This is a genomic window from Phycicoccus avicenniae (assembly GCF_050496545.1).
GTDB classification, from domain to species: domain Bacteria; phylum Actinomycetota; class Actinomycetes; order Actinomycetales; family Dermatophilaceae; genus Phycicoccus; species Phycicoccus avicenniae_A.
Genome location: NZ_JBNVZV010000010.1, coordinates 1 through 57671, shown reverse-complemented (window position 1 = coordinate 57671; position 57671 = coordinate 1). Strand labels below are relative to the sequence as shown.

Sequence of the window (57671 nt, the reverse complement as noted above, 5' to 3'; positions counted from 1 at the left end):
CTAGCGGCGACATCGTCCTGAAGGATCTGCGGTACGAATCGGCCGCGGGTGTCGTCGTACATCGACGAGTTGGTCACCTGCACGCGAAGCAGGCGCCCCGCCACGGCGGAGTCGTTACGAAGGACCCAGGTGTCGGAAATCGGCTGCCCACACCAATCGCTTGCGCGCTTGAGCCGGGTGAGGACGACGCCGCGCGGTAACAGCAGCCACAGCACGATGCCCACCACCGTGGACGCGGCGACCCCAACCAGGAAGTCCTCGATCATGCGCTGCACCATAAGTGCGCAGGGGTGAGCGAGGTGAGACACCACACCGCCGCGTTCAGACCTCGACCTAACGGTGTGACGTAGAGAACGGCGTCGCTCCGCCGCCTGCGAGGAAAACCCCGCTAGGGCACCGCATCGTTGCGGCGCACCATCTGCCGGACGATTCGATCACTAGGGGCCGCGCCCCCGTCCCGCTCACGTCCGGTGGTCAGCGCGGTCGGCTACCGGGTGATCCTTGCGATAGATCAACTCGATATCGTGCGTCTCGTCGTAGGTCTCGAACAGGGTTGTGAGACCTGCAAGCACTCGGCGCTCTTCGGACAGGGTTGAAGAGGCAGGTAGTCGCATTGCTTCAACAACGTACGACCGATACAGGTCGAAGGCGACTTCAATATCGAGCCCGTGGGCCACGGCCGACTCGACAGCTGCGTGGTAAGACAACCAAGCGAGCGCCCAGATCGCCCCGACAACTAGCCACCACCTTGGATTCTGAAGCGCGGCCTGCAGGTCGCGAAGAACAATTGCGGACGCAAGCAGACCGGTGAAGCTCCACGTGACGGCAAGGCGAGACGACACATCCAACTGTGTCACCTCGTCCTCGATGGAGGACCGGTGGTGCGCTGGGAGCAGCGGGTAGAGACGAGGCCAGACAACAACGCTTTGAAGACCGTATCGGCGGCCGGACCTATCCTCTGCCGCCCTTAGGGCGTTCCCCAGAGCCGTGGGCAACAGCCGATCCTCCGAGGGGAAGCGCTCTTCAAGGCGGTCCATGGCCGCTTCTGCGCGGGCCTCAAGCGCTCTCTGCTGTGCAGCTCCCCGACTTGGATCCTCGGTCACCGAAAGTCGTCCCTCCAAGCGAGTGAACCGTCGCGTCTGGCGCCAAAGGCCCAGTCGATACGCCCACCCGTGCGAGGAGACGGGCCAGTAGCCCTCCAGCAGCTGCACCATGCGGAACTGAAGCGGCTGGAGCGTCACCGCTAGGGCGATGGCCGTGACAGTTACGAGCCCGACCTCCTTCACATTGAGGGCGGCAAACGCTGATGTGACGGAGGTCCATGTGAGGTCCTTGGAGGGCGCGCCAACGAGGAGCATCGTCGCAAGGACCCACACAGCAAGAAGGGTCGGCAGAAGGCCCACAGCCTGTAGCCGAGCACCAAATTGCTTGATGGCATCACTAATGGTGAAAGGTTAGCGAGAGGTGAGCCGATTACTCTGCAGGCTCGCGATCAGGGAGTTCACTCGCGCGTAGGCCACACGGGCACTTCGCTCGTTGCCTCGCCCGTTCGGGGATCTTGTAGACCCTTTCGCATGTACAGGTGATCTCGAGCATGCCGCGATCCGCAGCGCCCCTAAGGCGCCGCGCTCCTGGACCTCCAACAGGACTCACGGCTACGCCTCCTATCGAGAGGGTATGCGGATATCACCGGCCGTGGCTATCGGTCGGCGCACCCTTCCAGCTTTCGTCGTGCGGACTGGGCCTATGGTCGCGTCGATCGAGCGCCGTAGAGGAGTGGCGGTTCGCTCACGCTGAAAACGAGCCTGTGAGACGCGCAGCGGAGCGTCGCATCGCAGCAGGTGCCGCAGCGCACGATCGGCGATGTGCGCAACGCCTGGACGTTTCGGCTGACCGCCGCCACCATGGAATGCCGAGCGAAGGAGCATTGCGGTGGCCTACACGAAGTCTGACGTCAGTTACGTCCGCCTCGACAGTGCGCAGATCTGGGCAGCGAAGGACGGCACTATCCACATCACGAGCGACGACAAGGACGTCAAGGACTTCTTCCACACCTACATCAACAACAATCCGGCGTCCAAGCGCTACCACCCGGCGGCGTACAGGCAGCTCGCTCGCATACTGACGATGTTTGGCAAGGACGTCCCGGGGTGGGATCCCGCTAATGCGGTGGCCACCCAGGATGCCGACAGGGAATAGTCGACCGCGCACGTTCCAACCCATCCTATTGGGGGCGAGCGCCCGTTCGCCGGCCATCCGCCCCACACCCAAGCGGTGCACACTGCTCGATTGGTGCGTCACTTCGCCGCAAGTGACCTGCCTACGAGTAGGCGAGCCTGCAAGTGGCAGAGTCGGCCGATGATCGCTCGGGAGTTCATCGAGCTCTACCCGGCGGTGTTCCACATGGCGTCGCGCACTGCGTAGCCGTCGATCCAACGGTTCGCCCCTCTCTCCACTGAGCGATTGCTGCACCCGTATGGCGTCGGCCGAGCATCGGGCGGCACTGCTCACCGTGCGTCGTCGGCAGTCGCTAGTCCTCAGGGGCCGCGGCCTGCCGCCTGCAGAGATCCGAGATGGACAAGGACACGACCGACTGGCTGGATCCGACGCGACCGATGGCTACGCCGCATCCGCGATAGCGGCTGGTGCCCATAAGTGAATGTGAGGCTGCTCGTTCCATGCTCCCGGGCCAAGAGCGGCGAACGCCTTGTTGGCGCGCCGGCGCGCTCGGCCAGGCCAACTGCCAAAGAGCCCATTTCTCTGTGGCAGGACCGGGCGGGTCGGATGTGCGGGTGTAGGTCACCTCGTTTGACGGCCTGTGTCGCACTCCTTGACCAGGCGCATGTTCTGCACATCGGCGAACTTCACCTCGGTGACCTTGCTCTCCCCGTCGACGGTCAGTCGGACCTGCTGGTCGTCGGCGCTCTTCAATTCCCCGCACAACCGTTCGGTACTGGAGGTGACCTCGACGGCTGAGGTTGCGGAACCTGTTGGGCTAAGAAGCCACAAGCCGACGCCCGCAATGAGAGCGAACAAGCCGGGGACTGCGAACCGTGCAGCCCAGCGAAGGTCCCGGCGGGCGCGTTCGGCGTCCGCGGCTGCCAACGCGTTCTGCGAACCCCACTTGTCGGCGAACTCTTCGAATGTCAAAGCCTTCGGTTGTCCAGCAACCGCCCTGAGGGCGAACAGCAGCCCAACTGTGGTGGCGACCAACCCGCCGATAAGGGTGCCGGTGAGCCACGGGCGCCATGCCTCGTCGACGTCGGAAACCTTCTCGGGTCCGGACACCACGAGCCCTGCGGTGATGAGCGTGACTAGTGCGGCCAGGCCGTCGCGCCACTTGGTGGCGGACTCGCGAACACGCGGGAGCGACTGAACCGTCAGTTGTTGCCACTGCGTTTGCACGCTCGAACTTGCCTGCGTGGGTGGTCCAGAGGGGCGGTTGAACTGCGCGCTCATGGCGTGCCTTCCTTCACCTCGACGCGGAACACGACACCGCACCCGCTGACGCCGATGGGAGCGCCCGGATGGGTGACGTCGCACCCGCAGGTCACGTCCAACGAGATGTACGTGTCCTTTTCTCGGCTGAGAGTATTCAGCTTGCCGGCGGTGCCAACCACGGCGTCCAGCGTCATCGTCCAGTGCAGGGCGTGTGGGCATCGTGGGCACTGGCCTCTGACCCACCCTTCGCGGATGTTGTCCATGCGGCGAATGCCCACTTCCAAAGCGCCTGCCTTGAGGAGGTCATACGCCTTCGACGTCCACTCGTAGTCGTAGCGGTCTGTCGTCGCGTAGTCAACCGGGGTCTCTACCATGCTCCGAGGGTCGCCAAGGGAGCCCAGTCAGACAAGGGGGCAGCAGTGAGTTCTTCTCGCCGCCGTTGCAGGGTCCACAACAACGCCGCCGCCCAAGGCTGCGTCCGCGCCCGGTACAGGGTGTCGTTGACGACCGCGCGAGCCAAGCGGCTATCGCCCAGCTCGCTTATGGTCGTCAGCACCTGACGGCTGCCTCTGGCCAGTGCAAGCGTTCCGAGCGTCAACGGTTCACCAGTGTTCGGCTCCATCGTGTGAGCACCCCAGCACGCGAGCAGAGCGACGCTGCGTGGCACCGTCGCCGTGAACATGTCCGCTGGAGTGAGCAGGACGTCGTCCCCGAGCTCGAGGTAGTGACCCACCCCGCGGGTGAGGCGTCCGTGCGCCACGACCACCAACGTGTCGAGGTCCCCGCTCAGCGCTGCCTCCCGAGCGGACGCACCGGCGGTCGCTCGGTTAGTGGCGGGTGCGAGCCCAGCGAGGTCGTGTACGTGTACGTCTCCACCTATGTGGGCGAACACCTTCCCGTCATCGGGTACGGCTGCTGGCAAGGGGCCGTGATGCGCCGCCAGGGTCAAGGACGGCACAATCATCAGGGGGTGTGCCATCCCGAGCGGGGTGCCGTTGACGGGTAGGGCCGCCCAAGGAATGGACCACAGCCGCTCTAGCGGGACGAGCTGTATGCCGGTGCCAGTCGGCAGCTGCGCCAACGGTGCGGCCAACAGCGGTGCCAGTGCGTGCAGGTCGGCAGCGGTGGCGTCGGTTGGCCACGGTGACGTCCATTGGTCGAGTGCCGCTTTCGTTGCCTCGGGCAGTTCCACGAGCGTTACGGTCGCTGGGTGTCCTGGAGCCTTGAACAGACAGGCAATCTGCCCAGGCCGTGCGGGTACTTCGCACATGAGGACGAGAGCGACCTCCGTGTTGACCGCGGCCAGCAGCTGCCGGGCCTCGTCTGTGCTGACGGTTCGGTATGCCGCTGCCAAAGGTCCGGCCATGTTGTCCGCGTACTGGTCCGGAAGGGCCCCAGACAGGGCGGTCCGTCCCAGGGCTCGCACCGCCCGCTTTGGCGCATCGCGGTTCAACGGGTCCTTCAGCCGAGCTTGGTCGGTGCGTGCAATGAGCTGTGCCAGCAGGGCGGGGTCGTCCTGCGGTCGGAAGGTCAGCCCTGCGGTGATGCCCGCAAGTCGCCGTCCCCACAGGCGCTCGAACACAGTGGCAAACGCCTCCGGGACGTTCGCTTGGCAGATGTAGGTCAATGCGCGGCGGTAGATGTCGTCAAACCGGGCTCGGTACTCCCGCTGCCATTCGGGTCGGTCCTGACGGGCTCTGACCACCTCGGTTTGTTCTGTGGCGTGCAGGTGGAGCTGTACAGCCTGGTCGGTTTCATCGAGGTCGGCCGCGCAGTCGGCGAGGTGGCTCAGGCAGTACGACACCATCCATTCATCGTCGGTGCGGTCCTCGAAGTAATCGAGTGCGGCCACGAACGCATGGGCCGCGTCGTCCGGTTGACCGTTGTGGCGCAGCGCGGTCCCTTGAGAAATATGCAGGTGTGCGGTGGAACGAGGCAGGGCAGTGCCAGCCATCGCGAGCCCTCTCTCGCACGCCCGCAACGCCTCCTCGTAGTCGCCGTTGGCGGTGTGCGCGAACGCCAACAGGTCGTGGACGTCCACCGCCTCTTGCACCGCCCCGACCCTCAAGGCTGCGTCGGCGACCTGTCTGGCAACCGCGATGATGGCGTCCGCGTCCTCTCGTCGACGGTGGACGTCGGCAAGGCGGATGCCGGCCCCCGCCATGCCCACATCGTTGCCGTGTTTCTCGAAGTAGCTGAACGCCTCCCACAGGACCGACGCGGCGCGGTCGTGCTCGCCGACGAGTTCCAGCGCCTCTCCTTGGGCAATCTGCGCGTTGGCCGTGTAAATGGCGTCGCCAAGAGCCCGGGCGTCGCTCTCGCAATCTTGCGCCAAAGCCAACATCTGCCGGGCGGAGCCGCCGCGTCGGGTCAGGTAAACCAGCGGTAGACGCGCTCGCAGCGCGCCGAACCGGAAATTGAGGTCCGAGGCCGCGCTCAACGCTTCCTCGTACAGCTTTCGTGCTCGGTCGGTCTGGTCATGTTCCCGAGCGACGTCGCCCAACCCGATGAGAGCCTGCACTTCTACCAAAGGGTGCGACGCGTGCCTGCGCATCGTTGTGAACCGGTCCTCGGCAACGTCTAAATCGTGCGTGACCAATGCGCGGTCGGCTTCATCCTCGAGGTCGACTTCTCGTTTCCACATGCCAACGTCGACACGGTGGTCCGGCGCGACCGCGGGGCGAGCGGCCAGCTGTCGCAGGTAGTGCCACCGGGATCGCAGCGCAATCGTGACTGGCTCTTCGGGACACTCGACTAGCCAAGGGCCTGTATCACGGTCCGGAACCGCGACCCAGTCGCGGTACAGCCGCTGGCTGCTGTCGGTCACGCTTGCAGGCTCGGCGTCCACCATGAGGCAGTGCCTACCATCGCCGGCTAGTTCGCGCCATGGCCTGAGCGGCCGTTGGCATCCCGGGCACTGGCCGCTAGGACGGCCGAACGTAAGCGAGCAATCTTCTCCTGTTGGGCGTTCAGCTTCGCCGTTGAAGGGATTGCGCCCGGACCGGTCAGGCTGAGCCAGTACTCGGCAACACGGTCAGCGCGTTCGTCTTAGGGATGTGGTCGAGCGGTGCCGCCGTGCAGGACCAGGAGTCCGGCCCAGAGGGCGGTGCATAACGAAATGTGCTCGCCTCTTGAAATTCGGTCCGCGCGCTAATTCCACATGCCCCAAAGGCGCTGTCCAACTGAGTCCACAGGGACCTGAGTGCCGAACTAGATGTCTACCCTTGTGGCGGTGCCAGGCTCAACGACGTTCGCGAGATGTAGATGCCGGTCGGGCGTGACAGATTACGTGAGCCAGCGCCTGTGCGTCATTGCGCCCCGAGCCCCACCGCCACTCGGCGCTTGCCGACCGTACTCGACAAGCTCGCCTTGACGGACCGGCCTTCGGGGCGCCCTAGGCGTCAGCACGCTGCTACGGTGCGCCAACTAGACACACGGACCTTGCAGGGGGATGACGTGGCACGGTTTCTTCTCATCCACGACTGCCGAGCGTCTGCAGTGCTTGGTGCAGCGGTTTTCTATCGCCTCGTGAATCGCAGCGGGCACGAATGCGAGGTGTGGTTCGATCCGGTGACAACTGGTAGGACTGCGAAGTTCTGGACGGTTGGAGTAGAGGCGCTCTTGGCACGCGAGTCTGCGGAGGACCTTCACCTCGTCCTGTTTGGTCTTACCTTTAACGATCGCAACACGGCGAGTTGCCTGTCAGCATTGAGGAGCCTGGAGGACCTGTATGCATCGGTGACGGTGTGGACTCACCGCTACCCGGATGGCTACGGGCAAGGCGGATTAACCATCCGCATCCCTCCGGACGACCTTATCTACAACGACCCTAGCCACCCCTTGCTTTCTCGGCTGGGCCGTCACTTGGACGGGCATGACAAGGTGCTGCTGACGTCGGCCCTTCTGGCGGCGAAGGCGATCCCTGCGTCCTCATTCCCTGAAGAGGATGAACTCGCCCTTCGAGTGGCCAAGAGTTTGGATCATGATGTGGACCAAACATGGGAGGCTCTCACCTCGGGCCGTGCCGACTCGCTACCAACCATCGATCGTGCTGAAAACGATGCCGTGCTGGCGTCCCTTATCAACGTCGATAAAGCCTATCAAAAGTCGACAAACACCGTCGAGGCAACCATCGGTAAAGATGGCTCAAACCAGGTAGCTCACGCCCTGACAGCTTACGCGCGCTTGAACGCTGTACCTCCCGGCGCTGTCCTCATTTGCTGGGTTCGTAACGCAGATTCCGGCGTGCACGACCGTGTAATTCTCAAGCGGCACGACGAAGACCATGCCTTCCCGTCACTTCGCTGGCTTGTCGAGAACCGCTTTGGACAGCAGGTGCCGCGCCCCCTCCGAGGTCGTCATTTCGGTCCCCAAGATGTCCTGTACTTTTCGGTGCCGGAGGATGAGTCCCGTGCTTCCCTTGCATATGACCTAGAGAAGGTGGCTATTGAGTTGGCCAGGTCGGAGAGCGGTGGACGGCATCTCACAGCGGCGCTCACTCGCGATGTCGCGTCGGTGGGCAATGAGATCCTTCAGTCCATCGACTTAACCGGGACATACACGACGCCGGACCAGCCGCTAATTCGCATCGATGAAGCGTCGATCTACGTGCTCCTGCATCGCAGCAGCCGGACCAACAGTCGCAGGGCCACTCTCACGGTGCCGATCGAGGCAAAGGGCGCGGATGCTGTTGCCTTTCTCTTCCGAGAGAACGGTTACAACCTCCTCAAGATTGAACGAGCGCTCGAGGGGGCGCTTACAGGGCTGCGGATGCGAGGGCTGACGTGGCTACAGCCCCAAGGTGCGACGGCAATCGACACGCATCTCCCTAAGCGGGTTCGTCTTGACGTGAGGCCGACCCCAGGAGCAGAGGGTTCTGGGCGATTTGCGGAACGGGTCCGCAGGGGGCTTGATCGTGATCGGATGTCGACTATCGACAAGTCCCAAGGCGACGTCGCGGACGACTCTGTCATCGGTCGGGTTCTTGTTAAAGCAGAACTGAACAAGCTCGTCTGTTACAACGAGACGGAAACGATTGGCCCCTCCGTCGCCCATGCTCTAGCGCTTCTGAGCACAGCCACCGTGGCGGGTGAATGGGTTCGCCGTGGAGCGAGGCAGGGCGACCGGGGGAGTCGTATGAGGGTTCTCGACCTCTTCTCGGGAAGCGGGATCGCGAATCGCCTCTTAACGCAAGAGGGGCACACGGTAACCTCGGTGGATAAGTTCGTCCCCGCCAGCGCCGTGGGACTTGACTCGGGACGGGATGGATTGTGGCTTAAGGCGGACGCGCGGGACGTTCTCAACGAGACAAATCCCATTCTTGACCAGCGGTTTGACCTGATTGGCTTGGACCCGCCACATGCCGAACTGATGGACGTCCTGTTTTCCGGAACTACTCGCAGCCTAGTTTCCGCTTGTGCGAAGCGTTCCGACCTGCTTGTTCTCTACCAGGGGCACTCGACGCAATCAGGACGGCTCGCGCTCCTTCGCGCTGGCCTGCAGAACGCGGGCTTTCCGAATGTTGCCGTCCTTCAGGTCGAGGAAGAACTTATTGTGCTCGCCGCAACGCGGCGTTTGATCGGTGATTTCATCCGGTTTGTAGAGACCGTTATGGAGGAGCTTCGAGTCATCATCAACCGGTGGGGATTCGACCGGATGGTTGTAAGGTCAATTGGCCTTGGCGAGGATTCAGACCAGCCGGCCATCTGAGTAACCCAGTGTCCGGGCGCATCTTGCCAAGACCCGCCCGGTCGGCCAGTCCGACAAAGAGACGCTCGCGCGTCAATTCGCCGCCTGTTGACTGTCGACTTCGCTACTTCTGGATGGGAGATGCCGTCCGCGTTCCGGTTGGATGGGCTTATGACGACGCGGCTCGAGCAGGTGTATCCCGACGTTGCCGCCGCACTTGTTGCGATGCCGCGTCAGCGGCGGTCAGAGCTCGTTTATCAGCTGGCGCTCGATGCGCTGGCAGCGTCCGGGCTTGAGATCCCGCCCGAAGGAACCGACCTGGCAGGGTGGTCCGACGCCCAGGACTCGCAGGGGTGGTCTGCAGACGAGCAGGGTGAATGGTCCCAACCAGAGGACGACTTTGCGCGTGCTCGTGCCGCGTCAGCGCTACGCCTGGCTGCCGACAGCACGCGATCAGACGCGGCCCAGGAGTCGGTGTACGAGAGCATCGCAGCACTCGGGCCTGACTCTGTACGGAAGAAGTTCGTCCTAGCGCGATAGCGAGTCGATGTCTGGATCAAAACTGCGTCTCTCCGCCGCCAGACGGGCTACTGGTCGTCGTCATGGCAGCAGGTCGAGGTACTTCCTCCGGGCCGGCATTGCGTGGATGACCATCTCATCCCCGCTGTCGAAGATGAGCACGACGGTCTCGAGCATTCGAGCGCCGGTGTCGAAGCCGAGACGGAGTTCGCGGGCGGGAGTCTCATCCTCAGTCAGCGGCTCGATCCAGATCGCCCACTCGGCAGCCTGGACGGCATCCTCGAGGGCGACCCCATGCTTGAGTGCGCTGGGGTGGACCTTCACGCCGCGAAGTGCGCCAAGGCTGCTCTGATCGCCTCAGAGCGGCTCATGCGATTCTTCGACGCGGCTGCATCGAGCGCATCCAGCTCCTCAGCAGTGAGCCGGACCGCGACGACCTGCATCGGCTCCGCTCCACGGCCGGGTCGGCCGCGGCCGCGCCGCTTGAGGGCCTCGACGTCGTAGCCCGCCTCGGCCTCGTCCGCCCACTTCTGAATCTGCTCGTCACTCGCCACGATCAAAGCGTATAACGAAAATGGGGCGATCGGGACCACGGCGTGAGCCCGTGGAGGTAGCCCACATCGCCGCTTTCGGGGGAGGGTCTGTCGTGCGATCGCGGCGCGCGTGGCGTTCGGTCAGAGAACGCTCGATCCGCTGCAGCGCGCACCGCGGCGTGGGTAGCGTCTGAGCCCGTGGGGCGATCGATCTTCAAGCGACTCGAGCAGCGATGGGACAGCAGGGAAGGGCACGTGGGCGTAGCCGAGGGTGGCTACGACCCGGTCGTCGGCGAGGCGACGGTGGAGGTCGCCGCGTCACGACAGCGCGTCTGGGACTTCGTGACCGCTCCCGAGTCGATGTTCTTCGTGTCGGACGGCGTGACCAAGACGTTCCGCGTCCCGGGCACTCCGGTCGGGCGCCCCGGGGAGCAGATCTGCGTGGTGCACGACCTGGGCGGCATCGTGTCGGTGCAGATGGTCGAGGTCTCGAGCACGAACGCACCGACCATGTTCGCCGCACGGTGGTTGACGAGTGAGGGTGGCCTCGTCGAGCGGACGGTCCTCACCGCGCTGGACGGCGACCGCACGGCCCTGAACCTGCAGCTCGAGATGATCGTGCCTCACGGGGAGGGGCAGCGGATCGCTCCGTCGCTCCAGCAGCAGACCGAGAGCTCGGTTCGTCGCATCAGAGCGGCCATCGAGTCCGGGGCTCACTTCCGTCGCCCTGACGACCCGGCAGGGCTCGTCACGGACGAGGGTTGAGTGACGCATCGCGACGGAGGATCGTCCGTGCTCCCACCCGGATGATCCTCCTCGCTGCTCAGACCGTGGGCTCGGGGCACTCCGGCGAGCGGTCGGCGGCGGCGGCACGGCGGGAGGTGCGCGCAGCCGTCAGCGAGTCGTAGGACAGCAGCACCAGGGCCACCCAGACGATGCCGAACCCGATCCACAGCCGCCCGGACACGTGCTCGCCGAGCAGTGTCACGCCGACGACGAGCTGCAGCACCGGGGTGATGAACTGGATGAGCCCCACCGTGACCAGGGGGATCCGGCGGGCCGCAGCAGCGAAGAGCAGCAACGGGACCGCCGTCACGACCCCCGACAGCACGAGCAGCGTCGTGTGCCATCCGCCGTGCCCGGCGAAGGTGATCTCGTCCCTCGCCGCGAGCACGAAGAGCACGACGACCGCCACCGGCGCCAGCACGGTGGTCTCGGCGGCCAGCGAGTGCATCGCCTCGAGCGAGGCGCCGACCTTCTTCTTCACGAGCCCGTACAGGCCGAACGAGAACGCCAGTGCGAGAGGGATCCACGGCACGACACCGCCGGCCACGGCGAGCCACACCGACGCCACGGCGCCCACGCCCACGGCGGCCCACTGCAGCGGCCGCAGCCGCTCGCGCAGCACGAACACCCCGAGAGCCACCGTGACGATGGGGTTCAGGAAGTACCCCAGCGCCGCCTCGTAGGTGCGCCCGGTGAGCACCGCCAGCACGTAGATGACCCAGTTCGCGGCGATCAGCAGCCCGGCCACCGTGATGCCGGCGACGAGGCGCGGCCGCGTGACGAACCCGCGGATCCACGCGAGGTCGCGCCGGACGAGCAGCACGAGCACGCAGATGGCCAGCGTCCAGAGGATGCGGTGCGCGAGGATCTCGAATGCGCCCGACGGCTTGAGCGAGGCGAAGTACAGCGGGAAGAGACCCCACACGCCGTAGGCGAGGAACCCGTAGCCGGTGCCCCGGCGGACCTCCGCCGCGGCCTCGTCGGACGCGGTCGGACCGGAACCGTCAGGAGCCCCCGACGTCACCCCACGGTCCAGGTGTCACGCCCGCGCAGCAGCTCGGCGAGGTCGTCGTCGCCGGCGGGCCCGCCGGCCGCCTCCACCGCACCGGATACCTGCGCACGCACGAGGTCGTCGTAGGTCGGCCGCGAGACCTGGCGGAAGATGCCCATCGGCACGTGCGTCATCTCTGGGGAGTCCAGCCGCGAGAGCTGGAAGGCCTGCGACGGGTCGTCCAGAGCGGGGTCGTGGACGACGACCGCACCCTTCTCGCCGGTCTCGGCCTGCGCCTCGGACACGAACTTCATGACGCCCGAGCCCTGGCGCACGAGCACCTTGCGGTCGTCCTCGGCGCCGACCGTGATCGCCTCACCGTCACGCAGACGAACGATGCGCGCCTCCTGCTGTGAGCGGTCCTTGAGCACCTCGAACGCGCCGTCGTTGAAGATCGGGCAGTTCTGGTAGATCTCGACCAGCGCCGTACCCCGGTGCTGCGCAGCCGCTTTCAGGATGGTGGTCAGCTCGGCGCGGTCGGACTCCATCGCGCGCGCGACGAACGTGGCCTCGGCACCGAGCGCCAGCGACACCGGGTTGAACGGCGCGTCGACCGACCCCAGCGGGCTCGACTTCGTGACCTGCCCGACCCGCGACGTCGGCGAGTACTGGCCCTTGGTCAGGCCGTAGATCTGGTTGTTGAACAACAGGATCGTCATGTTCACGTTGCGGCGCAGCGCGTGGATCAGGTGGTTGCCGCCGATCGACAGCGCATCCCCGTCACCGGTGACGACCCACACCGACAGGTCCGGCCGCGACGTCGCGAGACCGGTCGCGATGGCCGGTGCCCGCCCGTGGATCGAGTGCATCCCGTACGTGTCGAGGTAGTACGGGAAGCGCGACGAGCAGCCGATGCCCGAGACGAACGTGATGTTCTCGCGCTTCAGCCCGAGCTCGGGGAGGAAGGACTGGACCGCCGCGAGGATGACGTAGTCACCGCAGCCGGGGCACCAGCGCACCTCCTGGTCCGAGGTGAAGTCGCGCTTGGTCTGCTTCGGCGCGCCGTCGGGGAGCGCTGGCACGTGCTGGAGCCCGCTGACGGGCATCCCCAGGTCGGTGGTGGTCACCGGACCTCCTCGAGGGTGGACGAGATGACGTCGGCGAGCTCGACCGTCGTGAACGGGAGCCCGCGGACCGAGCTGTGCGTGCGGACGTCGACGAGGTACGTGCCGCGCAGGAGCAGCGCGAGCTGACCCGTGTTCATCTCCGGGACGACGACGCGGTCGTACCGGCGCAGGACGTCGCCGAGGTTCGCGGGGAACGGGCTGATGTGCCGCAGGTGCGCCCGCGCCACGGCCGCACCGGTGTTGCGCACCACGCGCGTCGCCGCCGCGATCGGGCCGTATGTCGAGCCCCAGCCGAGGACGAGCACGCGCGCGTCGCCGGTCGGGTCGTCGACCTCGAGGTCGGGCACCGACACCCCGGCGACCTTGGCCGCGCGCAGGCGGACCATCCGGTCGTGGTTGTCGGGGTCGTAGCTGATGTCGCCGGTGACGTCGGCCTTCTCGATGCCGCCGATGCGGTGCTCGAGCCCCGCAGTGCCGGGCACGGCCCACGGGCGGGCGAGGGTCTCGGGGTCGCGCAGGTAGGGCCGGAACACCGGCTCACCCTTGTCGTCGACGGCGTTCGGCTCCGACGCCAGCTCGACGGGCCCGCCCGGCAGGTCCTCCACGGACGGCACCGACCACGGCTCGGAGCCGTTCGCGAGGTAGCCGTCGGAGAGCAGGACGACCGGCGTGCGGTACTCCGTGGCGATGCGCACGGCCTCCATCGCGGCGTCGAAGCAGTCGGCGGGCGTCTGCGCGGCGATGACCGGCACCGGCGACTCGCCGTTGCGGCCGTACATCACCTGGAGCAGGTCGGCCTGCTCGGTCTTGGTCGGCAGGCCGGTCGACGGCCCACCACGCTGGATGTCGACGACGACCAGCGGCAGTTCCAGGGAGACAGCCAGCCCGATGGTCTCGGACTTCAGCGCGATACCCGGCCCGGACGTCGTCGTGACCCCGATGGCCCCGCCGTACGAGGCGCCGAGCGCGATGCCGATGCCGGCGATCTCGTCCTCGGCCTGGATGGTGGTCACGCCGTGCCGCTTCATCGACGAGAGCGCGTGGAGGATGTCCGAGGCCGGCGTGATGGGGTACGAGCCGAGCACGAGCGGTCGCCCGGCCCGGTGCGACGCCGCCACGAGTCCCAGCGCCAGCGCCGTGTTCCCCGTGACGTTGCGGTACGTGCCGGGCGCCATCGGGGCGGGCTGGACGACGTAGGTGGAGGCGAAGTCCTCGGTGGTCTCGCCGTAGTTCCAGCCGGCGGTCAGCGCCGCGAGGTTGGCGGCCAGGATCTCGGGGCGGCCGCCGAACTTCTTGCGCAGGAACTCCTGGGTGCCCGTGGTCGGCCGGGTGTACATCCACGAGAGCAGGCCGAGGGCGAACATGTTCTTCGCCCGCTCCTTCTCCTTGCGGGTGAGCCCGGAGAACTCGGCGAGCGCCTCGACGGTGATGGACGTCAGGGCGACGGGGTGGACGTGCCAGGACTCCAGCGAGCCGTCCTCGAGCGGGCTGTCGGCGTACCCGACCTTGCCGAGGTTGCGCTTGGTGAACTCGTCGGTGTTGACGATGAGCGTCGCGCCGCGGGGGAGGTCCGCGAGGTTGGCCTTCAGGGCGGCGGGGTTCATCGCGACGAGGACGTCGGGGGCGTCGCCCGGGGTGAGGACGTCGTGGTCGGCGAAGTGCAGCTGGAAGCTCGAGACGCCCGGGAGGGTGCCCTGGGGTGCGCGGATCTCCGCCGGGAAGTTCGGCAGCGTCGACAGGTCGTTGCCGAGCGCCGCGGTCTCGGAGGTGAACCGGTCACCCGTCAGCTGCATCCCGTCGCCGGAGTCCCCGGCGAACCGGATGACGACGCGGTCGAGGGTCTGGACGGTCTTGCTGGTCACGGTGGTCCCTGGGGTGTCGGGAGTGCTCTCGTGGGGCCCAACACGCTCGTGGGCGCACCGTGTTCCATCGTACGTCGCAGGTCAGGGTGGCCTTGGTCGCATCCACCCAGCGGTCGGCCACCGCGGCGGGCCGGCCCCGCGACGGCGGAGGCCGCGGGCCGCCTAGGCTGGCGCCCCATGGAGGGGTACGGGGACGGACGACGCCCGCGACGGGGGAGAGCAGCGGCCGTGGGGGTGCTCACGGCGCTGACGGTGCTCACGGGGTGCAGCACGATGCCCGGGGCCGCACCGGACCCGCGCGAGCAGCTGGCGCAGCGCCCCACCTTCGAGGCCGCCGAGCGCGGCTACCTCGACCTCCTCGCCGAGCTCAAGCGGATCCTCGACGAGCGGGTGCCCGGGCTCGAGTGGCAGTCCGAGGGCCCGGCCGAGCGCAGCAGGGGCGGATGCGGGGAGCCGTTCGACCGGGTCGACGGCGCGGAGAACGCCAACTACTCCGTGGGGCGCGGCGCCATGGGTGCAGTGCCGGACGCTCAGTGGCAGCCGACCGTCGACGCCCTCCGCGTGCCCCTGGGGGAGCAGGGCTTCACCCAGGTGACCGTCCTGCAGGACGAGCCGGGCGCGCACGAGGTCAGCATCGGCGACCCGCACACCGGCGCCCGCGTGGTCTTCGGCACGAAGGTCGGCACGATCCTCACGCTGTACGGCGCCTGCTTCCTGCGCGAGGACCGCGGCTAGGCTGACGCGTCATGGAGGGCTACCTCGCCGCCGCCGCGGTGATCCTCGCGGGCGTGCTGCTGGTCGCCGCCGCGATGGTCGTCCGGCGCCTCGTGGCGCCGCGGGCCGCCGGAGCGGTCGGGCGGACCACCTACGAGTCGGGCGTCGACCCCGTCGGCGCCGGCTGGGCCCAGTCGCGGGTGCGCTACCTCTCCTTCGCCTTCCTCTACGTGGTCTTCGCCGTCGACTCCGTCTACCTCTTCCCCTGGGCGCTGGTCCTGCGCGACGCCGACCTCGGGGTCGCCTCGCTCGTCGAGGTCGTCGTCTTCGTCGGGGTCGTCCTCCTCGGGCTCCTGCACGCCGGCCGCCGCGGCCTCCTCCGCTGGGACCTGAAATGAGCGCCCGATGAGCGTCGACCTGCCGATGCCCCGCGTCGGGCCGCTCGGCGAGCACGCGCCCAAGCCCATCCGGGTCGTCCTCAACTGGGGGCGCCGGTACAGCCTCTGGGTCTTCAACTTCGGGCTCGCCTGCTGCGCCATCGAGTTCATCGCCACGTCGATGGGCCGGCACGACTTCATCCGGCTCGGCGTCATCCCGTTCGCGCCCGGCCCTCGGCAGGCCGACCTGATGGTCGTCTCCGGAACCGTCACGGACAAGATGGCGCCCGCCATCCGCCGCCTCTACGACCAGATGCCCGAGCCGAAGTACGTCATCAGCTTCGGGGCGTGCTCGAACTCCGGTGGGCCGTACTGGGACTCGTACTCCGTCACCAAGGGTGTCGACCAGGTCATCCCCGTCGACGTCTACGTGCCCGGATGCCCGCCGCGGCCCGAGGCACTGCTCCAGGGCATCATCCGGCTCCAGGAGAAGATCGCCGCCGAGCGGGTCAGCGGAGGCGCCATCGCCGAGCGCCGGGCGGGGCGCTTCGCCGGCCACCGTGCCGCCACCGCCGCCGACGTCACCCGCGGGCTGGTCGGTAAGCCGTGACCACCCCCGCACTGGCGCTGCTCGCGCTCGTCGCCTTCGTCACCGAGATGGCGCTCTTCGGCGGGGTCGGCGCGCTCGCGCACCACGCCACCGGTGGGGGAGCGGCCGGGTGGGCGGCCGCCGTCGCCGCCACCCTCCTGGTCCTCGTGCTCTGGGGGGTGTTCATGGCGCCGAAGGGCCGGCTCCGGCTGGCCCCCGGCCCGCGCACCGTGGCGGCGATCGTCCTCGTCTACGGCGTGGCGTTCGGGCTGCTGGCCACCGACCGGGTCGGCTGGGCCTGGTTCGTCGGCATCGCCGGGCTGGCCGTCGTCGCCGCCCAGACGGTGCTGCAGCCGGGGGAGCACGCAGGGGCCGACCGCACCCCTTGACCCGGCGCTGACCACCGCGTCACCGGATGCTCCGGCAACCGTCACCCGGCGTTCGTCCGGGCGTCGCCCCGTGGGGCCCCCGGCGCTCCTAGCGTCCTGCCCATGACGATCGCCCCGGAGAACCGTCCCCTGCTCGCGCTCGCGACCCACGCCCGTGGGAAGCGCAGCGCCGTGACCTGCCGCCTCAAGTGCGGTGACGCGTGCGCCCACGAGGCGCCCAACACCAGCGGCAACGAGTACTTCCGCGACGTCGCCGGACGGGCGTTCAGCCGCCGGGGTGCGCTAGGCGCCGCCGGCGCCCTCGCCCTGGCCGTCGGCACCGCCGACGCCGCCGCGGCCTCGAGCGGCGGCCGCCACCCCGGCCGGGGGCTGCGGTTCACGCCCATCGCGCCGGTGGCCAAGGACGTCGACGCGCTCACCGTGCCGAAGGGCTGGCGCTGGACCCCGGTCATCCGCTGGGGCGACCCCCTCTTCCGCGGCAGCCGGGAGTTCGACCCCGAGAACCAGACCGAGCGCTCGCAGCTCGGCCAGTTCGGCTACAACTGCGACTACCTCGACATCATCGGGATCGACGGCGGGCGGGGCCGGCGGGCGCTGGGCGTGGTCAACCACGAGTACACCAACGAGGCGATCATGTTCCCGCCGACCGAGGACCCCGAGCAGGTCGCCGAGAACAAGCGGACCGCGATGGCCGCCCACGGCCTGACGGTGGTCGAGCTGCGACGCTCGGGCGAGGGCCGTCCGTGGGAGTACGTGCGCGGCAGCCACTACAACCGGCGGATCCACGTGCAGACGCGGTTCGCGGTCACCGGTCCCGCGGCCGGGCACCGCCTGCTGCGCACGAAGGACGACCCGGTCGGCCGCACCGTGCTCGGGACGCAGAACAACTGCTCGGGCGGCACCACGCCGTGGGGCACCGTGCTCTCGGGCGAGGAGAACGTCAACCAGTACTTCGTCGCGAACGACACCCCCGAGAACAAGCGGTACGGCTTCCCCACGACGGTCAGCGACTCCGGTCGCAACTGGTGGACCGTCGACCCGCGCTTCGACGCCCGCCGGCCGGGGTACGAGAACGAGGTCAACCGCTTCGGCTGGGTGGTCGAGGTCGACCCGATGGAGCCCGACTCCACGCCCGTCAAGCACACCGCCCTGGGCCGCCTCAAGCACGAGGGCGCCAACATCCGGGTGGCCCGCGACGGCCGGGTCGTCGCCTACATGGGGGACGACGAGCGCTTCGAGTACCTCTACAAGTTCGTGTCCGAGAAGCGGATGGCCCGCGGGAAGGGCCGAGCCGCCCGCGCACACAACAAGACGCTGCTGACCAGCGGCGACCTCTACGTCGCCCGGTTCGTCGGCGACAGCCCCGCCGCCGAGATCGACGGCACCGGCGCCCTGCCCTCCGACGAGCGGTTCGACGGCCGCGGCGAGTGGGTGCCGCTGGTCAGGGACGGGCGCTCGCGGGTGCCCGGGATGGACGTCGCCGAGGTGCTCGTGCACACCCGGCTCGCCGCCGACAAGGTCGGCGCCACGAAGATGGACCGCCCCGAGGACGTCCAGCCCAACCCGGTGACGGGCAGGGTCTACGCGGCACTGACGAACAACACCAACCGCGGGGTCGGCACGAACGCGCCGGCCGACGAGGCCAACCCCCGCGTCACGAACCGCGAGGGCCACGTCCTCGAGCTGACCGAGGCCGGGAACGACGCCACCGCCACGCGGTTCTCCTGGAACCTCCTGCTGGTCTGCGGCGACCCCGCGAGCGCCGGCACGTACTTCGGCGGCTACGAGGGGCCGGTCTCGCCCATCTCCTGCCCGGACAACGTCGCCTTCGACTCCACCGGCGCCCTGTGGATCTCCACCGACGGCCAGCCGGGGACCATCGGGTACTGCGACGCGCTGCACCGCGTCACCCTCGAGGGGCGCGACCGCGGCAAGGTCGAGCAGTTCCTCGCGGTGCCCCGCGAGGCCGAGACCTGCGGGCCGGTGGTCCACGACCGGGACGGCGACGGCTCGGTGTTCGTCAGCGTCCAGCACCCGGGGGAGGACGGGTCGTGGGCCGACCAGCACTCGTACTTCCCCGACTACGTGGCCCCCGGCTCGCTCGCCGGCGGGCGCTGGGGCGGGCCCCGGCCGAGCGTGGTGCAGGTGCACCGCGCCTGACCAGCGATCCCCGGTGCCGGGGTGGCCGCTCCGTGCGGCCGCCCCGGCACACGCGCCCCGCGCGCCCCACGAGACACGCCGGGCGGATTGCCCGAACCCGGCCACGGAAGCGGTGCCCATCGCCCACAATGGCCACGGGGCACGGCCGTGAACGTGCCCCGGACGGTCGGATGCCGAAGCCATGAAGCAGGAGCGTGGGACGGCGCGACGCGGCCATCGGTCACGTCGCGGCCTTCGGCGACCCCGCACGGGGACGGTCGTGGCCACGGTCCTGGCCGTCGCGCTCGGGGGGTTCGGCTGGGCCGCCACGCGCAGCCCGGGCTACACGACCGACCACCTCGAGGCCAACGACGGCACGCTCTGGGTCACCAACGACCGCGCCGGCCTGTTCGGGCGGCTCAACGCCCCCGCCGCGCACCTGGACGCCGCGGTGGCCCCCGGCGAGGAGTCCACCCAGACCTACCAGCTCGACGTCGTCCAGTCGGGGTCCTCGGTCCTCACCCGCGACCGCATCACCGGCAAGGTCGTGCCCGTCGACGTGCGCGCGGGGGCGCTGGTCGGCGACCGTTTCGCCACCGTCCCGGCCACCGCGCCGCTCGCGGTCGGCGCCGGCACCTCCGTCGTCGTCGACCCCGACTCCGGCGACGTGCGCGCCGCCTCGTCCCAGACGCCCGCCGTCGCGGCCGTCGACGGGCTGGGGGGCCCCGGCGACCCGACCGCCACGGTCCCCATCGCCCCTGAGGTCACCGGGGACGCGATGACCGCTGACGTCGCGGTGGACGGCGACGGCGTGGCGTACGCGGCGGGCTCGGGCGGACGGCTCGTGACCCTCCGGCCCACCGGCGACGGCCGCTTCGCCGAGGAGTCCCGCTCGCTCGGCGGCCCGCTCCAGGACGCACACCTCGTGCTGACCCCGGACGGCCCGGTGGTCCTCGACACCGTCGCCGGGGTGGTGGCCCGCCCGGACGCACCCCGCGTGACCGTTACCGGGCAGAGCCTGGCCGGCGGCGTCCCCGCGGAGCGCACCACCGACGGGGACGTGCTCGTCGCCACCCCCCGCGCGCTGCTCGCGGTGGACCTCTCGTCCGGCGCGGTCCGCACGCTCGTCGAGGGCGGCACCGGCCCCGCCGCCGCCCCGGTCGTCCTCGACGGCTGCACCTACGCCGTGTGGTCCGGCAGCCCCGGGCGGGTCGTGAAGTCCTGCAGCGGCGGCCGGTTCGCGGACGTGCCCCTGACGACCCCCACCAACCTGCTCTCGCCCCACCTGCGGGTCAACCACCGCTCGGTCGCGCTCAACGACTCGACGAGCGGGGGCGTGTGGTCCCTCGATGACGGTGCCCGCCTCGACGACTGGGCCGCGGTCGCCCCGCCGTCCTCGCAGTCGCCGCCGAAGGACCCCGACCAGTCCACGACCGTCGACCGCAGCAGCAAGCCGCCGCGCGCCGTCGACGACACGGTGGGGGCGCGCCCGGGCCGGACGAGCACGCTCCACGTCCTCGACAACGACGTCAACCCCTCCGGCAGCGTCCTGTCGGTCACCCGGGTGTCCGGGCTGCCGACGGGCGCCGGCAGCCTGGCCATCTCGCCGGACGGCCAGACCGTCCAGCTCACCCTGGCCCCCACCGCCTCGGCCACCGCCTTCGAGTACGTCATCGACGACGGCCGGGGCAACAGCTCCTCGGCGCGGGTGACCGTCCAGGTCCGGGCGCCCTCCGAGAACGGTGCGCCGGCGCTGCGTCCCAACCTCGTGCCCACCGTCACCTCCGTGTCGGGCCGGGGCTCGGTGAGCATCCCCGTCGTCGGGGACTGGCGCGACCCCGACTCCGACCCCGTCGCCGTCACGACCGCCCAGGACGGTGAGGTGCCGGTGGCCCTGACCACCGACGGCCGGCTGCGCTACACCGCGCCGGCCAAGCCCGGCCCGCGCACCATCGACTACACGGTGTCCGACGGCACCGCCGAGACCGCCGGGCGGCAGAGCGTCGACGTGCTCGCCGACACCGCCCGGCCGGTGGCCGCGACCCCGCTCCCCGACGTCGGGCGCGGCGAGGTCGGCAAACCGGTGGTGCTCCGGCCGCTCGACAACGACGTCCCGGGCACTGACCCGCTCAACCCCGCCGCGCGCCTGCAGCTGGCCGGCAACGTCACCGCCCCCGATGGCACCACCGTCGTCACGAGCACCGACGCCGGCACCGTGTCGGTGACAGCCCGCGCCCCCGGCACCTACCTGCTCTCCTACCCCGTGCGCTTCGGGGAGGCGAGCATCGCCCGCGGAGCCATCCGGGTCGACGTCCGAGCGGCCTCCGAGCGCCCCGGCAAGATCACCGCGATGCCCGACCAGGTCGTCGTGCGCGGCCAGACCGCGACGATCGTCGACGTCCTCGCCAACGACGTCGACCCCGCCGGTGGCCTCCTCGTCGTCCAGGGCGTCGAGACCGAGTCCTCCGACGCGGTCGAGGTGGCGGTCCTGCGCGGGCGCTGGCTGCGCATCGCCGCCACCAGGCCCTCGCTGCGGCCGAACCCCGTGCTCGTGCACTACACGGTGACCAACGGCCAGGGCAGCAGCACCGAGGGCGACGTGTCGGTGCTCCAGCTGCCCGAACCCGCCGATGTCACCCCCATCGCCGTCGACGACACGGCCACCGTCCGCTCCGGCGACCACGTGTCGGTCCCGGTGCTGGACAACGACATCGACCCCACCGGCGCCACGCTGCGACTGTCCACCCAGGTCGAGGGCGCTCCGCGGCAGGGCACCCTGCCGGTCGGCGGGCCCGACGGGAACCCGACGAACGACGCCGTCGGCGCGGCCTACGTGGCGGGCACGGTGGTGCGCTTCCAGGCGCCGGACGTCACGGTGCAGCGCACGGTCGCCATCACCTACGTCGTCGAGGGTGCGAGCGGCAAGCGGGCCACCGGCCTGGCCCGGGTCACGGTCCTCCCACCGCCCTCGCCCACCTTCCCCAACCGCGCGCCGGCCCCGCCGACCCTCGAGGGGCGCGTCGTCGCCGGTGACACCATCACCGTCTCCGTCCCGGACTCCGGGTCCGACCCCGACGGCGACTCCACGACCCTGGCCGGGCTCGCCTCGGCCCCGAGGCTCGGCCGCGTCCTCGCCGTCTCGCCCTCGGCCATCACCTACCAGGCGTACCCGACGAGCGGCGGCACCGACGACTTCACCTACCTCGTCGCCGACCGGTACGGGAACCTCGGCACCGGGACGGTCCGCGTGGCCGTGGCCCCGCCGGGCGACCCGCAGCCGGTCGTCGCGGTCGACGACGAGGTCACCGTCGCCCCGGGGGCCACGGTCTCGGTCGACGTCCTCGCCAACGACATCCAGCCGATCGGGGAGCGGGCGTCGGTGGAGCTGGTGGAGGGCTCGGACACCGCCGGCCGGGCCACGCTCGACCCCGCGACCGGCCGGGTGACCGTCACCGCCCCGCCGCCCGCGCAACCGCTGACCGTGCGCTACGACATCGTCGGCGCGAGCGGTGTGCCGTCGCGAGGCACCGTCACCGTCCGCGGTCGCGCCGGCGTCAACCTCCCGCCGGTGCCGCGCAACGCCCTCGCCCAGCCGGCGCCCGGCGCCTCGACCGTCGACGTGAACCTGCTCGCCGGCGCCGTCGACCCCGACTCCCCGGGCGGCGCCCTCCAGGTGACCCGGGTCTTCAACGCCCCGGACGCGCAGGTGGTCGGTGGCGTCGCCACCCTGCCGGTCCGCGACACCCCCCAGGTGCTCTCCTTCGAGGTCGTCGACGCCAGCGGTGCGGCGGCGCTCGGCATCGTCCACGTCCCCGCGGGCGGCTCCGGCGCCCCGACCGTGCGACCCGACGCACTCGTCCGGGTCGACCGGGACGACTCCGTGACGGTCAACCTCGACGACGTCGTCGTCGACCCGGCGGGCCGCGAGCTGACGCTCACCACGAGCGACCAGCTCGCCGCCTCGCCCGCGGGCAAGCTGCGCCTGGAGGCCGACGGGCCCTCGCGGCTCACCGTCACCGGGCTGGCCGGCTACGTCGGGCCGGCGGCCATCGCCTTCGAGGTCTCCACCGGGTCCGCCGCGAACGCCAAGCGCGCCTTCCTCACCGTGCCGGTGCAGGTCGGGCCGGAGACGCCCGTGCTGCGCTGCCCGCCGACGGCGGTCGACGTGGTCGTCGGCGGCACCTCGCGGCCGCTGTCCATCCGCGAGCTGTGCCACGTGTGGACGGCCCGCCCGGAGACCCTCGACGGGCTGCGGTTCACCGGGCGGTTCCAGACGGCGGTCACGGGGCTCGAGGTGGCCAACCGCGACGCCGGCACCCTCGTCGTGCGCGCCGGCGCGGCGGCGGTGCCCGGGAGTACCGCGCGCCTGCTCGTGACCGCCGAGGGCACCGAGGCCGTGCCCGCGGTCATCACCGTGCGGGTCGCACCGGCCCAGCCGCCCACGATGTCGCCGGTCGTCCTCTCGGGCGTGCAGGCCGGCACGACCCGGACCGTCAACATCGATCCCTACCTCCGGTCGCAGCTCGGCGACCCGCAGTTCTCGATCATCGACTCGTCGCGTGTCTCTGGCTCCGCCGGGACGGCGATCCGGGAGGGCCCGACCACGCTGTCGGTCACCCCGGCCGCCGACGCGCGCGGTCGCATCGTCTTCGCCGTGACGATCACCGACGTCGACTCCACCACCCGTGCCGATCGGCAGGCCACCGGCACGCTCACCGTCGACGTGCTCGGCACCCCGGACGCGCCCGGCACCCCCGCCCAGACCGGCCCGACCCTCAGCCGCTCGGCCCGGCTCACCTGGACGCCGCCGAACGACAACGGGCTCCCCGTCGAGGCCTACGAGGTGAGGTGGGCAGGCGGTACGCAGCTGTGCTCGGCCTCGCCGTGCCTGGTCACGAACCTCGAGAACGCCACCCCCACGCGGTTCACCGTGCGGGCGCGCAACGCCGCGGGGTGGGGCCCGGAGAGCCGTCCCTCGGCGCCGGTCACCGCCGACGAGGTGCCGGGTGCCGTCGTCGACCCCCGCGTCACGGGACCACAGAACCGGCAGGTGACGGTGGCCTGGGGCGCGGCGCCGACCCAGGGCTCGGCCGTCGTCGGCTACCTCGTGACCTGGCCCGGGGGCCGGGTCGAGACCAGCTCGACCTCCGTCGTCGCCACCGGCCTCGACAACGCCCTGCCGACGCCCTTCACCATCCGGGCGCGCAACGCCGCCGGCTTCGGGCCGCCGGTCACGGTCGAGGGCCAGTCGGCCGGCAACCCGGAGGCACCCGACGCCCCACGCCTCGAGACCACCGAGGTGGCCGGAGGCGCGCGGCAGGCGGTCGTCGTGTCGTGGGGAGCGGTGCCGCCCAACGGCCCCGGTGACACGCAGTACACGGTCACCCGCAGCGGCCCCGGTGGCTCGACCCAGGTCTGCCGGACGCAGAACACCCGGTGCGACGCCGACGCCGTCGACAACGACGGGTCGACCTACGAGTACCGCGTCGTCGCGAGCAACCCCTTCTACGAGTCCGTCCCGAGCGCGCCCACCTCGCTCGAGGCCGTCGGCACCCCCGGCGACTTCACGGGGCTCTCGGCCACGGCCACCGGCGACGACCGCAGCGTCCGGCTGCGGTTCACCTCGCCCCCGGCCCGGGACGACTCGCTGACCATCACCTGCCGGGTCGCCGGCACGACGTGCGGCAGCTGGGCGGCGCCCTCCGACCCCACGCCCTTCGACGAGGTGGTCCGCGTGCCCGACAACGGGTCGGCGTACACGCTGACCCTCACCGCGACGAACAGCGGCGCGAAGAGCTCGACGACGAGCGTCGACTCGGACGTCGTCTACGGACCGCTCGGCCCGGCGAGCATCGAGATCGTCTCCACGGTGGGCCCCTACGTCACGTTCACCGTGCGTGCCGACCCGAACGGGCGCCCGGCCGACGTCGCCGTCACGGTGTCCGGCGGCATCGCCGGCGACGTGCAGATCGACGACACCACCGGCGGTGGACCCTACGTGGAGACCTTCACCCGCAAGGTCGGTTTCTCCAGCGACCTCACCCTCGCCGCGCGGGTGACGCGCGGGAGCGACACGCAGACCGCGTCCGGCACGGCCTCGACCGCCCAGGGCACCCTGCGCGCGCGCCAGGGCGCCCCGGCCCCGGAGGGGGTGACGCTCTTCCTGACCGCCGAGAACCTCTCCCCGAGCCGGACCCTGCAGTGCGTCATCGACGAGGAGGGCACCGGCGGCACGACCACCGTGACCCTCGACACCGACGCGGCCGGCAACGGCACCCGCGCCGTGCCCGCGTCGGAGTTCGCGGCGACCTCCGGGACGCGGTACACCATCACCTGCGACGACGGCGCCGCCCCCGAGACACCGGTCCGCCGGACGTGGGTGGCGCCGTGAACCCCAGCACCGCAACCCCTTCCATCACCCCGCCCCAGCCCCGAGCCGATGACGAGGACACCATGAGCACCCAGCCCGTCGCGCACGCCGACGAGATCGCCTGGTTCGGCGAGACCTTCACGACGATCGTCGACGCCGTCGGTGCCGCGCTCGTCGGCAAGGAGCGCGTCGTCCAGCTGAGCGTCGCCTGCCTCGCCGCCGGGGGGCACCTGCTCCTCGAGGACGTGCCGGGCACCGGGAAGACGAGCCTGGCCCGTTCGCTGGCGGGGGCGGTGCGCGGCAGCCACCAGCGCATCCAGTTCACCCCGGACCTGCTGCCCTCCGACGTCACCGGCGCCTCGATCTACGACCCGAAGGCGCAGGCCTTCGAGTTCCGCCGCGGCCCGGTGTTCGCGAACATCGTCCTCGCCGACGAGATCAACCGGGCCTCCCCGAAGACGCAGTCCTCGCTGCTCGAGGTGATGGAGGAGGGCCGGGTGACCGTCGACGGCACCACGCACTCGGTGCCGAGCCCGTTCATGGTCATCGCGACCCAGAACCCCATCGAGCAGGCCGGCACCTACCGGCTGCCCGAGGCCCAGCTCGACCGCTTCCTCATGAAGACCGCGATCGGCTACCCGGACGCCGAGGCGACCATCGGCGTCCTCTCCGGGCTCGCGATCCGCGACCGCGCCGGCGCCGTGAACCCCGTCATCGACGGCACCCAGGTGCTGCGGATGCGCCAGGTCGCGCGCTCGGTGCACGTCTCGCGCGCGCTGCTGGAGTTCACCCAGACCGTCGCCGAGCGCTCGCGCGAGCACCGCCACGTGCGGCTCGGGCTCTCGGTGCGCGGGCTGCTCGGGTACGTCCACGCCGCGAAGGCCTGGGCCGCCGGGCAGGGCCGCAACTACGTCGTCCCCGACGACCTCAAGGAGCTCGCCGTCCCCGTCATGCAGCACCGGATGCTCCTCGACGCCGACGCCCAGTTCGACGGCGTCACCATCCTCGACGTCATCGACGAGCTCTTCGACGCCATCCCGATGCCCGCGGCCGCCGAGCGCTGACCCACCTCCGATGACCGACCTGCGCCGCCTCCTCGACCTCCTCCGGGAGCGGTCCGTCGTGACCCGCACCGGCTGGGGGGCGGCGGTGGTCGGCGTGCTCGGGGTGCTGGTCGGCTGGGTCCTCGGCTGGGACGAGGCGCGGCTGGTCGGCATCGGGCTGCTCGTCCTGCTCGTCCTCTCGGTGCTGATGACGCTCGGCGGGTCGCGCGTGGACCTCGACCTCAGCGTGCGGCCGGTGCGGGTGCGCCCGGGCGTCACCGCCGACGGGTCGCTGCTCGTGACCAACGGGCGCAGCCGGCGGGTCGCGCCGGCCGACCTCGAGGTGCCGGTCGACGGCCGCATCGAGGCCTTCCGGATGGGCTCGCTCGGGCCCGGTGTGCGCGTCGACTACCCGTTCCCGATCCCCACGCGCCGTCGCGGCGTGGTCGTCGTCGGACCGGTGACGACGGTGCTCGGCGACCCCTTCGGGCTGGCCCGGCGCACCCTGAACACCTCGCGGACCGTCGAGCTCTTCGTCCATCCCGAGGTCGTGCGGCTGCCCTCGCTCGACGCCGGGCTGGTGCGCGACCTCGAGGGCCGCCCGACCCAGGACCCCTCGGTCTCCGACCTCGACTTCCACACGCTGCGCGCGTACCTGCCCGGCGACGACCGCCGGCACGTGCACTGGCAGTCCTCGGCCCGGATGTCGGCCGCCGCCGGCACCACGACGCTGATGATGAAGGGCTACACCGACACCCGGCGCTCGCACCTCGGCGTCCTCTTCGACGCCCGGCTCGACGGGTACGCCGACGAGGGCACCTTCGAGCGGGGGATCACGGCGGCGGCGTCGGTGGCGGTCCGGGCCCTGCGCGACGAGATGGACGTCAGCGTCGTCGCCGGCGGCCATGCCGTCGACCGCGCCGGGGTGGCCCGCACGCTCGACGGCTTCTCGCGCGTCGAGCCCGACGACTCCGACCTGCCGAGCCTGGCCGCCCGGCTCTCCGGCCTGGCCCCGGGCACGTCCATCGTCGTGATGGTCACCGGCGCCGACACCCCGGTCGCCGAGGTGCAGCGGGCGGCCGGGCACCTGGGTCCGCACGTGCGCCTCCACGTCCTGCGCGTGGCGCCGGGGGAGCGCAGCACCATCTCCTCGGTCCTGGACATCACCTTCCTCACGATGGGCTCGATCGGCGACCTCGCGCGCCTCGTCCGGGCGGTGGGTGGCCAGTGAGCGCGCCGACCATCCCGCTGACGGCCGGCCGGCCGGCCCGTCCCGACGCGCCACCCATGACCCGCCGTGCCCGCGCCCTGGCCCAGCCGCGCCGGGACATCGCGGTCGACGCCCTCTTCGTCGTGCTCCTCACGGCCACCGCGCTCAGCGCCTTCGCGGGCACCTTCGACGGCCCGTGGTGGGTGCTCACCAGCGCCGTCGGGCTGGTGGCGGGCGTGGCCCTGGCCATCGGGATGGGACGCCTGCGCGTGCCGTGGTGGGGCGCCGCCCCCGGGCTGCTCGTGCTCGCCGCGCTGCTGGCCCCGCCGCTGACCCTGCGGGGCACCTCCGCCGGTCCGTGGCCGACGCCCGCCGGATGGGCCGCCCTCTCCGACACCGCGACCGATGGCTGGCGCCGGCTGCTCACCACGCTGCCGCCGGTCGACGGCGCCGGCCCGCTCGCCCTGCTGCCCTTCCTCCTGGCGATGGCCGGCGGCTGTGCGGCGATGCTCGTGGCGCGGCGCACCCGGGCCCCGCACCTGCCGGTGGCGGTGCCCGCCCTCGTCGGGGCCGCGTCGGTGGCGCTGGGGGTCGTCGCGCCGGGCGGTGTCGTCGCCCGCGGCGCCGTGCTGCTCGTCGGTGCGCTGGCGTGGGGCACCGACCGGGCGCGTCGCTCCGTCGTCGTCCACACGGCCCGCAACCTGGAGCGGGTCGCCACCGCCGCCCTGCTGCTGCTCGTCGTCGGTGTCGTCGTCCTCGGGGCGGTGCCGTGGACGGGCACGACCCCGCGCCAGGTGCTGCGCGAGCACGTGGAGCCGCCGTTCTCGGCCACCGACCGGCCCAGCCCGCTCGCCGCGTTCCGCGCCTTCCGGCCGGTCGCGGACGCGCTCGCCGACGACGAGCTGCTCCGGGTCACCGGGCTGCCGCAGGGGACGCTGCTGCGGCTGGCCACGGTCGACACGTACTCCGGCACGGTGTGGGCCGCGGGCAACGCCACCTCGTCCTCGGCCGCGGGCTCGGGCAGCTTCCTGCGCGTGGGCGCACGCATCCCCCGACCGGACGCCGGCCGCGACGTCCGGGCGACCGTCACCATCGGCGACGCCTGGGCCGGGCGCCGCGACCTGCGCATCTGGGTGCCGACCGTCGGCAGCGAGACGCGCATCGCGTTCGACGGGGCCCGCGCCCAGGACCGCGACGACGCGCTCCGCTACAACCTCGACACCGGCGCCGCCGTGCTCCCCGAGGGGCTGACCCCGGGTGAGACCTACGTCCTCGACGAGCGGATCGGCGCGGCGGCCACCGGCGTCCCGGCCACGCCGCCGGTAGACCCCACGCTCGCCCAGCCGGTCGCCCGGCTCGTCGCCGCCGCGGGGGCGGGGGGCGGGGACCCGCTGTCCCAGCTGCGTGCGGTCGCGACCCGGCTGCGCACCATCGGTGCCTACAGCGACGGCGGCACGGGCGAGGAGACCATCCTCCCCGGGCACTCCTCCGGCAGACTCACGGCGTTCGTCTCGGAGAGCGAGCCGGCCGGCAACGACGAGCAGTTCGCCGCGACGCTCGCGCTGTCGGCCGCCTACCTCGGGATGCCCGCGCGCATCGTCCTCGGCGCGGTGCCGGGCGCCGACGGCGTGGTGCGCGGCCAGGACGTGCGCGCCTGGGTCGAGGTCCACGACGGTGCCCGGTGGCAGCTCATCGCGCCGGACGAGTTCGTGCCCCCGCGCGACAAGGCGCCCAAGCCCCGTGCCGTGCTCGAGCGCGACAGCAACCGCGCCGCCGCCGTGCCGCCGCCCACCGCGCAGCGCCCGCCCAGCAGCGAGGACGGCTTCAGCCTCGACGAGACCGCCGGCGGCCGCAACCGCACCACCGCCCCGGACGTCAGCACCCCGCTGCCGCTCTGGGTGACGGTCACGGCCGCGGTGGTGGCCGTGCCGGTGCTCGGGCTGCCCCTGTGGACCGGCCTGCTCGTGCTGCTCAAGGGCCTGCGCCGTCTCGTGCGGCGGCGGCGCGGACCGGCCGCGCAGCGCACCGCCGGCGCGTGGCTCGACGTCCTCGACACGGTCCGCGACGCCGGCTACCCCGTCTCGCGCAGGGACACCCGGCGCGAGGTCGCGCGGGTGGTCGGGGGCCGGGCCGTGCCCGACGCCGCGCGCGCGGTCGACGGTGCGACCTTCGGGCCGGCGGGCGCGAGCGACGAAGGGGCCGACCGCGCCTGGGCCCTGGCCCGTGCGGTGCGCCACGAGCTCGGCGAGGACCGGTCGTGGCGCGAGCGCTGGCGTCGCGCGGTGGCGCTCACCTCTGTGCTGCCCACCCGGCGGCGGGCGCGGGTGCGCACGCCCTCCGACATCCACGCCGGGCGCCTCGGCGAGGCCGCGACGGCGGCCCCGGCGTCCTGACCGTCAGCGGCGGAAGAGCCGGCGGAGCCGGCGCGGCGGGTCGGTGAGCGGGGTCGGGCGCTCGGGGGCGAGGTCGACCGCGTCACGCGGCGGGGCGTACATCGCGTGGCGCTCGGTCCGGGTGCGCGAGACGGTGCCCGCGCGCGGTGCGGACTCGACGAGGGGCGTGCGGGCGGGAGCGTCGGTCGGTCCCTCGGTCGCCGTCGGGCTCTGGGGTCGAGGTGGTCCCGGGCCGTCAGCGGGTGCGGTGTCACCTCGACCGGAGGCGGGGACGGCCCACGGGGCGATGCGCTGCTCGAGCCCCTCGCCGGTGCGGCGCGTCGCCGGGCGGGCCGGCTCGGGGGCGTCCCGGACGACGGGCGTCGGGGCCGGTGCCTCCGGCGGGCCCCACGCGGCGCGCAGCCGCGAACGGGGGACGGTGTCGCCGTCGACGTCCTCGGGGACCTCGGGCGCGTCGGGCTCGGGCACGGCGTCATCGTAACCAGCGCGGAGCGCCCCGGGCCCGGCCTTCGGGGCAGCCCGGCGTCCGCCGTCCCCGGCGGGGCCTCGCTAGGCTGCCGGACGTGGCGGACGAGACGCGTGAGGTCGAGCCCGGCGGGTGGCGCGAGGCCGTCGCCGCGGCCCGCGACGACGGCTTCGCCTTCCTCGACTGGCTGAGCGCCGTCGACCGCACCGACGACGCCGCCGCACCGGGCTTCGACGTCCTCTGCCACCTCTACGACGTCTCGACGCCCGGCGCGCTGCGCGGCCTGCTGCTCACCACGCGCCTCCCCGAGGGCGAGGCCGTCCAGTCCGTCACCCGGGTGTTCGCCGGGGCGGCCTGGCACGAGCGCGAGACGCACGAGATGTTCGGCATCGAGGTCGACGGCTTCGACGACGGCAGCGGCCTCGGCCTGCGCCCGCTCCTGCTGCCCGACGGCTTCGAGGGCACCCCGCTGCGCAAGTCCTTCCAGCTCGCGGCCCGGGCCTCCAAGCCGTGGCCGGGTGGCAAGGAGCCGGGGGAGGGCCACGACTCCGCGAAGTCGCCGAGCCGGCGCCGCGTGCAGGCCCCGGGCGTCCCCCCGCCGGAGTGGGGTCCGCGATGACTCCGCTCGAGGTGGTGCTCCGCGCCGTCGCCGCGCTCGCGGCCTTCCTCGTCCTGCCGCTGCTCGTCGGGCAGGCCGAGCACAAGGTCATGGCGCACATGCAGGGCCGGCTCGGGCCGATGTACGCCGGCGGCTTCCACGGCTGGGCCCAGCTCGTCGCCGACGGCGTGAAGTTCGTCCAGAAGGAGGACATCGTCCCGGCCGCGGCCGACCGGTGGGTCTTCCGGCTGGCGCCCGCCGTCGCGCTCGTGCCGTACCTCGTGGCGCTCGCGACCATCCCCGTCCATCCCGGCGTCGCCGCCGTCGAGGTGCCCGGGTCGGTGCTGCTCGTGCTCGCCGCGACCTCGGTCGGGGCGCTCGGCACGCTGATGGCCGGCTGGTCGAGCGCGAACAAGTACTCGCTCATCGGCGGCCTGCGTGCCGCGGCGCAGCTGGTGTCCTACGAGCTGCCGGTCGTGCTGGCCGTCGCGTCGATGGCGCTGGCCGGCGGGACGCTCTCGCTCGGCGGGCTGGTCGAGGCCTGGAGCCCGTGGTGGCTGCTCTGGCAGCTGCCGGGTGCTTTGGTCTTCCTCGTGGCGGCCGTCGCCGAGCTGCAGCGCCCGCCCTTCGACATGCCCGTCGCCGACGCCGAGCTCGTCATGGGCGCCTGGACCGAGTACACCGGGCTGCGCTTCGCCTTCTTCCTCCTCGCCGAGTACGCCGGCATCGTCGTGATGTCCCTCCTGTTCGCCGTGCTGTGGCTCGGCGGGTGGCACGGGCCGTTCAGCGACGCCCTCGGCTGGCTGTGGACCCTGCTCAAGGGGTTCGCCGTCGCGCTGGTCGTCATCTGGGTCCGGGTGGCGTGGCCGCGGCTGCGCGAGGACCAGCTGCAGCGCATCGCGTGGCTGTGGCTCGTACCGCTGGCGCTGGGCCAGCTGGTCCTCACCGGAGTGGGAGTGGTTCTCGGATGGTGACCTCCGACGAGCGCGGACGCGGCGGCGGGTTGCCGGGCGTCCTCAAGGGACTGGCCACGACGGCGCGAACGGCGTTGCGCCCCAGCCACACCCACGAGTACCCCGACGTCGCGCCCGACCTGCCGCCGCGCAGCCGGGGCGTCATCGCCCTGCTCGAGCAGAACTGCACCTCGTGCATGCTCTGCGCCCGCGAGTGCCCCGACTGGTGCATCTACATCGACTCGCACAAGGAGACGATCCCGGCCACGACGGAGGGCGGGCGCGAGCGCCAGCGCAACGTCCTCGACCGCTTCGCCATCGACTTCTCGCTGTGCATGTACTGCGGCATCTGCATCGAGGTCTGCCCCTTCGACGCGCTCTTCTGGAGTCCGCAGTTCGAGTACGCCGAGGTCGACATCCGCGACCTGCTCCACGAGAAGGACCGGCTGGGCGGGTGGATGGCCACCGTGCCGCCACCGCCGGCTCTGGACGAGAAGGCCGCCGAGCCGGCCGAGGTCGCGGCCGTCAACCGCCCGGCCCGTGGCACAGGGCTCGTCGGGGGTGGGGGCGCCTCGCGTCCGCCGCGCACGGTCCGGCCGCGCGTGGTCCGCGACGCACCCGCGGACCCGTCCCCGCCCGAGGACGCCCCGTGACCGCCCTCGACACCGCGTTCGCGGCCTGCGCCGTGCTCGCCGTGCTCGGCGGGCTGTTCGCGGTCACCACGCGGCACGTCGTGCACGCGGCCCTGTGGCTCGTCGTGGCCCTGCTCGGTGTGGCCGGCGCGCTGCTCGTCCTCGGTGCCGAGCTCGTCGCCCTCGTGCTCGTCCTCGTCTACGTCGGCGCGGTCGTCGTCCTCGTCCTCTTCGCCCTGATGCTCACCCGCGCGCCCATCGGCCCGGACCTCGCGCACGCCGTCGGGCCGTGGCGGGCGGCCGGTGCCGCGCTGCTCGGGCTCGCGACGGCCGGGCTGCTCGCGTCGGTGCTCGTCCCGCTGGCCGACGGTACTGTCGAGCGCTCGGCGGTCACCTCGGAGCAGGTCGCCGGGCAGCTCTTCGGCACCTGGGTGTGGCCCTTCGAGCTGCTCTCCCTCCTGCTGCTCGCGGCGCTCGTCGGCGGCCTCGCCGTCGCCCGGGGCGAGCGCACCGGTACCGACGGGTCGCCCGCCCGGGAGGCGCGCCCGTGATCCACCTCGTCGGCCCGTACCTCCTCGCCGCTGCCCTCGTCGGGCTCGGGGTCGCGGGGATCGCGGTGCGCCGCAACGCCGTCCTGGTGCTCGTCGGGGTCGAGCTCGTGCTCAGCGGAGGTCTCGTCCTCCTCGTCACGACCCAGGCGGCGGGTGCCGACCGCTGGGCCGCCGGGAGCGTCCTGCCGCTCTTCACCATCACCATCGCGGCCGCCGAGGTCGTCGTCGCGCTCGCCGTGGTCCTCGCGGTCTTCCGGATGCGCGGCAGCATCGACCTCGACGCCCCGAGCGCGCCGGAGGACACCGCGTGAGCCCCTGGCTGCTCGTCCTCGTCCCGGCCCTGGCCTCCGCGCTCGGGGTCGCCGTGCGGCGCGACGACCGCATCGCGCGGGTCGTGGCCGTCGCGGCCGGCGGCCTGACCCTGCTCGTCGCCCTCGTCGGGTGGATCGGCCAGTCCGGGACCGTGACCGACCTCGGGGTCGACCTCCCGGTGGGTGAGCTCGACGTACCGCTCGGCACCATCACCGACCCCGCGCGGCTGGCCATCGCCACCATCGTGGCGCTCGTCGCCACGGCCGTGCAGGTGTACTCCACCTGGTACCTGGCCACCGACGACCGCTACGGCCAGTTCGCGGCCACCGTCTCGCTGTTCACCGCCGCGATGCTGCTCGTCGTCGTCTCCCGCGACCTCGTGCTGACCATCGTCGGCTGGGAGGTCATGGGCTGGTGCTCCTACCTCCTCATCGGGCACTGGTCGCGTCGGCCGTCGGCGCGGCGGGCGGCGCTCAAGGCCTTCCTCGTCACGCGCGTGGCGGACATCGGCTTCGTCCTCGGGCTCGTCGGGCTGGCCGCCGGCGCCGGATCGACCGACCTCGCCACGGTGGTCGCCGCGTGGGACCGCCCGACGCAGTGCATCGACACCGCGGTCGAGGGCGGCTCGTCCCTCGGCGCCGCGCTCACCGCGTGCTCGGCGCCGGACGCCCGGCTGCGTGCCGTGCTGCTCGTGCTCGTCGTCATCGGGGTGCTCGGCAAGTCGGCGCAGGTCCCGTTCCAGGACTGGCTCGCCGACGCGATGGAGGGCCCGACGCCGGCCAGCGCCCTCATCCACGCCGCCACGATGGTGGCCGCCGGCACGGTGGTGCTCGCCGGGCTGCACCCGCTCCTCGAGGACAGCCCGAGCGCCCGCTGGTTCCTCGGGATCGCGGTCTCGGTGACGATGCTCCTCTCCGCCCTGCTCGCCTTCGCGCAGAGCGACCTCAAGCGGATGCTCGCGTGGTCCACGGTCAGCCAGGTGTCCGTCATGCTGTCCGCGCTCGCGGTGGCCGGGCCCGGTGTCGGTCCCGATGCCGGTCTGCTGCACCTGTGGTCGCACGCGATCTTCAAGTCGCTCCTCTTCCTCGCCATCGGCTGGGCCGCGGTGGCCGCCGGTGGTACGGCCGCGACGGCGTTGCGCGGCAGCGGTGCCGCGACCCCCGTGCTGCGGGCGGCGTTCCTCGTCGGGTTCCTCTCGCTGGCCGGCGTGCCGCTGGTCGTGGGTGGGGTGTCCAAGGAGCACGTCCTCGCCTCGGCGTGGGACGGCGCGGTCGCCGCGGACGGCCCCGGCGTCGTCGTCCTGGTCTTCCTCGTCGTGACGGCCGCCGTGACCGCCGCCTACTCGACCCGCGGCTACCTGGTGCTCACCGCCCACGTCCGGACCCGCCCGGAGGCCGGAGCGGTGCCGCCCACCGTCCCGGCCGTGCTGTGGGTCCTCGTCGTGCTCACCGTGTTCGGCGGACTCGTCGTCCTCACCGGCTCCTTCGCGGTGCACGGCGTCTCGCTGCTGTGGCTGCTGCTCACCGTCCTCGTCGTCGGGGTCGGCGTCGCCGTCGCGCTGCGCGGTGGCCTCGACCGTGACCCCGCGGACGTCCTCGCGCGCCGGTTCGTCCCGATGGCCGACCGCGGCCTCGGGGTCGACGCGCTCTACCGGCGGCTCGTCGCGCGGCCCGTCCTGCGCCTCGCGCGCGTCGTGGCCTTCGTCGACACCGAGGTGGTCGACGCGTACGTGCGGGGTGCGGCCGTCGCCACCCGCGCCGTCGGATGGGCCGGGGTGCGGGCGCATCGTCGTGAACGGCCCAGTGCCGGACTCGGGCTGGTGCTCGGGGCGGTCGTCGTCCTCGGCCTCGTGGGGGTGCTGGCGTGGTCGTGAGCCTGCTCCTCGCCCTGCCCGGCGTCGTCGGTCTCTGGCTCGTGTCCGGCGGCCGCGGCCTGCCGCTGCGCGTCGCCCGCCCGCTGACGGCCGTGACGGCCGGGCTCGCCCTCGTGCTGGCCGTGGCCGTCGCGCTCGGGGACAGCACGGTCGACCGGGCCTGGCTCCCCGAGCTGGGTGTGCGCTGGTCGCTCGGGCTCGACGGCATCTCGGTGCCGCTCGTGCTGCTCACCGCGCTGATGGGCGTCGTCGTCGCCGCGCACGCGTGGGTGGAGGTGCCGGCCGGCGGGACACCGGCCACCTTCCTCGGCTGCCTGCTCCTCGTGGAGGCCGGCGCGCTGGCCACCTTCGCGGCCCGCGACGCCGTGCTCTTCCTCGTCGCCTTCGAGGTCGTGCTCGTCCCGATGTGGGTGCTCGTCGGGCGGTACGGCGACGCCAAGCACCCCCGTGCCCGCACCGAGGCCGCGCAGCGCTTCGTGCTCTACACGGCCGTCGGGTCCACCACGATGCTCGTCGGCATCCTGCTGCTCGTCGCGTCGGCCGGCACCGCCGACCTGCGCGAGCTCGCCGGTGGTGCCGGGGCGGCCCTGGCGCCCGGGACCCAGCTGGCGGTTGCCGTGCTGCTCGTGCTCGGCCTGGCGGTCAAGGTCCCGGTGCTGCCGTTCCACACCTGGTTGCCCCCGGCGCACACCACGGCACCCACGGCCGGCTCCGTGCTCCTCGCCGCTGTCCTGCTGAAGATGGGCACCTACGGCCTCGTCCGCCTCCCGGTCGCCACCGTCCCCGACGGGTTCGGCCGTCTCGCACCGGTGCTCGCCGTCGCCGGTGCGCTGGGCATCGTCTGGGGCGGGCTGGTGTGCCTCGTCGAGCGCGACCTCAAGCGGCTCGTCGCCTACTCCTCCGTCGCGCACATGGGCTTCGTCGTCCTCGCGCTGGCCAGCGGCTCCGAGACCGGCCTGCAGGCCGCCCTGTACGCCAACGTCGCGCACGGGGTCGTGTCCGCGCTGCTCTTCGTCCTCGTCGGCGGGCTCAAGCAGCGCTGGGGTGACGTCGACCTCGCCGTGCGCCGACCGGCGCTGCGCGAGACCTCGCCCCGGCTCGGCTTCGTGCTGGTCCTCGGGCTCGCGGCATCGCTCGGCCTCCCCGGGCTCGCCGGCTTCTGGGGCGAGCTGCTCGCCGTGTACTCCGCGTGGGCCCCGGCGGGTGACCGCCCGCGGGCGGTGTTCGTCGCCTGCGCCGTCGTCGCGGCGGTCGGTGCGGCGCTGGCCGCGGCCTACGCGCTGCGGGTGGCCGGCATCGTCTGGGTCGGCGACCGGCCCGACCCCGAGGCCGCGCGCACACCTGACACGGTCGGCGTCGAGCGATGGGTCCTCGGCGGGCTCGCGGCCCTCGTCGTCGTCCTCGGCGTGGCGCCGATGCTCGTCCTGTCGGTGACGGCCGACGCGGTCGCCGCCCTGCGGGGTGTCCGATGAGTGCGCTCGTCGGCGTCGACCCGCTGGTCCTCGCCCCCGCCCTGGCTCCTGTGGTGGGGGTGGTGCTCGTCCTCGTCGGCGACGCGGTGGTCCCGTCCCGCCGGGGCGGGCGGTGGGCGCTGCCGGTCGCCGCGGTGCTCCTCGTGGCCGGGGCCGTAGCCGCGCTGCGGGGCAGCCTGGTCGACCCGGCGACGCCGCTGCGCACCCTCTGCCTGCCCGCGCCGGACGGCGCCTGCCTCTGGACGGCCGGTCCGCGCACCTCGACGCTCCAGGCGGGCATCCTGCTCGCCGCGGCCGCCGCGCTGGCCCTGCTGCACGACGGTCGTCCCCGGCCCCGGGACGCCTCCGTCACCGCCACCCTCCTGCTCGCGGCGACGACGGGCGGGGTCGCCGTCGCGGCGGCACGTGACCTCGGGAGCTGGCTGGTGGCCCTCGAGCTCGCCACCGTCCCGGTCGTGGCGCTCGTCGCGCTGCGGGGGACCCGGTCGGCGGCGCACGGGAGCCTGTCCCTGCTCGTCACCTCGCTCACGTCCTTCGCGCTGCTGGTCCTCGGGGCGGCGCTGTGGCTCACCGCCACCGGGGACGCCGCGTTCTCCGCCGAGTCGGTCGCGACGGCGTGGGCCGACCCCGAGCGCCGGGCCGTCCTCGTCCTCGCGGTGACGGCCCTGGTCTCCGGGCTGGGGTTCAAGCTCTCGCTCGTGCCGTTCCACGCCTGGACGCCGCAGGCCTACGCCGCCGCCGACCTCGGCACCACGCTCTTCCTCGCCGCGGCCTCGAAGCTGTCGGCGGTCGCGGCGCTCCTCGTGGTCGTCGAGGCGTTGGCCGCGGGGATCGGGTCGGGGCCCGCGCTCGTCACGCTGCTCGCCCTGCCGGCGGTGGCCTCGCTGCTGCTCGGCACGGTCGTGGCGCTGCGCCAGGACGACCCCGTGCGCCTGCTCGCGTGGTCCACCATCGCCCAGGCCGGGTGGGTGCTCGTCCCGCTCACCGCCCTGAGCGCCGACGGACTGCGCGCAGCGGCCGCCTACGTCCTCGTCTACGCAGCCGCCACCACCGTCGCGCTCGCCGTGGTCGCCCGCACCGGCGCCCGCACCCTCGGCGGGACCCGGGGCCTGCTGCGACGCGACCCGGTGGCGGGGGGCGCGCTGGTCCTGGCCCTGCTCGTCCTCGCCGGCCTGCCGCCCGGAGTCGTCGGTCTCGTCGTCAAGGTCCTCGCGATCTCCGCCCCGGTGGCCGAGGGCGTCTGGCCCGTCGCGGCGGCGGCCGTGGTCGCCGTCGTCCTCGGCATCGCGGTCTACCTGCGCTGGGTCGCCGTCCTCGTCGCGCGGCCCGAGGGCGGGGCGGATGCCCCGCCGGCGCCCGCCGGCCGCTCGACCACGGTGGTGATCGTCCTGGGCACCGTCGTCCTGCTGCTCACCAGCGTCCTGCCGCACGCACTGCTCGGCGGGCTCGGCTGAGGCGGGACGAGCGCGAGCCGTGGTGGAACGCCAGCGGGACCGGAGGCGTTGACCCGGCATGCACAACCACTTCAACGGCCTGAAGACCGCCGCGCTGCTGGGCGGCCTGTGGGCCATCCTGCTCGCGATCGGCTACATGGTCGCGCAGGGCACGGGCAGCAGCATCTTCATCCTCGTGTTCGCCCTCATCGGCCTCGGCACCACCGCGTACGGGTACTGGAACTCCGACAAGCTGGCCATCAAGGCGATGCACGCGTACCCCGTCACCGAGGCGCAGGCCCCGGCGATGTACCGCATCGTCAGCGAGCTCTCGACGCGCGCCGGCAAGCCGATGCCCCGCCTCTACGTCTCGCCCACCCAGGCCCCCAACGCCTTCGCCACCGGCCGCAACCCCGAGAACGCCGCCGTCTGCTGCACCGAGGGCATCCTCGGGCTGCTCGACGAGCGCGAGCTGCGCGGGGTCCTCGGCCACGAGCTGATGCACGTCTACAACCGCGACATCCTCACCGGCTCGGTAGCGGCCGCCATCGCCGGCGTCATCTCCTCGATCGGCCAGTTCCTCGCCTTCGGCGCCCTCTTCGGCGGCGGCAACGACGAGGACCGCAACCCGATCGCGGGGCTCGCCCTCGCGCTGCTCGCCCCCATCGCGGCGGTGTTCGTGCAGATGGCCATCTCGCGCACCCGCGAGTACGACGCCGACGAGGACGGCGCCACGCTCACCGGCGACCCGCTGGCGCTCGCGAGCGCCCTCAAGAAGCTCGAGCTCGGTGTGGCCCGGGCGCCGCTCGCGCCGACGCAGCAGGTCGTCAACGCCAGCCACATGATGATCGCCAACCCGTTCCGCGCCCAGGACGTCTCGCGGATGATGTCGACCCACCCGCCGATGGCCGAGCGCATCGCCCGGCTCGAGCAGATGGCCTACGGGCACCGCATCAACCCGAGCTGACGCGCTTCCGACCAACCCGTCGAAAGTACAGAACACGCCGTCTCGCACCTCGTGCAGGCGGCGTGTTCTGTACCTTCGACGGGGTCAGGCGGGAGGGACCACGAGCCGCATCACGGTGTTCTTCTCGCCCTTGGTGCGCTCCAGCTCGAAGCCGACCCGCTCGAACATCGAGCGGGTCGTGGAGTAGAGGAAGCTCGAGGAGACCTTCTTCGTCGAGCCCGTGAGGTCGTGGGGGTAGCCCTCCAGCACACCACCACCGGACTGTGCGACGAGGTCGACGACGCCCCGCAGCGCGACCTCGGCCACGCCGTGGCGGCGGAACCGGCGGTCGACGAAGAAGCACGTGACGCGGTAGTCGGGCGGGCTGACCAGCCCCTCCTCGTACTCCTTGCGGTGCCGGATGTTCGGCAGCTCGGCGGGCGGCCCGTACTGGGCCCAGGCCACCGCCTCGTCACCGTCGAAGACGACCGCGGCGTGCGAGCGGCCGGCGAGCACCCACTGCTCCTTGAGCGCGTGGTTGGCGTCCGCGTCGCGCGGCTTCTCCGAGACCATCGTGTGGAACCAGGTGCACCAGCAGCCGCCGAAGACGCCGTTGTGGCGCGCGGCGAGGGCCTCCCAGGCCGGCCAGGTGTCGGGTCCGAGCGGACGGACGATGAGGCTGGAGGTGTCGACGTCGACCATGCCCGGCACGCTACGACCGGATCCGGACGGAACGCGTCCGCATCGAAGCCCCGTCGCGCGGCGCCTCACCGCGAACGCGGGTGAAATCCTTCGGCATACCGACGGTTTTCACCCACGTTCGAGGGAGGGGCGAGGTCAGGGGGTGGGGAGGCCGGCGGCGGAGTCGTCGTAGTACTGGCGGTTCCGGAGCCCGGCGGCCGCGGCCTCGTCGAGGCAGACCACGGTGTCGGGGTGCCACTGCAGCACCGACGCCGGCACGGAGGCGGTGAGCGGCCCCTCGAGCGCGGCGGCGACGGCCTCGGCCTTGGCGTCCCCGGTGGCCACGAGCACGAGCCGGCGGGCATCGAGGATGGTGCCCAGCCCCTGCGTGAGGCAGTGCGTGGGCACGTCGTCGAGGTCGTGGAAGAAGCGGGCGTTGTCGCGGCGGGTGCGGGCCGACAGCCGCTTGACGCGGGTGCGCGAGGCGAACGCGGACCCGGGCTCGTTGAAGCCGAGGTGGCCGTTGGCGCCGATCCCCAGGACCTGCACGTCGACGCCGCCGAGGTCGCGGATGCGCTGCTCGTACGCGGAGGCCGCGGCGGCGAGCGAGGCGGCGTCCGCGCGTGAGCCGTCCGGCACCTCGAGCCGCTCGGGGGCGAGGCCGACGACGTCGCACACCTCGCGCAGCAGCACCTGCCGGTAGCCCTCCGGATGACCCGGCGGAAGTCCCACGTACTCGTCCAGCGCGACACCGTGGGTGTGCGAGAAGTCCGCCCGCCCCTCGGCGACGGCGCGGCCGAGCTCGCGGTACAGGCCGAGCGGCGAGGAGCCGGTGGCCAGGCCGAGCACCGGGGTGCCGTGCGAGGTGTCGGTGGGCCACGCCGCGAGCACCGCCTCGGCCGCGCGGGCGGCGGTCTCCTCCGGACCGGGGCTGACGAGGATCTCCATCGCGAGCCAGCCTAGGCCGGGGCCACGGCGGGCGGCGGCACGGACCCTCCGAGGACCGCCACCAGGACCCGCGCCACGGCAGGAGAGGCGCCCCACGTGACGACGTCGGCACCCCCGCGCGGCCATCCGCAGTCGACGAGGACGGTCTCGTGGCCGCCCGCGCGCAGCCGGGCGACCACCTCGTGGGCGGGGTGGTCAGCCGCGGCGGAGCGGGCGACCACGGCGACCCGTGCGCCCTCGGGGACCTCGGCCTCGTCGACCGTCGCGCCGAGCGCGGCCGGACCCCACGCCACGGCCCCGACCGCGAGGTTGGCCCGCGAGCCGACCTGGACGACGGCCAGCGGCCGTGGCGAGGCGACGAAGCGGCGGGCCGCGTCGGTCAGCGTGAACGCACCGGCCACGGCGTCGTCGTCGACGGGCCGTGCCGGGGGCGACGTCGGCGGGCGCAGCGTCCGGCGGGCCAGCCGGCGCACGCGGGCGGCGGCCTCGGCCACCCGCTGCTCCGGCAGCAGTCCCTCGCGGACCGCGGCGAGGACGCCGTCGCGCACCTCGGTGAGCAGCGCCTCGCCCGTCGCCGACCCGAGGCACAGGAGGTCGACCCCGGCGGCGAGGGCACGCACGGCGGCCTCGGGGATGCCCGTCTCCGCCGAGGCCCCGGCCATGTCGAGCGCGTCGCTGACGAGCACTCCCTGGAAACCGAGCTCGTCACGCAGCATCCCGATGACGCTGGGGGAGAACGTGGCCGGACGGTCGGCATCGAGCGCGGTGACGAGGATGTGCGAGGTCATGACGCACTCGACGCCGGCCTCGACGGCCGCCCTGAAGGGGACGAGCTCGCGGGCGCGCAGGACCTCCAGCGGGACGTCCACCCGGGGGAGCGCGTGGTGCGAGTCGGTGACGGTGTCGCCGTGCCCGGGGAAGTGCTTGGCGCACGCGGTGACGCCGGTGTCCTGCAACCCCTCCACCCACGCGGCCGTGTGCCGCGCGACGACCTCGGGGTCGTCGCCGAAGGAGCGGACGCCGATGACCGGGTTCTCCGGCGAGGAGTTCACGTCGACGACCGGGGCGAGGTCGAGCCCGATGCCGAGGGCGGCCAGCTCCCCGCCCACCGCGCGCGCGGCCCCACGGGTCACCTCGACGTCGTCGACCCGTCCGAGCACGCCGTTGCCGACCGTCGTCGAGCCGCCGGGGTAGTGCAGGCGGGTGACGTCGCCGCCCTCCTCGTCGGCCGCGAGCAGCACGCCCGGGAGGTCGCGCAGCAGGGCCGAGCAGGCTTCTGCGACACCGCCGTCGGGCCCGATGTTGTCGCCGTAGAGGCACACCGACACCAGTCCTGCGGTGTGCGCGTCGCGCAGCCACGACGGGACCTCGGTGCCGACGAAGCCGGGCTGGAGGGTGGCGAGGACGTCGGCCTCGAGGCTCATCCCTTGACCGCCCCGCCGACGAGCCCGCTGCTCATCCGGCCCTGGACGACGAGGAAGAAGACGATGACGGGCAGGGCGACGAGGGTCGAGGCGGCCATCACCTGTCCCCAGTCGGTCTCGCGGCTGGCGCTGGCCTGGACGAAGCCACGCAGCCACAGGGGCAGGGTGCGCGACTGCTCCTCGGTCATGACGACGAGGGCGACGGTGAACTCGTTCCAGGCCTGGAGGAACGCGTAGACCCCCGAGGCGACGAGGCCGGGAGCCAACAGCGGGAACGTGATCCGCAGGAAGGCCTGGGTCCGCGAGAGGCCGTCGACCATCGCCGCCTCCTCGAGCTCGGCGGGGACGCCGGCGACGAAGCCACGCAGCATCCAGATCGTGAAGGGGACCACCGCGGCCGTGTAGAGGACGGCCAGCGCCAGCGAGCGGTTGAGCAGCCCGAGCTCGGACATCATCTTGTACTGCGCGATGAACAGCCCCTCGGCGGGGAGCATCTGGATGAAGAGCAGCGCCAGGACGAAGGAGGTCCGTCCGCGGAAGCGGAAGCGGCTGACGGCCAGCGCCCCGAGGAAGGCCACCGCCAGGGCCGCGACCACCGTCGTGAGCGTGACGACGAGCGACACCGCGAGGGCGCGGCCGAAGGCCGGATCGCCCACGACGACGCCGAAGTTGTCGAACGACCCGCCGAACGGCACGAAGGTCGGTGTCGTGGACTGGAGCACGACGTTGGGCAGGAACGCGGAGTTGAGCATCCAGTACACGGGGAAGGCCCAGACGGCCGACACGAGCAGGGCCAGCGCGGTGAGGACCACGCGCGAGGTGCGGGAGCGGGGCATCAGGACTCCTGGGCGAGCAGCGAGCGGACGTAGCGCCAGCTGAGGGCGACGGTGAGGAGGAGCATGAGGACGCTGACGGCGCTGGCGGTGCCGAAGTCCCCCTTGCCCGTCCCCAGCTGGTAGACGTACGTGCCGAGCAGGTTGGTCTCGTTGGCGACCGACCCGGCGTCCTGCAGCAGCTTGACCTGGGTGAACACCCGCAGGTCCCAGATGATCTGGAGCAGGATGACGATGGAGAGCACCGGGGCGACCAGCGGCGCGTAGATGTAGCGCAGCCGCTGCCAGCCGCCGGCGCCGTCGAGCATCGAGGCCTCCACCACCTCGGTGCTGACCTGCGTCAGACCGGCGTAGATGCTGAGGGCGACGAACGGCACGCTCATCCACACGACGACGGCGGAGGCGACGACGAAGAACGAGATCGGCTCCGCGAGCCAGTTGTGCCCGCCGGCGCCGTCGACCCCCACGTTCACGAGCAGCCAGTTGAGCAGCCCCCGGCGCCAGTCGACGATCCAGATCCAGACCGTCATCGCGGCGACGACGGGCATGGCCCACGCCAGCAGGAGCGAGACCTGCAGGACGAGGCGCGCCCAGCGTCCGACGGCGTTCATCAGCACCGCCACGCCGCCGCCGACGGCGACCGTGACGAACGCGGTGACGAGGCAGAACGCCACGGACCGGACGACCACCGCCCAGAGCGTCGGGTCGGTGACGAGGGCGACGTAGTTGTCGAGGCCGACCCACTCCGGTGGGGCGCCGAACTGTTGCTGGAGGCCGAACTTCCGCAGGCTGGTCACGAGCTGCCAGCCGATCGGGTAGCCGAGCGCGACGACGAGGAGGACGAGCGTCGGCAGCACGAGGAGGAGGGGCAGGCCCCGCCCGGCCCGGCGGCGCGGCGCCCGGCGGGTCGGTGGTGCCGGCGCGGGGACGACCGGGACGGGGGCCGTGCCGGCCGGCGGGGCGGTGGTGCGCGACGTCATCGTGGGTCCTTCGCTGGTGCGTGGGGGTCCCCGGCGCCGGGGCGAGAGCACCCGGCGCCGGGGAGGTGGGTCACCCTCGCGTCACGAGAGGTTGAGCATCGGCGTGATCTTGTCGTCGTACTGCTTCGCGAGTCCGGCGAGGTCGTCGGTGTCGCGGAGCTTGCCGAAGAACTCCTCGAGCACCTGGGCGGACTCGACCGCGGCCCAGCCCGGCGCGGCCGGCGTGAGCTTGGAGTTCGAGGCCGACTCGACGAGCGCCTTGGCGAACGCGTCGTCGCCGAGCGAGGAGACGTAGTCCGCGTTCGCCGGGCCGAGGCCGGCGCCACCGAGCTTCTGCTGGTACTCCGGCGAGAAGACGATCTTCATCAGCTCCTTGGCCAGCGCGGGGTTCTTGCTCTTGGCCGAGATGGCGATGTTCGAGCCGCCTGCGAACACGGGGGCCGGCTTGCCGTCGACACCCGGGAGCGCGAACACGCCGAAGGTGTCGTCGTTCCAGGTCCGGACGTCCTTGCCGTCCTTCTTCGTGAGGTCACCGATCGACCAGTGCGCCCAGCCCGGCGCCATGATGGTCGCCGCCGCCAGGGAGGTCTTCCCGGCGGCCTTGCCCGAGTCGTCGAGGATCGTGTCGGAGTCGTTGATGTAGAGCCACGGCGACTGGTCCTTGGCGTCGGACGGCGCCTTGCTCGCCGCGCGCTGGATCTGCTGGAGCTGCTGCAGGCCCTTGACCGTGTTGGGGTCGGACAGGGTCGAGACCCACTTCCCGCCCTCCTTCTTGGCCAGGTCGCCGCCGTTGGCGAAGACCCACGAGATGCCGTTGCGCCAGTCCTGGCCGCCGATGAAGAAGCCGGAGAAGTTCTTGATCTGGTCCGGGTTCTCCGTCGCGATCTTCTGGACGTCGCTGTTGAACTGCTCGAGCGAAGTGGGCACCTCGACGCCCGCCTTCTTCCAGACGTCCTTGCGGTAGAACATGTACCGCGAGCCGAAGTAGTAGGGGAGCGCGTACTTCTTGCCGTCCACGGACCCGGCCTCGACGAACGAGTTGAGCAGCTTGCTGCCACCGAGCTCGTCGTACATGTCGGAGATGTCGAGGAAGGCGCCGACGTTGGTGAAGGTCGGGCTCTGGGTGTTGCCGAGCTCGACGACGTCGGGGGTGTTCGCGGCGTCCGGCAGGGCGGTGGTCAGCTTGGTCACGAGGTCGGGCCAGGCCTGCTCCTCGATCTGCAGCGTCGCACCGGTCTTGGCCTTGAAGGTGTCCTTGAGGTAGGTCCGCAGCTCGTCGGGGGTGTCACCACCGGCCAGCCAGAGGGTGACCGTCTTGCCGGCGTTGTCGGCCGTGTTCGTGGCCGCCGGCTCGTCCGACCCGCCGCCGTTCGCGCAGGCCGTCAGGGCGAGAGCCGCACTCGTCACGAGGACGAGGGGGAGGCGCCGATTCATCTCGGGTTCCTTTCGATGGGTCGCGGGGCGGATGGGCCCCCTGGGTGCACCCGGGTGCGGTGGGGTCAGACGACCCCGAGGCGGTCCCAGAGGACCAGTGCCGCCGCGCCACGCAGGACGATGTCCTCCGGGAACGTGGCGAGGCGGACGGTGAGGGGGGTGTCGAGGCTCGGCAGCAGGCGCTCGGAGAGGCTGCGGGCCACGACGGGGACGACGGGTTCGAGGAGGTCGGGCGGACCGGCGAGGACGACCTCGGAGAGGTCGAGCGCCGCCACGAGGGGCGCGATGGCCACGGCGAGGCGGTGGCCGCCCACGTCGACGGGGCCGTCGGGAGCCGCGGGGTCATGGCCCGTGTCCAGGGCGGCGCGCAGCCGCGGGACGGAGAGCCAGGTCTCGAGGCAGCCCTGCCGGCCGCACGAGCAGGTCTCGCCGCCGTCGGTGCCGACGGTGACGTGGCCGATCTCGCCGGCGGCGTGGTGGGCACCCCGCACGAGCCGTCCGCCGCTGACCACGCCGCAGCCGACACCGCGCCCGACCTGCACGAGGACCAGGTCCTGGCTGCCGGGGGAGGCGCTCAGCTCGGCCTGCGTGGCGGCGTCGGAGTCGTTGGTCACGAGCACGGGGACCCCCGTCGCCCCGGCCACGAGGTCGCGCAGCGGCACATCGGTCCAGCCGAGGTTCGGGGCGGTGCGCACCGTGCCGCCCGGACCGACGAGCCCGGGGGTGCCGATGCCGATGCCCAGCACGGGGTGGGCGGCGGACGCGAGCACCGAGCGGGCGAGGTCGGCGACGACCGCGGGGTCCAGGCCCCGGCCGGCCGCGGCGTCGGCGGTGGTCGGCCGCTCCTCGCGATGCAGCACCTCGCCGGTCACGTCGAGCACCGCGGCCTGCAGCCGGGCGGGCACGGACAGGTCCACCGCCACCGTGAGCAGCCCGGTGCGGTCGAGGTCCACGAGCGTCGCCGGCTTGCCGGGGCCGGCCTGCTCCGCCGTGCCGACGTCGCGCACCCGGCCCTCGCCGATCAGCTCGGCGACGAGGTCGGACATCGTCACCTTGGTGACGCCGACCTCGCGGGCCAGCTGGGCCCGGGAGGTCGGGCCGAGCCGGCGCAGGGTCTGGAGCACCAGCGAGAGGTTCTGGCGTCGCCCGTCGGCGGGCAGGACCGCCGTCGACGTGCTGACCCGGCGTGGTGTGGGGCTCATGCCAAGTTAGTAAAGTGTACTAACTAAACATTCGGCAAGAGGCCGTGACCGATTCGTGACCTTTCGAGGAAGCGGGAGTGCCGACGTGCCGAGGTGGTTGGGCACCACTGATGATGGTGTCCAGCCCCCGTTCGCCGGTGGGACTTCGCGTCGCCGGTGTCACCTCGTCGCGCCGGTGCGCTACGGCACCCCGGCGACGCACCCCGGCCCCGGCGTCGCGCCCCGGCACCGGTGCGGCTATCCCCAACCGTGCGCGGCCGAGACCGCCCGCCGCCGCGCCCGCGGCCCGGGGCGCCGGTCTGGTTGGCTGGCCCCATGCCCTCCCTCACCCGCGCCGAGGCCGTGACCCGCGCCGCCCTGCTGACCGTGGACGCGATGGAGGTCGACCTCGACCTGGACCGCGGCGCCGAGGAGTTCGGGAGCCGCACCACCATCCGGTTCTCCTGCGGCGAGCCCGGCGCCTCGACCTTCGTCGACGTCCGCCCCGTCACGCTCCACTCGGCCACCCTGAACGGCCGCCCCCTCGCGGTCGAGCGCCTCGAGGACGGCCGGCTGCCGCTGCCCGACCTCGCCGCCGAGAACGTCCTCGAGGTCGACGCGACGATGGCCTTCGGCCACGACGGACAGGGCCTGCACCGCTCCACCGACCCGGCCGACGACGAGGACTACGTCTACGGGCACCTCTTCCTCGATGCCGCGCCGCGCGTCTTCGCCTGCTTCGACCAGCCCGACCTCAAGGCGCCGTACTCGGTCGGCGTGAGCGTGCCCGAGCACTGGAGCGTGGTCGGCAACGGTGCGGCGCAGCAGGTCTCGTCCCGGGAGTGGCGGCTCGCCACCACCCGGCCGCTCGCGAGCTACTTCGTCACCGTCTGCGCCGGGCCGTGGGCATCGGTCACCGCCGAGCACGACGGCATCCGCCTCGGCGTCCACGCCCGCCGCTCGCTCGAGGGCCCGCTGCGCGAGCAGGCGGACGCCATGCTCGAGACCACCCGCGCGTGCTTCGACCACTACCACCGGATGTTCGACATCCGGTACCCGTTCGGCGAGTACCACCAGGTCTTCGTGCCCGAGTTCAACGCCGGCGCCATGGAGAACCCCGGCTGTGTGACGTTCCGCGACACCTACGTCTTCCGCGGCGCCGCCACCCCGGACCAGGTGCTCGAGCGCGACAACACCATCGCGCACGAGATGGCGCACATGTGGTTCGGCGACCTCGTGACGATGCGCTGGTGGGACGACCTCTGGCTCAACGAGTCCTTCGCCGAGTACATGGCCTACCGGACCTCCACCGAGGCGCTCGGCGCGGACGAGGCGTGGGTGGAGTTCGGCATGGTGCGCAAGCTGTGGGGGTACGCGGCCGAGCGCTCCCCGAGCACCCACCCCGTCGCGGGTTCGCCTGCGCCGGATGCGCTCTCGGCGCTGCAGAACTTCGACGGCATCTCCTACGCCAAGGGCGCGTCGGTGCTCCGGCAGCTCATCGCCCACATCGGCGACGAGGCCTTCCTCGCCGGCGTCCGCGACCACCTCGAGCGGCACGCGTTCGGCAACGGCGAGCTGTCCGAGTTCCTCGACGCGATGGGGCGCGCGGCCGGCCACGACCTGGGCGACTGGTCGCAGGCCTGGCTGCGCACCGCCGGCGCCGACCGCCTCGCCATCGACCGCAGCGGTCGGCTGACGCGCACCACGCCTGCGGCACAGCCTGCCTCGCGTCCGCACACGCTCGATGTCGCCGCCTTCGACGGTGATGACGAGGTGCTGCGCGAGGTCGTCGTCCTCGACGGCGAGGCCGCCGTCGTCCCGGGTGTCGCCGACCTGCGTCCCGACGTCCTCGTCGTGCCGAACGCCCGCGACCTCACGTGGGCCGAGGTCGCCCTCGACGCGGAGACCACGGCCGGCCTGGTCGGCGGGCTCGCCGACGTCCCCGACCCGATGGCACGCGCGGTCGTCTGGACCTCGCTGCTCGGCGGCATGCACCGGGCCGAGGTCGACCCCCGCCTCGTCGTCGACGTCGTCGAGGCCGCGTGGCCGTGTGAGGACGACGCCGCCGTCCTCACCCGCGTCCCGCTCGCGGTGACGAGCTCGGTCGTCCCGCTGTTCCTGCCGCCCGAGGAGCGCGAGGAGGCCCTCGAGCGGCTCGCCGCCGCGGCCGACGTCCTCGCCGACAGGGCCGCCGGCGACGACGGGCCGGCAGCGGATGCCCTCGCCCTCGTGGCCGCCCGCGTCCGGGCCCGGACGGGCACCGACACCGAGCGGCTCGGGCGGTGGGCATCCGGTGAGGACCTGCCTGCGGGCCTGGACGGTGACGACGACTTCCGGTGGCTCGTGCTGCGCCGGCTCTCGGCGCTCGACGCGCTCGGTGAGGCGCAGCTCGCGGCCGCCGAGGAGGCCGACCGCTCGCTCGCCGGGCGGCTGGCCGCCCTCGGCGTGCGGGCCGTCCGCCCGGCCGCCGGGGCCAAGGAGTGGGCGTGGTCGATGCTGCGCGACGACCCCGAGCTGTCGAACTACGCGGCCCTCGAGCTGGCGCGCGGGTTCTGGGCCGCCCCGGACCCGGCGCTGGTGCGTCCGTACGTCGGGCGGGTCGGTGACCTGCTCGCGCACATGGGCACGCGGATGGGCGAGGACGCGCTCTCGCGGGTGGCCGTCGCCCTGCACCCCAAGGCCATCGTCGAGCAGGCGAGCCTCGAGGCGTCGGTCGCGATGCTCGGGCGGGACGACCTCTCGCCGGGGGTCCGCCGCGCGCTGCTCGACGAGGAGCACGTGCTGCGCGAGGCCCTCGCGAGCCGCCGCCGCTACGCCTGAGAGTCCCGGGCGGTTGCTGCCCCGGGATGCGAGGTCGCCGGTCCCGGGTGATGATCGCCGGGCAGTTCCCGAGCCCACAGGCCCGAACCCAGGAGGACAACACCGTGAACCGTCACGCCCCCATCCGCCGACTCGCCGAGGCGGCCTCCGCCGTCGCAGTGGGCGGTGCCCTGCTCACCGGCGCCGCCTCGGCCGCGCCCACCGCCGAGCCGCCCTCGACCCCCGTGCCCGTCGCCACCCCCGACGGCCAGGTGTTCAGCTACGTCCTCAACGCCAAGCACGCCAACCCCGGCCAGACGAGGCTCGTCAGCCGGGCGGTGGAGCGCTCGGGCGGCACCGTCGTCCAGGCGTGGCCGCAGATCGGCGTCGTCGTCGCGCACTCCGACCGGTCCGCGTTCCGCGCCGACGTCGCGCGGTCCGCCGGCAAGGCCCTGGAGTCGGTCGGCGTCACGCGCACCGTGCCGGTCTCCGAGGTCGCGCCCGCCACCGGCTCGTCCGCGCGCAGCAGCGTCGCCGGGGACGCGCGGACCACCCGGAAGGCCACCGACGTCGAGTCGACCTCGAGCCGGCCGGTCCCCACCGACCCGCGCGAGGTCGAGCAGTGGGACATGCAGATGATCAAGGCCGACCACGCCCACGACATCACCGACGGGTCGCGCAAGGTCCTCGTCGGGGTGCTGGACAGCGGCATCGACGCCGACCACCCCGACCTCGTCGCCAACCTCGACGTGCGGAGCTCGGTCAACTGCACCGACTCCGGCCGCCCGAGCAAGACCGGCTGGGAGCCCACGACCAGTGACCACGGCACCCACGTCGCGGGAACCATCGCCGCCGCCCGCAACGGCGTCGGCATCGTCGGCGTCGCCCCGAAGGTGCGGCTGGCCTCGGTCAAGGTCGTCAACGACGACGGGTTCATCTACCCCGAGTACGCCGTCTGCGGGTTCGTCGAGGCGGGCCTGAAGAAGATGGACGTCACGAACAACAGCTACTTCGTCGACCCGTTCGAGTTCTGGTGCGACGACCAGCCCGACCAGCACGCCGCCAAGGAGGCCGTGCGCCGCGCGGTGACCTGGTCCACCAAGCAGGGTGTCGTCCACGCCGCCGCCGCCGGCAACTCCGGCAAGGACCTGGCGAACAAGACCTCCTTCCAGGACACCGCGAGCCCCAACGACAGCACCGCCGTCGCCCGGACCATCAACAGCGGCTGCCAGGACATCCCCACCGAGCTCGACGGGGTCGTCACGGTCTCGTCGGTCGAGCGCTTCCCGGTCGACACGCTGGGCAGCCGCCTCTCGAGCTTCTCCAACCGCGGCCTCGGCGTCATCGACGTCGCAGCCCCCGGCTCGCGCATCCTCTCGACCGTGGTCGCGGACAACGGCTACGGCCTCAAGAGCGGCACCTCGATGGCCTCGCCGCACGTGGCCGGTGTGCTCGCGCTCATGAAGTCGGCCCACCCGACGTGGAAGCCGGCGAAGCTGATCGAAAAGCTGCGCCAGCAGGCCGACGACAAGGCGTGCTCGGCGGCCACCGCCGGGGTGCCGTGCGTCGGCACGACCCGCAACAACAGCTACTTCGGTGAGGGCATGGTCGACGCCCTCGACGCGGTGAGCTGACACCCCGCACCACCACTGATTGCCCAGAACCCACCTCGAGACGGCCGGGAACGGCCTCCCGAGGTGGGTTCTGCGCAATAAGTCGCGGGGACCGGGACAGGCTCGGGCCGGGAGCGCTCAGCCGGCCCAGAAGCCGCGGCCCCCGAAGAGGTCGCGGTAGGACCCGAAGGCCGCCTGCCCGGGCGTGCGGCCGTCGAGGTAGGAGCCGACGACGGCCGCCCCGAGGTCGCCGAGCTCGGGGGCGACGACCTTCCCGCCGGCGCGCCGGGCCATCGAGTCGACGAAGCGGGCGAGCCCCGGGTCCTCGCCGAGCCGGAAGAAGGTGACCTGGGCCCCGAGCCTCGCGGCGGCGTCGAGCTCGCGGACCGCCAGCGCCAGCGTGCGCGGGTGCGGCGGGTAGTCGAAGAACACCCCGCCGCCGGGCTCGAGGTGCGAGGTCGGCTCGCCGTCGGTGACGACCAGCAGCACCGGCTGCTCGTTGGGGTGGCGCCGGAAGTGCCGGTTCGCGAGGAGCAGGGCGTGGTGGAGGTTGGTGCCCTTGTCCCACTCGGCGTCGAGGGCGGTGAGGGTCTCGATGTCCATCTCCTGCGCGTACCGCGCGAACGAGACGAGCTGCAGGTGGTCGCCGCGGAAGCGGGTCGAGACGAGCTGGTGCAGCGCGAGGGCGGTGCGCTTCATCGGCACCCAGCGGCCGTCCATCGCCATCGAGAACGAGGTGTCGACGAGGAGGACGACGGCGGCGCGGGTGCGGGCCTCGGTCTCGGTGACCTCGACGTCGCGGATGTCCAGGCGCATGCCGGCGCGCGGGTCGCCGCCCTCCGACGCGACGCGGGTGATCGCGTTGGTCATCGTCCGCGTGGTGTCCCAGGGCTCGGTGTCGCCGAACTCCCAGGCGCGGGTGGCGCCGCTCTGCTCGCCGGCCACGCCGGCCTGGCGGGTGTCGCGCTGCCCGCCTCGCGTCGACAGGCGCCCGGCGACGTCGCGCAGCAGCGACTTCCCGAGCTCGCGCATCGCCTTGGGAGAGAGGCGGAGCGAGCCGTCGGAGGCACGCGTGAGCATCCCGCTGTCCCGCAACGCCTTCTCGAGGGCGGCGAGGGCGCGCGCGTCGACGGCGGCGTCGTCACCGAGCTGCCGGGACAGGGCGTCGAGGTCGACGTCGTCCATCCGTGCGCCGGGGTGGGACTGCGCGAGCTGGTCGGCGAGGGCGTCGAGGTCGGCGAGGTCCTGGAGCACGCCGGTGCCGTCGCCGAGCCCGAGGCCCTGATCACCCCGGAAGTCCTCGGACCCGCCCCAGTCCTCGCCGGGGCGCAGCCCCTGCAGCAGGTCGTCGAGGCGGGAGAGCTGGTCCATGAGCCCCGGTGAGCCGAAGGCCTGCTGGGACAGCGCGGCGAGCTCGGCGCGCTGCTCGGCCGTCATCGACTGCATCATCCGCTGGGCGGCGGCGGCCCGGGCGGCGAGGGAGTCGATGAGCTCGTCGACGGACTGCGGGTTCTCCGGGAAGAAGTCGCCGTGCTGCTCCATGAACTGCCGGAACTGCTCGTCCGTGTCGTCGCCGCGGGCGTGGGCGGCGAGGAGGTCGCCGAGGTCGCGGAGCATCTCCTCGACGGCGGCGCGGTCCTCGTCGGTGGCGTTCTCCAGGGCCTGCTTCATGCCGGCGAAGCGCTGGTCCAGCAGCTCGCGGCCCAGCAGGTCCTTGATCTGCTCGTACGTCGAGCGGCCGTCGGAGGAGCGCCAGGAGTAGTCGGACAGCTCGGTGACCGCCGCGGCGGGCGAGGGTGGCAGGTTCTCGATCCGCATCTCCGCGAAGCGGGCGTCGTCGTCGAGGTCGCGAGCCAGCTGCTTGCGCTCGGCGAGGACCGCCTCGTCGAGCAGCCGGCGCACCTCGTCGAGCGTGCCGCCGAGCGAGTGCCTCCGCAGCAGCTCCTGGCGTCGCTCGGCGACCCGGCGCGCGAGCTCGTCGAGCCCGGACTGGTCGCGCGTGCCCTGCCGCAGCAGCTCGCGCATCGCCCGCTCCGGGGAGTAGCCGGCCATGACGTCCTCGCCGATGGCGTCGAGGGCCTCACGCAGGTCGACCGGCGGCGCGAGCGGGTCCCCGCCGCCGTACCTGGTGAACCGCGAACGCCGAGAGGCCCGTTCAGCCATACACGGTCTCCGAGCCGTCGGAGTCCTTGCCGATGCGCCGCGCGAGGTACAGGCCCTCGAGCGCCAGCTCGAGGGCGCTGGCCCGTTCGCCGTCACCCGTGGCACCGAGCCGACTCGCGATCTCGTCGTAGAGGTCGGACTCACCCAGCACGGGCAGCGAGTCGAGGAAGGCGCGGGCGCTCACCGACTCGCCGGTGGTGACCATCGCGCCGTCCTCGATGGCGGTGACGAGCAGGGCCATGTCGATGCCCCCGAGCCGCCGGCGGGCGGTCTCGGCGGTCGCCGTGCGCAGCAGGTGCCCCAGCACCTCGCGCTCGCGGCCCTCCTCACCGGTCTCGAGCTCGACCTTGCCGCGCAACACCTCGAGGGCCGCCTCGAGGTCGACGACCCGGGCCACCCCCTCCGGCTCGCCCTGGGTCGTCGCCCGGTGCAGGGCCGCGGCAGCCACGGTCTCGGCCGCGGCGATGGCGAAGCGGGCCGAGACGCCCGAGCGCTGGTCGACCGAGCTCGAGCCGCGCAGCCCACGGGTGAAGCGCGCGACGACCTCGACGAGCGCGTCGGGCACGGTGGCCACGAGGTCGGCCTCCTGGCGGATGACCGCCACCTCGTCGTCGAGCTCACGGGGGTAGTGGGTGCGGATCTCGGCGCCGAACCGGTCCTTGAGCGGGGTGATGATGCGCCCGCGGTTCGTGTAGTCCTCGGGGTTGGCCGAGGCCACGACGAGCACGTCGAGCGGCAGCCGCAGCACGTACCCGCGGATCTGGATGTCGCGCTCCTCCATGACGTTGAGCATCGCGACCTGGATGCGCTCGGCGAGGTCGGGGAGCTCGTTGATGGCGACGACCCCGCGGTGGCTGCGGGGGATGAGCCCGAAGTGGATCGTCTCGGGGTCGCCGAGCCGGCGCCCCTCGGCCACGCGCATCGGGTCGACGTCGCCGATGAGGTCGGCGACGCTGGTGTCCGGGGTGGCGAGCTTCTCGGAGTAGCGCTCGTCGCGGTGCCGCCACGCGACCGGCAGGGCGTCACCGAGCTCGGCTGCGCGCCTGCGGGACTCGACGGTGATGGGCTCGTACGGGTGCTCACCGAGCTCGGAGCCGTCGATGACGGGCGTCCACTCGTCGAGCAGGCCGACGAGGCTGCGCAGCAGGCGGGTCTTGCCCTGCCCGCGCTCGCCGAGCAGGACGATGTCGTGCCCGGCGAGCAGGGCCCGCTCGAGCTGCGGCACGACGGTCTGCCCGAAGCCGTGCAGGCCGGGCCAGGGGTCGGTCCCGGACGCCAGGGCGGCGAGGAGGTTGTGGCGGATCTCGGCTCGCACGGACCGGGCCTCGTGCCCGGATGCCCGCAGCTCGCCGACGGTGGAGATGGCCGGTGGGGCGCTCATCGCCTCACGCTACGTCAGGATCCTCCGGGACGGGAGCCCCGGTCCCGGAGGACCCGGACGCTGGTCAGCGGCGGTTCGTGAAGCTCAGCGCGACGTCGAGGTCGGCGCCCTTGACCAGCTGCTGCACGGCCTGCAGGTCGTCGCGCGACTTGCTCGTGACGCGCACCTCGTCACCCTGGATCTGGGTCTTGACGCTCTTGGGGCCCTCATCGCGGATCAGCTTCGTGATCTTCTTGGCGTTCTCGGAGGTCAGGCCCTCCTTGAGCGGGACGTCGAGCTTGTACTCCTTGCCCGAGAGGCGCGGGCCGGCCTCGGGGATGTCGAGGTGCTTGAGCGAGACGCCGCGCTTGACCAGCCACGTCTCCACGACGTCGAGGACGGCCTTGCAGCGCTCCTCGCTGCTGGCCTCCATCTTGATGACCTCGCCGGAGAGCTCGACGGAGGCGCCGACCCCCTTGAAGTCGTAGCGGTTCGAGAGCTCCTTGGCCGCGGTGTTCACGGCGTTGGCGACCTCCTGCTTGTCGTACTTGCTGACGATGTCGAAGCTGCTGTCCGCCACGGGTCCTCCAGTCGATTCGGTGGGTCGGGTCCGGCTTGCTATCCTTCCATGCGCACCAGGCAGGTTGCCCGAGCGGCCAATGGGAGCGGACTGTAAATCCGTCGCGAAAGCTTCGAAGGTTCGAATCCTTCACCTGCCACCCGTGTCACGAAGGGCCCCCCGGACCGCAGCCTCGCTGCCCGGGGGGCCCTTCCGCTGCCCGCCGCCGGAGGCTGACTCCGGGTACCGGCCGGTCGTAGCATCGGCACGTGACGCTCATCGAGCGCGACGAGCAGCTGAGGTCGGCGGCCGACCACCTCGAGGAGGCCGCGGCCGGTCACGGGCGCGTGGTGTACGTCGCGGGCGAGGCGGGCATCGGCAAGACCTCGTTCGTCGCGCAGGTGCTCTCCGACGCCCGCGGGTCGGCCCGGGCGGTGGTCGGTCGCTGTGACGGGGCCGCCACCCCGGCGCCCCTCGGGCCGCTCGTCGAGATGCTGCCCGCGCTCCCGGACGAGGTCTGGCCGCCGGGGGCGACGCGCCAGGACGTCTTCGCGCGGCTGGTCGAGGTGCTGCGGGACCCACCCGGACGCCGGCCGTACCTGCTCGTCGTCGAGGACGCCCACTGGGCCGACGAGGCCACCCTCGACCTGGTGCGGCACGTCGCCCGACGGGTCCACGACTGCCACGCCCTGGTGCTCGTGACCTACCGGCCCGAGGACTCCGCGGCCAACGGGCTCCGGCTCCTCCTCGGTGAGACCGCCTCGGCGGCGGGTACCCGGCGCATCGAGCTGCCCGCGCTGACGCCCCCGGCCGTCGCGGCCCTGGCGGCGCGCCACGCCGCCGCCCACCCCGAGCGTGTCGCGGTGGACGCGGCCCGGCTCCACGAGGTCACCGGGGGAAACGCCTTCTTCGTCACCGAGGCGCTCTCGGCCGGGACCGGCGAGGTGCCCGGGACCGTCCGTGACGCCGTCCTCGCCAGGGTGGCGAGGCTGGCCGATCCCGAGCGGCGCGCCCTCGAGGTCGTCGCGCTGGCGGGAACCCACCCCCGGGTCGAGCTGGTCGCCGAGCTCCTCGCCGACGGGCTCGACGCGATCGACGAGCCGGTCCGCCGTGGCCTGCTGCGCCAGGTCGACGGTGCCGTCACCTTCCGGCACGAGCTGGCCCGCCTGGCCGTGCTCGGCGAGGTCCCGGTCGGTCGTGGGGTCCACCTGCACCGCCGGCTCCTCGCCGCACTCGAGTCGCGCGGCGCGGACCCGGCGGTCCTCGCCCACCACGCCGACGGCGCACGGCTCGCCGACGCCGTGCTCCGCCACGCCCCGACGGCCGCGGCGCGGGCGGGAGAGCTCGGCGCCCACCGGGAGGCGGTGCGGCAGTACCGACGGGCCCTCGAGTACGCCGACCGGCTCGCGGACCCGGACCGGGCCGAGCTGCACTGGTCGATGGGCTACGAGTGCTACCTCACCGAGCGCATCGAGGAGGCCATCGAGCACACGCGGCAGGCCCTGGACATCTGGGAGGCGTCGGGTGAGACGGTCCGGGTGGGGGACGCCTGGCGGTGCCTGTCCCGGCTCAGCTGGTTCGCGGGTCGCGGCGAGGACGCCGAGCGGCAGGCGGACGTCGCCATCGACCTGCTCGACGGCGAGCCGTCCGTCGAGCTGGCCATGGCGTACAGCAACCGCGCACAGCTGCGGATGCTGGCGAGCGACCTCGCGGGGACCCGCACCTGGGGGCGCACGACGCTCGAGGTCCTCGAGCGGCTCCCCGAGGCGGCTCGCCGCGACGAGGTCCGCGTTCACGCCCTGAACAACCTCGGCACGATGGAGGTCACGGCCGGGGACCTCGTCACCGGACAGGGGCTCCTCCTCGAGAGCCTCGAGGGGGCGCGGACCGCCGGTCTGCACGAGCACGCGGCGCGGGCCTACTGCAACCTGTCGTCGGCAGCCGTGGTCCAGCGCCGGCACGCGGAGGCGAGGCGGTACCTCGACGAGGGCATCGAGTACTGCGTCGACCGCGACCTCGACTCGTGGACGGCCTACCTCGAGGGCATCCTCTGCCGGTTCCTGCTCGACCGGGGTGACGTCCCGGTGGCCCGGGCCCGGGCCGAGGCCCTCCTGCGGCGCGAGGACCTGGCCGCCATCGACGCCATCGAGCCGGTGATCGTGCTCGCCCACGTGCACGCCCGGAGCGGTGACCCCCGCGCGGCCGCCCACCTGGCCCGGGCACACGACCTCGCGGCGGGCATGGGGGAGGTGCAGCGCGTGGCCCCCGCCGCGGCCGCCCGCCGCGCGG

45 protein-coding genes and 1 tRNA gene (1 of these 46 running past the window's edge) are annotated in these 57671 nt (G+C 72.4%); 25 read left to right on the top strand and 21 right to left on the bottom strand.

The window, feature by feature from the left end; all coding sequences use genetic code 11:
* Together ACQZ2A_RS10355 and ACQZ2A_RS10350 are read right to left on the bottom strand one after the other, a co-directional pair.
* Window positions 1-266, bottom strand: the 5' portion of a protein-coding gene (locus tag ACQZ2A_RS10355; RefSeq protein ID WP_430210432.1) for a hypothetical protein. 211 nt of this gene lie to the left of the window's left edge; only the first 266 of its 477 coding nucleotides appear in the window; its start codon is at window positions 264-266; the stop codon falls past the left edge of the window.
* 195 nt (window positions 267-461) lie between these two features.
* On the bottom strand, window positions 462-1403 hold the full coding sequence (locus ACQZ2A_RS10350; protein ID WP_430210429.1) for a hypothetical protein: 942 nt from the start codon (window positions 1401-1403) through the stop codon (window positions 462-464).
* A 529-nt stretch (window positions 1404-1932) separates the two neighbouring features.
* Here ACQZ2A_RS10350 and ACQZ2A_RS10345 point away from each other — a divergent pair.
* On the top strand, window positions 1933-2199 hold the full coding sequence (locus tag ACQZ2A_RS10345) for a hypothetical protein (protein WP_430210427.1): 267 nt from the start codon (window positions 1933-1935) through the stop codon (window positions 2197-2199).
* A 600-nt stretch (window positions 2200-2799) separates the two neighbouring features.
* On the opposite strand, the gene ACQZ2A_RS10340 is transcribed toward ACQZ2A_RS10345, so the two are convergent.
* From ACQZ2A_RS10340 to ACQZ2A_RS10330, 3 genes are read right to left on the bottom strand one after another with little or no spacing between them, the layout of a single operon-like run.
* Window positions 2800-3459 carry a hypothetical protein gene (locus ACQZ2A_RS10340; protein WP_430210424.1) on the bottom strand — a complete coding sequence of 220 codons (660 nt, stop codon included), beginning with the start codon at window positions 3457-3459 and terminating at the stop codon, window positions 2800-2802.
* Window positions 3456-3815, bottom strand: a complete 360-nt coding sequence (locus ACQZ2A_RS10335) for a hypothetical protein (RefSeq protein WP_430210421.1) — start codon at window positions 3813-3815, stop codon at window positions 3456-3458. Before ACQZ2A_RS10335 ends, ACQZ2A_RS10340 begins: the two co-directional genes overlap by 4 nt.
* Window positions 3809-6268, bottom strand: coding sequence for a CHAT domain-containing tetratricopeptide repeat protein (locus tag ACQZ2A_RS10330; RefSeq protein ID WP_430210419.1), 2460 nt, complete (start codon window positions 6266-6268; stop codon window positions 3809-3811). The genes ACQZ2A_RS10335 and ACQZ2A_RS10330 overlap by 7 nt, the downstream gene beginning before the upstream one ends.
* Before the next feature lie 701 nt (window positions 6269-6969).
* Here ACQZ2A_RS10330 and ACQZ2A_RS10325 point away from each other — a divergent pair.
* A complete protein-coding gene (locus ACQZ2A_RS10325; protein ID WP_430210416.1) occupies window positions 6970-9150 on the top strand; it encodes a hypothetical protein in 2181 nt (726 codons plus the stop codon).
* Window positions 9151-9729: 579 nt separating this feature from the next.
* Here ACQZ2A_RS10325 and ACQZ2A_RS10320 read toward each other — a convergent pair.
* Both ACQZ2A_RS10320 and ACQZ2A_RS10315 read right to left on the bottom strand, forming a co-directional pair.
* On the bottom strand, window positions 9730-9972 hold the full coding sequence (locus ACQZ2A_RS10320; protein WP_430210414.1) for a toxin: 243 nt from the start codon (window positions 9970-9972) through the stop codon (window positions 9730-9732).
* Window positions 9969-10208 (bottom strand): ribbon-helix-helix protein, CopG family, encoded by a 240-nt coding sequence (locus ACQZ2A_RS10315; protein WP_430210630.1) that lies wholly within the window; start codon window positions 10206-10208, stop codon window positions 9969-9971. Before ACQZ2A_RS10315 ends, ACQZ2A_RS10320 begins: the two co-directional genes overlap by 4 nt.
* Before the next feature lie 228 nt (window positions 10209-10436).
* Between ACQZ2A_RS10315 and ACQZ2A_RS10310 the strand changes: the two genes are divergently transcribed.
* Window positions 10437-10946, top strand: a complete 510-nt coding sequence (locus ACQZ2A_RS10310) for an SRPBCC family protein (protein WP_430210411.1) — start codon at window positions 10437-10439, stop codon at window positions 10944-10946.
* A gap of 58 nt (window positions 10947-11004) precedes the next feature.
* Here the strand turns inward: ACQZ2A_RS10310 and rarD are convergent, their stop codons facing one another.
* From rarD to ACQZ2A_RS10295, 3 genes are read right to left on the bottom strand one after another with little or no spacing between them, the layout of a single operon-like run.
* Window positions 11005-11991 carry an EamA family transporter RarD gene (gene rarD, locus ACQZ2A_RS10305; RefSeq protein ID WP_430210409.1) on the bottom strand — a complete coding sequence of 329 codons (987 nt, stop codon included), beginning with the start codon at window positions 11989-11991 and terminating at the stop codon, window positions 11005-11007.
* Window positions 11988-13064: a 2-oxoacid:ferredoxin oxidoreductase subunit beta gene (locus ACQZ2A_RS10300; RefSeq protein WP_430210629.1), complete on the bottom strand. Its 1077-nt coding sequence runs from the start codon at window positions 13062-13064 to the stop codon at window positions 11988-11990. Before ACQZ2A_RS10300 ends, rarD begins: the two co-directional genes overlap by 4 nt.
* Before the next feature lie 17 nt (window positions 13065-13081).
* A complete protein-coding gene (locus tag ACQZ2A_RS10295; RefSeq protein ID WP_430210408.1) occupies window positions 13082-14947 on the bottom strand; it encodes a 2-oxoacid:acceptor oxidoreductase subunit alpha in 1866 nt (621 codons plus the stop codon).
* Between the two features lie 228 nt (window positions 14948-15175).
* On the opposite strand from ACQZ2A_RS10295, the gene ACQZ2A_RS10290 reads away from it, so the two are divergent.
* The 9 genes from ACQZ2A_RS10290 to ACQZ2A_RS10250 all read left to right on the top strand — a co-directional run bounded on the left by ACQZ2A_RS10290 (window position 15176) and on the right by ACQZ2A_RS10250 (window position 30171).
* A complete protein-coding gene (locus ACQZ2A_RS10290) occupies window positions 15176-15682 on the top strand; it encodes an LppA family lipoprotein (RefSeq protein WP_430210407.1) in 507 nt (168 codons plus the stop codon).
* Window positions 15683-15693: 11 nt separating this feature from the next.
* Window positions 15694-16059 (top strand): NADH-quinone oxidoreductase subunit A, encoded by a 366-nt coding sequence (locus ACQZ2A_RS10285; RefSeq protein WP_430210405.1) that lies wholly within the window; start codon window positions 15694-15696, stop codon window positions 16057-16059.
* Between the two features lie 7 nt (window positions 16060-16066).
* A complete protein-coding gene (locus ACQZ2A_RS10280; protein ID WP_430210404.1) occupies window positions 16067-16648 on the top strand; it encodes an NADH-quinone oxidoreductase subunit B in 582 nt (193 codons plus the stop codon).
* Window positions 16645-17016 carry a DUF2568 domain-containing protein gene (locus tag ACQZ2A_RS10275; protein WP_430210401.1) on the top strand — a complete coding sequence of 124 codons (372 nt, stop codon included), beginning with the start codon at window positions 16645-16647 and terminating at the stop codon, window positions 17014-17016. The genes ACQZ2A_RS10280 and ACQZ2A_RS10275 overlap by 4 nt, the downstream gene beginning before the upstream one ends.
* 102 nt (window positions 17017-17118) lie before the next feature.
* Window positions 17119-19176 carry a PhoX family protein gene (locus tag ACQZ2A_RS10270; RefSeq protein ID WP_430210398.1) on the top strand — a complete coding sequence of 686 codons (2058 nt, stop codon included), beginning with the start codon at window positions 17119-17121 and terminating at the stop codon, window positions 19174-19176.
* Window positions 19177-19435: 259 nt separating this feature from the next.
* Window positions 19436-25546 (top strand): Ig-like domain-containing protein, encoded by a 6111-nt coding sequence (locus tag ACQZ2A_RS10265; RefSeq protein WP_430210397.1) that lies wholly within the window; start codon window positions 19436-19438, stop codon window positions 25544-25546.
* Between the two features lie 62 nt (window positions 25547-25608).
* Window positions 25609-26589: an AAA family ATPase gene (locus tag ACQZ2A_RS10260; protein WP_430210394.1), complete on the top strand. Its 981-nt coding sequence runs from the start codon at window positions 25609-25611 to the stop codon at window positions 26587-26589.
* Between the two features lie 10 nt (window positions 26590-26599).
* Entirely contained in the window at window positions 26600-27799 is a 1200-nt protein-coding gene (locus ACQZ2A_RS10255; RefSeq protein ID WP_430210392.1) for a DUF58 domain-containing protein, read from the top strand.
* Window positions 27800-27855: 56 nt separating this feature from the next.
* The gene (locus ACQZ2A_RS10250; RefSeq protein WP_430210389.1) at window positions 27856-30171 is read left to right on the top strand and encodes a transglutaminaseTgpA domain-containing protein; all 2316 of its coding nucleotides are present in this window, start codon (window positions 27856-27858) and stop codon (window positions 30169-30171) included.
* Between the two features lie 3 nt (window positions 30172-30174).
* Here the strand turns inward: ACQZ2A_RS10250 and ACQZ2A_RS10245 are convergent, their stop codons facing one another.
* A complete protein-coding gene (locus tag ACQZ2A_RS10245; RefSeq protein WP_430210387.1) occupies window positions 30175-30639 on the bottom strand; it encodes a hypothetical protein in 465 nt (154 codons plus the stop codon).
* 95 nt (window positions 30640-30734) lie between these two features.
* Between ACQZ2A_RS10245 and ACQZ2A_RS10240 the strand changes: the two genes are divergently transcribed.
* From ACQZ2A_RS10240 to htpX, 9 genes are read left to right on the top strand one after another with little or no spacing between them, the layout of a single operon-like run.
* Complete coding sequence (locus ACQZ2A_RS10240) at window positions 30735-31256, top strand: NADH-quinone oxidoreductase subunit C (RefSeq protein WP_430210385.1); 522 nt, start codon at window positions 30735-30737, stop codon at window positions 31254-31256.
* Window positions 31253-32209 carry a complex I subunit 1/NuoH family protein gene (locus ACQZ2A_RS10235; RefSeq protein ID WP_430210383.1) on the top strand — a complete coding sequence of 319 codons (957 nt, stop codon included), beginning with the start codon at window positions 31253-31255 and terminating at the stop codon, window positions 32207-32209. The genes ACQZ2A_RS10240 and ACQZ2A_RS10235 overlap by 4 nt, the downstream gene beginning before the upstream one ends.
* On the top strand, window positions 32203-32841 hold the full coding sequence (locus ACQZ2A_RS10230; protein WP_430210380.1) for a NuoI/complex I 23 kDa subunit family protein: 639 nt from the start codon (window positions 32203-32205) through the stop codon (window positions 32839-32841). Before ACQZ2A_RS10235 ends, ACQZ2A_RS10230 begins: the two co-directional genes overlap by 7 nt.
* The gene (locus ACQZ2A_RS10225) at window positions 32838-33371 is read left to right on the top strand and encodes an NADH-quinone oxidoreductase subunit J family protein (RefSeq protein ID WP_430210377.1); all 534 of its coding nucleotides are present in this window, start codon (window positions 32838-32840) and stop codon (window positions 33369-33371) included. The genes ACQZ2A_RS10230 and ACQZ2A_RS10225 overlap by 4 nt, the downstream gene beginning before the upstream one ends.
* The gene (gene nuoK, locus ACQZ2A_RS10220; protein WP_430210374.1) at window positions 33368-33682 is read left to right on the top strand and encodes an NADH-quinone oxidoreductase subunit NuoK; all 315 of its coding nucleotides are present in this window, start codon (window positions 33368-33370) and stop codon (window positions 33680-33682) included. The genes ACQZ2A_RS10225 and nuoK overlap by 4 nt, the downstream gene beginning before the upstream one ends.
* The gene (locus tag ACQZ2A_RS10215; RefSeq protein ID WP_430210372.1) at window positions 33679-35556 is read left to right on the top strand and encodes an NADH-quinone oxidoreductase subunit L; all 1878 of its coding nucleotides are present in this window, start codon (window positions 33679-33681) and stop codon (window positions 35554-35556) included. The genes nuoK and ACQZ2A_RS10215 overlap by 4 nt, the downstream gene beginning before the upstream one ends.
* Window positions 35553-37028 carry a complex I subunit 4 family protein gene (locus ACQZ2A_RS10210; RefSeq protein WP_430210369.1) on the top strand — a complete coding sequence of 492 codons (1476 nt, stop codon included), beginning with the start codon at window positions 35553-35555 and terminating at the stop codon, window positions 37026-37028. The genes ACQZ2A_RS10215 and ACQZ2A_RS10210 overlap by 4 nt, the downstream gene beginning before the upstream one ends.
* Window positions 37025-38482: a proton-conducting transporter membrane subunit gene (locus ACQZ2A_RS10205; protein WP_430210366.1), complete on the top strand. Its 1458-nt coding sequence runs from the start codon at window positions 37025-37027 to the stop codon at window positions 38480-38482. The genes ACQZ2A_RS10210 and ACQZ2A_RS10205 overlap by 4 nt, the downstream gene beginning before the upstream one ends.
* Before the next feature lie 58 nt (window positions 38483-38540).
* Window positions 38541-39428, top strand: a complete 888-nt coding sequence (gene htpX / locus ACQZ2A_RS10200) for a zinc metalloprotease HtpX (protein WP_430210364.1) — start codon at window positions 38541-38543, stop codon at window positions 39426-39428.
* An 84-nt stretch (window positions 39429-39512) separates the two neighbouring features.
* On the opposite strand, the gene ACQZ2A_RS10195 is transcribed toward htpX, so the two are convergent.
* The 7 genes from ACQZ2A_RS10195 to ACQZ2A_RS10165 form a co-directional block, all read right to left on the bottom strand.
* Entirely contained in the window at window positions 39513-40109 is a 597-nt protein-coding gene (locus ACQZ2A_RS10195; RefSeq protein ID WP_430210361.1) for a GNAT family N-acetyltransferase, read from the bottom strand.
* Between the two features lie 135 nt (window positions 40110-40244).
* Window positions 40245-41036, bottom strand: coding sequence for a glucosamine-6-phosphate deaminase (locus ACQZ2A_RS10190; protein ID WP_430210358.1), 792 nt, complete (start codon window positions 41034-41036; stop codon window positions 40245-40247).
* Between the two features lie 11 nt (window positions 41037-41047).
* Window positions 41048-42460, bottom strand: coding sequence for a glycoside hydrolase family 3 protein (locus ACQZ2A_RS10185; protein ID WP_430210356.1), 1413 nt, complete (start codon window positions 42458-42460; stop codon window positions 41048-41050).
* Complete coding sequence (locus ACQZ2A_RS10180) at window positions 42457-43296, bottom strand: carbohydrate ABC transporter permease (RefSeq protein WP_430210353.1); 840 nt, start codon at window positions 43294-43296, stop codon at window positions 42457-42459. Before ACQZ2A_RS10180 ends, ACQZ2A_RS10185 begins: the two co-directional genes overlap by 4 nt.
* The gene (locus tag ACQZ2A_RS10175; protein ID WP_430210350.1) at window positions 43296-44273 is read right to left on the bottom strand and encodes a carbohydrate ABC transporter permease; all 978 of its coding nucleotides are present in this window, start codon (window positions 44271-44273) and stop codon (window positions 43296-43298) included. The genes ACQZ2A_RS10180 and ACQZ2A_RS10175 overlap by 1 nt, the downstream gene beginning before the upstream one ends.
* 81 nt (window positions 44274-44354) lie before the next feature.
* Window positions 44355-45707, bottom strand: a complete 1353-nt coding sequence (locus ACQZ2A_RS10170; RefSeq protein WP_430210348.1) for an extracellular solute-binding protein — start codon at window positions 45705-45707, stop codon at window positions 44355-44357.
* A gap of 65 nt (window positions 45708-45772) precedes the next feature.
* Complete coding sequence (locus ACQZ2A_RS10165; RefSeq protein ID WP_430210345.1) at window positions 45773-46909, bottom strand: ROK family protein; 1137 nt, start codon at window positions 46907-46909, stop codon at window positions 45773-45775.
* A gap of 315 nt (window positions 46910-47224) precedes the next feature.
* On the opposite strand from ACQZ2A_RS10165, the gene pepN reads away from it, so the two are divergent.
* Together pepN and ACQZ2A_RS10155 are read left to right on the top strand one after the other, a co-directional pair.
* A complete protein-coding gene (gene pepN / locus ACQZ2A_RS10160) occupies window positions 47225-49708 on the top strand; it encodes an aminopeptidase N (RefSeq protein ID WP_430210343.1) in 2484 nt (827 codons plus the stop codon).
* Window positions 49709-49812: 104 nt separating this feature from the next.
* On the top strand, window positions 49813-51321 hold the full coding sequence (locus ACQZ2A_RS10155) for a S8 family peptidase (protein ID WP_430210341.1): 1509 nt from the start codon (window positions 49813-49815) through the stop codon (window positions 51319-51321).
* 117 nt (window positions 51322-51438) lie between these two features.
* Here ACQZ2A_RS10155 and ACQZ2A_RS10150 read toward each other — a convergent pair whose 3' ends face one another.
* From ACQZ2A_RS10150 to ACQZ2A_RS10140, 3 genes are all read right to left on the bottom strand, one after another.
* The gene (locus tag ACQZ2A_RS10150; protein WP_430210339.1) at window positions 51439-53463 is read right to left on the bottom strand and encodes a VWA domain-containing protein; all 2025 of its coding nucleotides are present in this window, start codon (window positions 53461-53463) and stop codon (window positions 51439-51441) included.
* The gene (locus ACQZ2A_RS10145) at window positions 53456-54844 is read right to left on the bottom strand and encodes a magnesium chelatase (RefSeq protein WP_430210337.1); all 1389 of its coding nucleotides are present in this window, start codon (window positions 54842-54844) and stop codon (window positions 53456-53458) included. The genes ACQZ2A_RS10150 and ACQZ2A_RS10145 overlap by 8 nt, the downstream gene beginning before the upstream one ends.
* Before the next feature lie 64 nt (window positions 54845-54908).
* Window positions 54909-55403, bottom strand: coding sequence for a YajQ family cyclic di-GMP-binding protein (locus ACQZ2A_RS10140; RefSeq protein WP_430210334.1), 495 nt, complete (start codon window positions 55401-55403; stop codon window positions 54909-54911).
* Between the two features lie 58 nt (window positions 55404-55461).
* Here ACQZ2A_RS10140 and ACQZ2A_RS10135 point away from each other — a divergent pair.
* Together ACQZ2A_RS10135 and ACQZ2A_RS10130 are read left to right on the top strand one after the other, a co-directional pair.
* Window positions 55462-55542 (top strand) — tRNA-Tyr (locus ACQZ2A_RS10135).
* A 109-nt stretch (window positions 55543-55651) separates the two neighbouring features.
* Window positions 55652-57671 (top strand): ATP-binding protein (locus ACQZ2A_RS10130; protein WP_430210332.1); only part of this gene is annotated, 2020 nt, incomplete at its 3' end.

Coding starts and splice junctions, on each gene's coding strand:
- ACQZ2A_RS10340 (WP_430210424.1), bottom strand. CDS start 3,459: ATGAGCGCGCAGTTCAACCGCCCCTCTGGACCACCCACGCAGGCAAGT.
- ACQZ2A_RS10170 (WP_430210348.1), bottom strand. CDS start 45,707: ATGAATCGGCGCCTCCCCCTCGTCCTCGTGACGAGTGCGGCTCTCGCC.
- ACQZ2A_RS10150 (WP_430210339.1), bottom strand. CDS start 53,463: ATGGCTGAACGGGCCTCTCGGCGTTCGCGGTTCACCAGGTACGGCGGC.
- ACQZ2A_RS10235 (WP_430210383.1), top strand. CDS start 31,253: ATGACTCCGCTCGAGGTGGTGCTCCGCGCCGTCGCCGCGCTCGCGGCC.
- ACQZ2A_RS10250 (WP_430210389.1), top strand. CDS start 27,856: ATGACCCGCCGTGCCCGCGCCCTGGCCCAGCCGCGCCGGGACATCGCG.
- ACQZ2A_RS10260 (WP_430210394.1), top strand. CDS start 25,609: ATGAGCACCCAGCCCGTCGCGCACGCCGACGAGATCGCCTGGTTCGGC.
- ACQZ2A_RS10205 (WP_430210366.1), top strand. CDS start 37,025: ATGAGTGCGCTCGTCGGCGTCGACCCGCTGGTCCTCGCCCCCGCCCTG.
- ACQZ2A_RS10195 (WP_430210361.1), bottom strand. CDS start 40,109: ATGGTCGACGTCGACACCTCCAGCCTCATCGTCCGTCCGCTCGGACCC.
- ACQZ2A_RS10230 (WP_430210380.1), top strand. CDS start 32,203: ATGGTGACCTCCGACGAGCGCGGACGCGGCGGCGGGTTGCCGGGCGTC.
- ACQZ2A_RS10285 (WP_430210405.1), top strand. CDS start 15,694: ATGGAGGGCTACCTCGCCGCCGCCGCGGTGATCCTCGCGGGCGTGCTG.
- pepN (WP_430210343.1), top strand. CDS start 47,225: ATGCCCTCCCTCACCCGCGCCGAGGCCGTGACCCGCGCCGCCCTGCTG.
- ACQZ2A_RS10190 (WP_430210358.1), bottom strand. CDS start 41,036: ATGGAGATCCTCGTCAGCCCCGGTCCGGAGGAGACCGCCGCCCGCGCG.
- ACQZ2A_RS10185 (WP_430210356.1), bottom strand. CDS start 42,460: ATGAGCCTCGAGGCCGACGTCCTCGCCACCCTCCAGCCCGGCTTCGTC.
- ACQZ2A_RS10165 (WP_430210345.1), bottom strand. CDS start 46,909: ATGAGCCCCACACCACGCCGGGTCAGCACGTCGACGGCGGTCCTGCCC.
- ACQZ2A_RS10180 (WP_430210353.1), bottom strand. CDS start 43,296: ATGCCCCGCTCCCGCACCTCGCGCGTGGTCCTCACCGCGCTGGCCCTG.
- ACQZ2A_RS10300 (WP_430210629.1), bottom strand. CDS start 13,064: ATGCCCGTCAGCGGGCTCCAGCACGTGCCAGCGCTCCCCGACGGCGCG.
- htpX (WP_430210364.1), top strand. CDS start 38,541: ATGCACAACCACTTCAACGGCCTGAAGACCGCCGCGCTGCTGGGCGGC.
- ACQZ2A_RS10255 (WP_430210392.1), top strand. CDS start 26,600: ATGACCGACCTGCGCCGCCTCCTCGACCTCCTCCGGGAGCGGTCCGTC.
- ACQZ2A_RS10335 (WP_430210421.1), bottom strand. CDS start 3,815: ATGGTAGAGACCCCGGTTGACTACGCGACGACAGACCGCTACGACTAC.
- ACQZ2A_RS10280 (WP_430210404.1), top strand. CDS start 16,067: ATGAGCGTCGACCTGCCGATGCCCCGCGTCGGGCCGCTCGGCGAGCAC.
- ACQZ2A_RS10175 (WP_430210350.1), bottom strand. CDS start 44,273: ATGACGTCGCGCACCACCGCCCCGCCGGCCGGCACGGCCCCCGTCCCG.
- ACQZ2A_RS10145 (WP_430210337.1), bottom strand. CDS start 54,844: ATGAGCGCCCCACCGGCCATCTCCACCGTCGGCGAGCTGCGGGCATCC.
- ACQZ2A_RS10270 (WP_430210398.1), top strand. CDS start 17,119: ATGACGATCGCCCCGGAGAACCGTCCCCTGCTCGCGCTCGCGACCCAC.